The following is a 51,505-nucleotide window of genomic DNA, read 5'->3' as shown; positions in this document are numbered from 1 at the left end:
GCGCGACAACTATATTAGTATATCATGACCTTCTCTTACTGTCAACACCTTTTTTAAAAAATTTTTTATTTTTTTGAAAGTTCATTTATACACTGTCAACTTTCAGTTCTTAAATTGAATTTTTAAAATCCTTTAGATAGTTCTCTAATTTCTTTTTCATTTTTGTTTTTCCTAGACATCTTCTGTTTGCTAGTAATGCTTCATATTGTTCTTTTTCTTTTACGGTTAATTTTTCTTTAAAACCTTTTAATGCATCTCTCAGAACAACCAGCTCATCTAAATATATTTTTCTTGATGAAATTCTGTGACTAATTTCTCCAATTTCAATATATGGAAGTCTATTAATTTTTCTCTTATCACTTTCCTGTTGTCTTATTTTATCTTTAATATGATTTCTAAATTTTGTTTTGAAATATGTATAAAGTAATTCTTCATTTGTTTCAATTTCAGGATTTTTTTGATAAAGTTCAAAGAGTGTTAGCTGTCCTTCTTGTTCCCAATCATCCTTTTCCCATAATTGAATATAATACTCTTTTTCACATTTTCTTACGATATATTTTACTTTTTGATACATTTTATTAAATTCCATAAGCTCTCCTTTACTTTTATCTGTATTTTATAAAAATAAAGAAGCCCATTGGACTTTTTTTCTATTCTGTACGTTTTTTTAACTATTTGGTTATTATTTTTGACTATTTTGTTCAAATACACAAAAAAACTGCCACTTGGTGACAGTTTATCGATAGTCCGTACGGGATTCGAACCCGTGTTACCGCCGTGAAAAGGCGGTGTCTTAACCCCTTGACCAACGGACCATTTTTACAACATATTCTATTATACAGAATATTTTTACTCTGTCAACACTTTTTTTAATAAAAAAAGAAGGAAATATTTTCCTTCTTTTGAATTAGTTGTTTTCTTCTAATTTTGACTTAATTTCATCATATGATAGAGGTTTTGCTTCTTCTTCTAATTCATGCTCTGAATTTTCAGGCATTTTTCCTGTTTCATATAATGATTTAATTTGAACACTATCCAAGGTTTCATATTTTAATAGAGCTTCCGCAATTAGTTTATGCGTTTCTCTATTTCCTTGAATAATTTCTGCCGCTTTATTACGGGCTTCATTCAACAGACCACGAACTTCTTCATCAATTTCGTAAGCAGTTTGTTCTGAAATCATTTTTTGTGGGCTTTGAGCACCAAACATCGCATGATTTCCTTCATATTGGACTGGTCCAAGTTTTTCACTCATACCATATTCTGTTACCATTGCACGCGCCATTTGGGTAGCTTGTTCAAAGTCATTTGAAGCACCCGTTGTTTGCGAATTGAAAATAATTTCTTCGGCAACACGTCCTCCCATGAGCCCAGCTAATTGTTCTTTCATATCTTCTTTAGAAAGTAACATTTGATCTTCTTTAGGAAGGGCAATCATGTAACCGCCTGCACGACCACGTGGAACAATCGTAACTTTATGAACTACACGAGCATTTGATAAGACCAGACCAACGATCGTATGACCAGCTTCGTGATAAGCCACCATTTCACGTTCTTTTTGTGAAATCGTCCGATCCTTCTTAGATGGACCTGCAATTACACGATCTTCTGCTTCATCGATATCAGCAGCATCAATCACTTTTTTATTTCGACGAGCCGCAACCAAGGCTGCTTCGTTCAAGACATTTTCAAGATCAGCACCGACAAAACCTGGTGTTTGTTGAGCAACCAATTTCAAGTCCACATCTGGAGCGAGTGGTTTGTTCTTAGCATGAACACGAAGAATCGCTTCACGACCTTTCACATCTGGACGTCCAACCAATACTTTACGGTCAAAACGGCCAGGACGAAGAAGGGCAGGGTCAAGGACATCAGAACGGTTAGTTGCTGCGATAACAATGATTCCTTCGTTGCCTTCAAAACCATCCATCTCAATCAAGAGCTGGTTAAGGGTTTGTTCACGTTCATCATTTCCACCACCAAGACCTACACCACGCTGACGCCCAACAGCATCAATTTCATCGATAAAGATAATGGCTGGTGCTGCTTTTTTAGCATCTTCAAAAAGTGAACGAACCCGGCTAGCACCGACTCCGACAAACATTTCAACGAAGTCAGAACCAGAGATACTGAAGAATGGCACTCCAGCTTCACCAGCTACTGCTTTTGCTAAAAGGGTTTTACCAGTTCCGGGAGGGCCTTCAAGAAGCACACCTGCTGGGATTCTTGCACCCAATCTAGTAAAGCGTTTTGGATCTTTTAAAAATTCAACAACTTCAACAAGTTCTTGTTTTTCTTCTTCAGCTCCTGCTACATCTGAAAAACGAACTTTAATATCTTCTTTATTAGCAGCGCGGGCTTTATTACGACCAAAGTTCATGGCACCTCTGGCACCTCCGCCACCGCCTTGGTTCATCATTGAGAAGAAGAAGAACATGACAATAACAAATGGAACAATTGAAGTGAGAATTGTTATCCACATGCCACTTGAGCTCTCACGCTTAATGGTGATTTCTGCTTTGTGGTCAGCTGCTAATTTTTGTAATTCATTGACAGTGATATCAGATGGAAGGATGACACTAGTAAAGCGAGATACTTTTTGAACACTTGGGGTAAAAAATTGAATTCCTGTATCTTCTTTTGATTCTTTTGCTTTATTATAGGTCCCTGCAATTTCAATCACACTACCATTTGGTTGGTAACTGATTGTTTTTACATTATCATTTTTAATTTCTTTGACCAATTCTGTGTAGTTGATTTGCTGACTTTGACCAACCCCATTACCCGCAAAAAAGTACTGGAATCCTGTCACAGCCGCTACAATAATCAACAAATACAGAAATGGATTTCGGACAAAACCGTTATTTTTTCTGTTATTCATCTAGTCTCCTCTATTTTGAGTACACTTCCTCTTTTAATACACCAACATAGGGTAGGTTACGATAATTTTCATCATAGTCTAAACCATATCCTACAACAAACTCATTTGGAATCGTAAAGCAGGTGTAATCTGCTTCAATCTCAACCAAACGTCCTTCAGGTTTATCCAGTAAGGTAGCAATCTTCACAGATGCTGCATTTCGTTCTTCAAAGAGTTCTTTTAGACTCTTGAGGGTTTTACCTGTATCGATAATATCTTCTACAAATAAAATATCTCTACCAGTAATATCTTGGTCGATATCCTTGATAATATTAATAATACCTGAGCTTGCCGTACCACCATGATAACTTGAAACCAGCATAAAATCCAATTCAATATGTGTATCCACGTGGTTGATCAACTCTGCCATAAATGGAACAGAGCCTTTCAAAATTCCAACAAAAATTGGATTTTTCCCTTGGTACTCTTTTGTTAGGGTTTCACCCAATTTCTTTGCTGCTTCTACAATTTCATCATGTGAAACCAATACTTTTTTTATATCTTTTTCTAACATGTTTTTACCTATCTATTTTTTGAATATAAAGACTATCTTTCATTATACCACTTTTTGAGGGCTTACTCAAATCACTCGTTACCAATCCCACTACAGAAAGAATATTATGATTCTGTTCTATAATGAGAGCTTTTTGCCGAAGCGAAATTGGAATTTTATGGTTGATAAACCACCGTCTTAATTTTTGATGGTGGCCATTAACAAGCAGGTGATCTCCTTCCTTTCTCCCTCTAATTAAGATGGGAGTTTCGCGTGAAACAGAAAGAATTTCTACATTTTCCCCTACTAATGGTTGTCCAAAAGATAGTTTATAATTTGCAATTTCAAAGATATTCCCAAATTCTAACAAAAATGGAAGGGGTTGGTCATCCGACTTTTGACTGATTTTTTGTATTTCAAAGAAATCATATTCTTGATGTAATTCATAATTCGACTTTAAATAATGAATGCAATTTCTTTTTTTTCGCAGTAAATCTAATAATTCTTGAAACTGGGCCCTACCAAGTTGCAAATCTGGAAATTGTGCCAAATACTCTTCTAATAAGAATGATTGTACAGAATGAGAATACGTTCTAAAAGAAGCTAAATCTTGAATGCTTAACTCGCTAGTCAATTCTTTCAGTGCTTGGTGCCAATGATTCACTTCCTCTGCTAAATAGCGAAGACTTGCTTGCATTTGGGGATTTTCTTTTTCAAATTCTGGAAGGTATTGATGGCGTACACGATTTCGAAAATAGTCCTGTGAGTCATTGCTACTGTCTTCAAAGTGAGGGATTTTCATCAACTCATCTTTGGTAAAAGTTAACAAAGGACGGATTAACTCACCCTTACCAAATGGTTGGCGTACAGGAATACCACTTAAATGGCGTAATTTTGTTCCTCGTATTAAGCGCATGAAAGTTGTTTCGGCTTGATCGTTTGCATGATGACCTGTTACTAAAGCGGTGCAATCCTCTTTCTCCATAATCTGTTTAAAAAAATCATAACGAAAGGTACGAGCTTTTGCTTCTGTAAAATCACCCGAATAGTGAGCCACATGGATACGTGTCTCTCGCCTATCAGCTAGCGTTCGAAGTTCACTTTCTTCTAAATCCGATTCTGGTCTTTGTCCATGATTGACATGAGCGAGTACCAGATGGATTTTCAATCGTTCTTTATTCTTATATAAAAGTTCATACAGATTCATTGAATCCAATCCACCAGATAAGGCAACTAAAACACGGCGATGGGGAGTAAATAGATCTTGTTTTTCACAAAACTCTAAAAATCGCTTTTCCATTATTTCAATACCTCATAGATATCTTTTGAAATATTGGAAATCGTATCATAATTCGAATGATCTGTAAAAATGGCTATTACATAGGGTGAATTTGTATATACAATTGCAACATCATGTCTAAAATCATAGGCATCTCCAATTTTATGAGCAACTTTTACTGGAAGGTCACGCGCAATCCGTTGATCATCATATTTTGTAGAGGAGAGTGCATCAATAATAGGGCCATTTTGTTGATAGACAGCCTCCATGACATTGCCAGCCATTTCAGCGGATGCTTCTCTTTTTTCAACATCCCAATGTTTCTTTGCAATTTTATCCAAAGTTTTTTGGAAGTCTTGATCTGATTGATGAGTGACATAATAATTCAAGATATTATGTCCAACATTATCTGATTCTTTTGCAATTTTATCTACCAACTCTTGAACACTATATTCTTTTCCATCTGGTGTTTTTGAAAGGCTACCACTTCCTTCTGGTTCATAGCCACCTTTGAAATCATTGACTTCTGGAATATATTTGTAGGTTGTAGTTGGAGAAATGGCTTTTTTATTGAGCTGTTCTTGGACGTAGTACAAGTATGGTAATTTCGTTACACTGGCAGAATACATTTCTTTTTGCGGATTGATTCCAGCAGTATTTCCAGTCTCTAATTGTTTTACATAGATTCCATATGAAGGAGAATTGTATTTACTATTTAACAAGTCCTGAACTTTTTCCATTCGATTATCTTTTTCAGTAACGAATGATTTGTTCACCCAGCCCTGACCTTCAATCTCCACAAACTCATCTCGTAAAGTCTTAGCTGTACGTAAGACTGTCACTTTTGTATAAGGAGAAAGAGATGTATTTTTTTCCTTTGCACCATTTATTAAGGGTCGGTCGTACACTTTAAAACCAGGTTTTAGCCACATGTCTTGTTTTTTTTCTTGTGTTTCTTGTACAACATCAGAAAAAATGACAGAAGAATCTGCTAATACATATCCTTTATCTGCTATTTTAAATACAGCTTTCCCTTCATTATTTACAAAGAGTTGTTCGATTGTAAACGGTGTGTTGGGGAGAATTTCTCCTTTTACTTTTTTCAACTGAGGATCAGAAAAAACAGAAATTTTGCGATAGACATTAGGGTTCGCTGGAATTGAAGAAAAATAAAGTTCTGATGGATGAGCCATTGTCTGAGAAGACTCAGACTGCTCGATACTCGCTGCTTGAGACCCAATAAATAAAATTGGAACTAACAATAGGAGCAGAAATCGTTTAGACACCTGTGTTCCTTTCCTTTTCATCCTTTTGAAGTTTAATCATTTGGTTTTTCTTTTTTAATTCCTCTAATTTTTCATCTGAAAATTCAAGAAATTGTTTAACTGTTTGTAAGATATTTTCCATCGGTTATTGGGGGAGTAAATCTGGGATGGTATAAACATATTCACCATCTTTTGAAAAAGAATACTTTGCGCGTGCATATTTTGTTGCATAATCATCATCTTTTAATTTTTTAGCGATATCTTGTTGGTATTCTTTTTGTTCATTTGTTTCTTTATACTCTTTTTCCAACTGTTTGTATTGTTCTTTTTTATCTTGTAGCGATTGATAGCTCTGGGCTAAATTATAAGTTGGAAGAATAAATAATAACATGACCAATATCAAGACAAGCCCCAGAAAACGATTACGTTTTTTTCTTTCTTCTTCTAAAAAACGTTTTCGCTGACTTTCGTCTTTGATATATTTATTGTTCATTTGAACGATATTTTTAGGCATCTTCTTCTATCCTTGTTTCACTAATTATTTTGTACATTTTGGATGCATCTTCTTTTTTTGTACTATCCAACATTTCCAAGACTTTAACCGTCAATACTTTATTTCCAAAACGAACTTCAATTTGATCATTCACTTTCAAATCCGTTGAACTTTTGGCTAATACTCCATTGACTTTGATTCGCCCTTTATCTGCAACTTCCTTTGCAACAGGACGACGCTTAATAATGCGAGAAACTTTTAAATATTTATCTAATCTCATACTGTCACCTCTAACATAGTATTGTATCATTTTTTATACATAAAATGCGAAAAATGAGCTAAGAACTTCTAGTCCTCTTCTTTTTCCTGTTTAATTTCCAATAAGGTTTGACCAAATTGCTTCAGAGCTTCTAAAATTTCAAAATCTTTCTTATTTCGAATATCGAAGATCACTTCAATCAATCCTTTTTCCTCTGCAATCTGTGCCTTTAACTGTGTCATTGACAGAGCTTTGAAATAATCCTGTGTTAAAAACAGTTGTTTGGCAATAGGTTCAAATTTCACTGTCACTTTTTGTTGTTTTCTCTCAACAAGACGGACAAAGACTTGATCCAAGTAAGCTTTCACTAAACCAATTTCAAGTAGGTAGGCCACAACATCTGGGTATTCTCCAAAACGATCGATCAATTCATCTTGCAAATATTCATAGTCCGTCGCAGAATTCATTTCACGAATTTGTTTGTAAATTTCAATTTTTTGACGTTGATCTGAAATATATTCATTAGGTAAATACGCATCTATTTGCAGGTTCAACTCTGCATTGCTCTTTTGTCTACGATGCTCTTGGCCTTGTTTCTTAGCAATAGCTTCTTCTAACAATTGAGAATACATTTCAAAACCAACTGAATCGATGAAACCAGATTGAGAAGCTCCAAGGATATTCCCTGCTCCACGGATCGATAAATCTCGCATAGCAATTTTAAATCCAGACCCCAACTCAGTAAAACCTTTAATAGCTTCTAAACGTTTTTCAGACACTTCTGTAAGAGATTTGTCTGGGCGGTACATCAAATAGGCATAAGCAATTCGATTGCTTCGTCCCACACGACCTCTTAGTTGATAAAGCGTTGAAAGCCCCATATGATCCGCATTTTCAATAAAGAGTGTATTGGCATTTGGAATATCCACACCTGTCTCAATAATGGTTGTCGTCACTAAGACATCGTATTCGCCATTAATGAAATCCAACAGGGTATTTTCCAGGCGAACTTCACTCATCTGGCCATGAACAAAGCCAATCGAAGCCTCTGGAATCAACTCTTTTAATTCAGACACCTTTTGTTCAATTGTATCTACCTTATTGTAAAGATAATAGGCCTGTCCTCCACGATCCATCTCCCGCAACACAGCATCTCGAATAATAGTTGGATTGGTCTCTAGTACAAAAGTTTGCACAGGATATCGATTGGTAGGAGGTGTTTCAATGACAGACAAATCTCGAATTCCTAGCATAGACATATGAAGAGTTCGAGGTATAGGGGTAGCTGTCAAGGTAAGCACATCCACCTTTTTTTTCAATTCTTTCAAGGTTTCTTTGTGCTTCACTCCAAAACGTTGTTCTTCATCTATCACGATTAAGCCTAAGTCTGAAAAAACAACATCTTTGGACAAGAGCCGGTGAGTTCCAATAATAATATCCACTCGTCCTTTTTTCAACTTTTCAAGCGTTTCTTTCTGCTCTGCCTTACTCTGGAAACGACTTAAAACAGCAACTTCTACTGCAAAAGATTCAAAACGCTCCTTAAAATTGGCATAATGTTGTTGGGCAAGAACAGTGGTAGGAACCAGCACTGCTACTTGTTTATGATCATTTACTGCCTTAAAGGCTGCTCGCATAGCGACCTCTGTTTTCCCAAAACCGACGTCTCCAACCAGCAATCGGTCCATCGGACGATTCGATTCCATATCTTTTTTAATTTCTTCAATGGAACGTAATTGGTCATCTGTTTCAATATATGGAAAATCTTGTTCAAAAGCCTCTTGGTTTTCATCATCTTGGGAATAGGCAAAGCCTTCTAATTGACTACGCTCCGCATAAAGTTTTATCAAATCATCCGCAATGTCCTCCACCTGGGTCTGAACCTTTTGCTTCGTTTTTTGGAAACGCCCATCATTTAACTTGTTAATTTTTGGCGTTTTTCCATCACTTGCAACGTATTTGGACAACATCTGAATCTGATCGACAGGAATCGAGATGCGATCTCCATTTTGATATTGAATTGAAACATAATCACGATGGACACCCGAAATTTCAATCGTTTCAATTCCCAAATATTGACCAATACCATGAACTTGGTGAACAACATAGTCCCCTTTTTCCAATTCATTATAATTTTTTAGGCGTTCTGCATTGGAAATATTTTGCCTGCGAATCTTTCGTTTGATCTTTTTCTGATAAATCTCTGATTCTGTAATGTAGACAATTTTTTCATCAACAAATTGAAAACCGTGAGCTAATCCTCCAACGACTAATTGACTAGCTTGAGGAATGATCGTATCCCCATCAATATAATCTAATCGAATCCCATACTCTTCTAAATTTTTATGGAGCTGTTGAAGATTGTGATGAGAAGTTGCTTGGACAATAACAGTATAGTTTGATTTTCGATATCGTTCAATTTCCTCTTTTAGTAAATCAAATTGTCCAAAAAACTCCTGCATGGGATATTGATTGAATTGATACAAATGATCAAACTTTAGATTTCCCAATCCTTTTTGAAAGTTTGAAAAATAAGTTGCAGGCGTATATTTTCGTAATGTTGTACTGGTGTCTGCAAAATACACTTGGCGAGAAGAAGCTCTATTTTTATGTAAATCTTCCGTCAAGAGATTAGCTGTATCTAGTTCAAATCTCGCTATTTGATCTGCTATTTTTTGATAATCATCCAGAAAGACTGGAGTGTGTTTAGGGAGATAATCGAATAGGGTATATTGTTTCTTGTAAAAGAAACTAATAAATTTTCTAAGATCCGGATGGAGTTTCCTTTGAGAAATATCTCCTAAAATTTCTGCTAGATAAGATTTAAATTCTTCATTCGCGCTCTGTTCTTGCAATTGTTCGATTTGCTGCTGACCACGGATAAAATCTTCCTCTTGCAATAATAGATCACTCACTGCTTTCAGTTGAACTTCTTCAACATTTTCAACAGAACGCTGACTTTCTGGGTCAAAGATTCGGATTCCATCAATCTCATCTCCGAAAAATTCAATCCGATAGGGTTGGAGTTGGTCGATCTCAAAGATATCTAAAATATCTCCTCGTAGACTAAACTCTCCCTGTTGCAAAACTTGGCTCACCTTTTGGTAGCCAATCTTCTGTAATGTTTCACTCAGAGTAGTTAAGTCTATTTCTTGACCAACCTTCAATTGAAAAATGCTAGATACAAAAACTTTAGGAGAAGGTAATAGTAGTTTTATACCACTCACATTGGTCACAAGGATGCCTTGACGATCTTCTTGGCATAAAAAGTTCAAAGCCTCTAATCGTGCAAATTGCCTTTCTTGTGAAGCAAAAACAAATTCTGCTAAAGGGTTATCATCTCCCAAAAATGTATGGACTTTCTCTTCTCCAAGTAAGGCAATAAAATCACTGGCCAATCGTTCTGCTTCGTTATAACTGGAAGTGATGAGGACTGCTTTTTCAATAGAATCAAAGGCTGAAGCCATTACAATAGCCTTTGTGGTCGCAGATAATCCTAAGATCAATTCCCTATTATTTTTTTGCAAACCTTGTTGCCAGGATAGAAGGTTGGAGTTTTGACTCACTAAATCAATTACATTCATCTACTTACCCGTTGTATTTCTGCATGCTTCTTTCAAAATTTTCTTCTACCAAGTAATCATTAACCGCTTCTTCTACTCGATCGATTGTTTGTAGAATAGTGATGTAATCGTCTTTATCAAATTTTCCTAAGACATGATGAACAACTGACATGCCCTGCTTAGGTCTTCCAATTCCAATCTTAATTCGATAAAAAGTCTGAGTTCCAATATGATTGATAATCGATTTGATTCCGTTATGACCTCCAGCTGATCCTTTCGCTCGAAGACGAATCTTACCAACTTCCATATCTAAATCATCGTAAATAACCAAAAGATCTTCAATATCCAGACCATAATAAGTCAGAAGGGCATGGACTGCTTTTCCACTCTCATTCATGAAAGTGGTCGGCTTTACAAAATAGACCTTTTCTCCATTCAAAAATGTTGAGGCGATATCAGCTTGAAAAATCTTATCATGGGAGAAAGTAAGATTTAAAGACTTTGCCATTTGATCAACTAACATAAAGCCTACATTGTGTTTGGTTTCAAAATACTTATCACCTGGATTTCCCAATCCAACAATTAATTTCGTCATCTCTTTCCTTTCAAAACACTAAAAGGGTTGGAAATATTTTTTCCAACCTTTACATCTTTTTAACTCTCTTATACATTAAAACGGAATTCCATGATGTCCCCATCTTGGACAACATATTCTTTTCCTTCTTCGCGCAAGCGTCCTGCTTCTTTTACAGCCTTTTCAGAACCGTATTTGACCAAATCATCATAGGACATAGTCACGGCACGAATAAATCCTTTTTCAAAATCAGAGTGGATGATTCCAGCAGCTTGAGGAGCTTTCATGCCACGTTTGAAGGTCCAAGCACGCACTTCTTTTTCACCAGCTGTGAAATAAGTGCCAAGTCCCAACAAGTGATAAGCTGCACGCGTGAGTTTATCAACTCCAGATTCTGTTAGGCCAATCGCCTCTAAAAATTCTTGTTTATCTGCATCATCTAGCTCAGAAATTTCTTCCTCAGCACGCGCAGAAATCACCACGACTTCCGCATTCTCTGTTGCCGCAAAGTCACGAATTTGCTTCACATAGTCAATAGAATCTGGATCTGCAACAACATCTTCATCCACATTGGCTACATAAAGAACTGGTTTGGTAGTCAAAAGGAAAAGTCCTTTCACCACTTTTTGTTCTTCCTCAGTGAATTCAATGGTCCGAGCTGATTTACCATCTTCAAGAACTGGTTTGATTTTTTGTAGAACATTAAATTCTGCAACAGAATCCTTATCTTTTTGTGTACGAGCGATTTTTTCTACACGCGCATAGCGTTTATTGACAGACTCTAAGTCAGCTAAAATTAATTCTAAATTGATGGTATCAATATCTGCTAGTGGATCAACAAAGGCATCTTCACGACCTTGCTCCCGCATGACATTTTCATCATCAAAAGCACGCACTACATGGACAATGGCATCTACTTCACGGATGTTGGCCAAGAATTTATTACCAAGTCCTTCTCCCTTAGAAGCCCCTTTCACAATCCCCGCAATATCTGTAAATTCAAAAGTAGTCGGAACTGTCTTCTTAGGAGTAATCATTTCCGTCAATTTTTGGAGGCGTTCATCTGGAACTTCTACCATCCCAACGTTTGGATCAATGGTTGCAAAGGGATAGTTTGCGGCCTCTGCTCCTGCTTTTGTAATTGCGTTAAATAGGGTTGATTTACCAACATTTGGTAAGCCAACGATACCTGCTGTTAATGCCATTTTTCTTTTTCTCCGTTCAAATTTCAATCTCTTTTATTATAACATAATTCAAAAGACAAGTGATGAAAAATGAAATATTTCATCACCTTTGAAACTAGATTTTTTCATCAAACTGTAACGTTCTAAAAAGATAAAAATGGTATACTATATTTAACAATGAACAAAGGAGTTTTTCAGATGAAAAAACAAACATGGAAATCTATTTTTCTTTCTTTAATCGCTATCTTTACTCTCTTTCTTCTTGGAGCTTGTGGACAACAATCTGTTCAAAAATCCTATCTTCAGGCAATCAACCAAGAAAAGAAAACAGATGTTCGTATTACACTAGAACATAAAGGTGATAAAGCGATCAGTAACCAAACCACCACTACTATTTATTACAAAGAGGCGGGAGTTACGAAAGATCAATTAAAGGAAATGATCGATAAATATGATGAAGAATACAAAGATGTCAAAGGATTCACACATTCTGCTGAATACAAAGATGATTATATGGTTGAAAAAACAACTCTAAATTATGAAAAGGCAGACTTAGATCAACTAATTGAAAAGAAATTAGTAACAACACAAAAAGATAAAAAAGTCGACTATATCAGCTTCAAATCAACTTTTGATATGATGAAACAAAGTGGTTTCAAAGAAGTTAAAAATGGAAAATTTGAAGAATTAAAATAATCGAAAAGGTTCGGTCACATAAGTGACTGAACCTTTTATAGTACTTTCTTCATTTTCTGTTCAAAATCATGGCGACTCATCATGACCACATGATCACAATTGCTACACTTGATTTTTATGTCTGCACCAAGTCGCGTAATTTCCCAACGATTTGCCTTCTTGCCTGTTTCTTTAATCACACAAGCGTGAGGCTTTTTCATTTCTACAAAATCACCTAACGTATACATGATTCACCTTTGTTAATTTGTGCGAACTGGCGTAATCAATTGAATGAACCCTTGTTCATTTCCTTCTGGAACCAATGTAAACGGTCTAACAGAAGAAATAAAACGAATAACAACTTGTTCACTGTCAATAGCTTTGAGCGCTTCAATCAAATAAGTTGGATTAAAGCTAATAGACAAATCCTCTCCTGAAACGGCGCTCGTATCGATCTCTTCATTTACTCGCCCAACTTCTGGTGAATGAACGTGGGAAGAAACCACTCCATTTTTGAACTCTAATTTAACCGTTCCGTTTTGAGTCGCATTTGAAAGAAGACGAGCACGCTCCATTGCAAATCGAAGGTTGGCCACATTGAAGGTTGCCTCTGTATTGAATTCTGTTGGAATGAGACGGTCTGTATCAGGATAATTTCCTTCTAGCAAACGGGTATAGAAACTAATGTGTTCACTTCTAAAGAGAATTTGATTGTTTGCAAAGAAAACTTCAACTGTTTCAATATCATCAGAAAAGACAGAGGTGAATTCACGAAGAGAGCGACTTGGGATGACAACATCAAAGTTGTCTCCATTTTTCTCCAGTGTAATCACTTTTTGACTCATACGGTGAGAGTCTGTTGCTACTGTTTTTAGCTCTTTATTATCTGATAAAACAAAGTGAACACCAGTCAAAATTGGACGACTTTCTTGTACACTTGCTGCAAATGCTGTTTCATTAATTAATTGTTTTAATAATTTTGTTTCCAAAACTAATGGATTACTTGCAGCAATTTCTTGAATACGTGGATATTGATCTGCATCTTTTCCTTTAAGTGTAATTTCTGATTTTCCACTTGTTAAAAGAACCTGTTTTTGTTCAATCTCTTTAAAATCTAAAGTAACATCTGGTAAACTTGAAACCACATTAATAAAGAAAGTTGCTTCTAATAAAATAGAACCTGGAGAGGTCACCAATAAACCAGCATTTTCATCTTTGATAGAAATAAAGTTTTCAATTGAAATTTGGCCATTCGATCCAGATAAGGCAACTCCTTCTGGAGTGACATCAATTTTAATCGTGGAAAGGATTGGAATAGCATTTTTTGAACTGATCGCTCTTTTGGTAGTATTTAGTGCTTGTAAAAATAAAGTTTTGTTAATAGAAAAATTTATCATGGTCATTCCTTTTATTTATTTTATGATTAGTAAGATAATAGTAATAGTAGATTGTGTGGAAGTTGTGGAAAACTCTCAGAATCCTGTCTATGACTTGAAAAGTTACTTGTTTAAAAATTGTGCATAACCCCTAGAATTTTAGAGGAAGTTATCCACAGATTAATTTAACTTTTTCTTGATACTTTGAATTTCGAGTCGTAGATTATCATCTGTGTCGACCATACTTTTAATTTTTTCATAGGCATGAATGACAGTCGTGTGGTCTTTCCCACCGAATTCTTTTCCGATTCGAGGAAGTGAGTTGTCCGTCATCTCTCTTGAAAGATACATGGCTACTTGTCGTGCTAGGACAATATTCTGAACTCTTCGAGAACCTTTGATTTCTTTTACACTGACTCCATAAAAGGCTCCAACTGCTTCCTGAATTTTTTCAATGGGGATGACAAGCGTCTTGCTATTATCGTTTTTACGAGCTCGAATAGCTTCAGCTGCAACATCGATCGTAATTTCTTTTAGTTTTTTAACCTTCGCCATTAAAGAAATATCATTTAAGGCACCTTCTAAGTCTCGGACATTTGAATCAAACTGACCAGCTAGATATTCTAGTGTGTCATTAGGAAAAATATAGTCTAGATCTTCAATTTTATTTCGTAAGATGGCAATCCGAGTTTCAAAATCAGGTGGTGTTATATTTTGCGTGAGTCCCCATTTGAAACGAGTAACCAGCCGCTCTTCAAGACTATCTAAATGATCCGGACTTCGATCGCTTGTTAGAACAATCTGTTTGTTGTCGCTATGGAGGGCATTAAAGGTATTAAAAAATTCCTCTTGAGTCGTGACTTTTTTACCACCAAGTGACTGGATATCATCAATCAATAAAAGATCTAAACTTCGATAGGTATTCTTGAAAGTTTTCATTTCTCCTAATCGAAGGTGCTCTAAAAATTCATTAATAAAGGTTTCTGCTGGGACATACTTAACCCGTGCATTTGGAATATTTTCTAGGATTTGATTTCCAATTGCGTTCAATAGGTGAGTCTTTCCAAGTCCTGGTCCACCATAGATAAAGAGAGGGTTGTAAGTTGTTGCAAGATTTTCAGAAACTGCAAGCGCTGCTGCTTTCGCCCAAATATTTCCATCCCCTTGCACAAAATTATCAAAGGTGTACTTTGATTTCAGGCCTGTATCAATTTTAGGCAACGGTTCGGTTGTTAAGCTACCTGAAGATAATCTCCTATTCTCACTGCTATGACTACTAGGAATTTCTTCGGTATCTTCAAAAACGAAATGGAACTTCAAATCTGTATTGTAGACTTCAAAGCTGGCTGTGATCAAAGCATTTTTTAGATTTGTTTCCCAAAATAATTCTTTATAATTTCCATCAAGATAAATGGTAGCCGTCTCTCCATCGATTTTTACTAATTTTGAATCGGCGACAAAAAAATCATAGGCACTATCTTTTAGTTGTAATTGGGCTAATTCTAAAAAACGAGACCAAAATTGCTCTTCTTGTGACACTATCAGACTTCCCTCCTTTTCTTGAATTGTATCAAATCATACGTACTCCTATTCTACCACAAACAAAAATAGTTTTCCACAGGTTAAATTTCATGAAATTAAATTATAGTTTTAAACTTTTCCACAAGTTGTGGATTTAAATTCACATTGTTTTTAAAAGTTATCCACAAAGTGGGGATAACTAGAGAATATCCTTATTTTTCTGCTATTTACAAAAGATTTTTATGGTGGAAAAGCTTGTCAATACAAAAAATAAAAATAACAGCCTTATTTGAGGCTGTTGATAATTCGTTGGTATTCATCAAGACTGGAAAAAGAAATTTGGATAGTTCCTTTATTTTGAGAAGAGGAGTGTATCGTCACATCTGTTCCTAATATTTTTTTCAATCGTTGTTCCTCTTCTAGTAGGAAGCTCTCTTTTGCTTTTTGTTTTTTCTGTTTTCTTTTTGAACTGATCTTGCTTTCTAATGTTCGAACATTTAAATGATCCTGTTTGATTCGCTCCAACCAAAAGCGCTGCTCTTCTTCATCAAGAGGAACAAGAACACGCGCGTGAGCCGAAGAAATATCATTTTGAATGACTGCTTCTTGAACAGAGGGAGCTAGATGTAACAAGCGAAGCATATTGCTGATATAGGGTCTAGATTTCCCCATAAATTGAGCGATTTGGTCGTGCTTATAGCCATGATCAACGAGCTTCTGGTAGGAGATAGCTTCTTCAATTGGATTGAGATCTTCTCGTTGAAGATTTTCAATAATGGCTTGTCGCATCATTTCTTGATCCGTTAACTCTTTAATAATCGCAGGAACAAGCTCTAATCCAGCAATTTTTGAAGCTCTAAAACGTCTTTCACCTGCAAGCAATTCAAAACCAATTATTGGAGATTTTCTGACAATAATGGGTTGAATTAAGCCATTTTCTTTGATTGACTGAGCCAGTTCTTCTAATTTTTCTTGATCAAATACTTTTCTTGGTTGGAAAGGATTGGTTCGAATGTCCTTTACCGCTATTTTTTCTAATTTTTCCATCTTATGAATAGAATAACACACCTTTACAAATTCGTAAAGGTGTGTTTACAAGTATGTCAAGAAAGTGAAAGTTAATCGCTCAGATCCTCAGTTGATTTTGTCAACTTGATAGAAGTTGTTTGTTGTTTTCCATCACGATAGAATGTGACCTTGATCGTATCATTGATTTGGTGAGAATAGAGGGCGGATTGTAAATCTGCCGTTGACTCGATATCTGTATCATCGATCTTTGTGATGACATCATAACGTTGCAATTTATCTGAAGCAGGCATATTTTCAAGTGTTGAACGAACCAGTACTCCTCCAGAGATTTTTTCAGGAAGTTTTAATTGGCTTAAATCAGAAGTTGAAAGGTTGGATAAATCCATCATTTGGATTCCAAGAGCTGGTCGAACTACTTTTCCTTTTTCTTCTAGCTGCTTGATAATATTGACAACATCATTTGCAGGAATTGCAAATCCCATTCCTTCTACTGAAGTTTGTCCGTTATTTGAAATTTTACTTGAGGTAATCCCGATGACTTGTCCTTGAATATTGATTAATGGACCTCCAGAGTTTCCTGGGTTGATGGCTGCGTCTGTTTGTAAGGCGCGTGTAGAGATATTTTGTCCATTATCGGCTTTCAATTTCACATTGCGGCCTTGGCTGGAAATAATCCCTTGGGTAACAGAATTAGCATAATCTGTTCCAAGAGGGCTACCAATTGCAATTGCAGTCTCACCGACCGTTAATTGGTTTGAATCTCCGAATTCAGCTACTGCCTTTGCTTTATCTGCACTAATGCGAACGACTGCAATATCAGAATAGACATCTGACCCAACTACTTCTCCGGGGACTTTATTCCCATCTGCTAAAAGAATATCTACTTTTTTAGCACCATTGATCACATGGGTATTGGTAACAAGGTAGGCATATTTTCCTTCTTTTTTATAAATGACCCCAGAACCTTCACTAGAAATTTGTGAGTCAGAGTTTTCTTCTTTTTCAAATAACCCTTGATTCGAAGAATCAGAATAAGTAATCACAGAAACTACAGCATTTTTCACCTTATCTACGGCCTCACTAGTTGAGGTTGTATTTTTATAAGCTGTTTTAACAGTGGTTGAGTGTACTTGCTTACTTTCAGTATTTGAAGTAGAAGAATGAGAGGTTTGTAAGGTTAAAAAGGTTCCAAGAATCCCACCTAGAAAACCTACAACGAAAATGAGGGTTATGTTTCCAAGTTTTTTCAGTAAATTAGATGAAGATTTCATATTTTCCTCCTAAGGATATCAAATTGTCTAAAGTATAGAAAAACTTTCTTAATTATATCTTAAACAACTAAAGTTATCCACAAATTGTGGATAAGTTGTAGAATTTAGTTGAGAAATGGCTTTAAAAAGGACTTTATAGAATAGATTTCCTTTCTATAGCTGTGGATTATTTGTGGAATTGAAGAATTATGCTACAATAGGGGAATGAAAATTAAATTGATAACCGTTGGAAAATTAAAAGAAAAATACTTAAAAGATGGGATCGCGGAGTATATTAAAAGGCTTGGTCGATTTGCAAAAGTAGAACAGGTTGAGTTAGTTGATGAAAAAACTCCAGATCGTGCCAGTCAACTCGAAAATCAACAAATCCTTGAAAAAGAGGGGGAACGAATTCTCTCTAAGATTTCAGATAAGGAATATGTGATTGTATTAGCCATCGAAGGAAAACAATTTCCTTCAGAGAAATTTAGTCAAACGATTGACCAGATTATGACATCTGGTTATTCAAACCTTACTTTTGTTATTGGAGGCAGTCTTGGTCTGTCTCCTGAAGTGAAAAAAAGAGGAAATCTATTAATGAGCTTTGGTCAATTAACTCTTCCTCATCAGTTGATGAAATTAGTGTTGGTGGAACAAATCTATCGTGCTTTCATGATTCAACAGGGGAGTCCTTACCATAAATAACCTTGACGCTCCTTCCTTTTTCTGCTAAAATGAAGTAAGTTCGGTCTCATAGCTCAGCTGGATAGAGCATTCGCCTTCTAAGCGAACGGTCGCAGGTTCGAATCCTGCTGGGATCAAATGAGAGATGCAGCTTTTGCTGCATTTTTTTATGTAAGAATGTATAAATTTTCATTATCTATTAATTTTTGTATACTTCACTATAGACAAATAGTAATGAAATGATTTATTAGGAATATTTTTAAAAAAGAACTAACAATCCCTATATAGTGCAAAATGTAGATTATATAAATTGTGTAAAATAGTTTTCATTCATGTAACAAAAACATTAAAAACATTACAATTTTACCTATTCCCTTTAATTTTAGGCTATTTTATATTATAATTTTTTGTATATAAAATTTTATTTTTTTATAATAATACTAGAGTATAATAAAATAGAAAAAACAAAGTGGGAGAGTTTGTGTGATTCAGTCATTAATCTTGTCTTTTCTCTTGGGAGGGATCATTGTTCTGACGTTTGCGTTAGTGGACGAAAAAATCTATCAGGAACATCAATTTGCATTTATCTTTCTGCTGAGCACCTTTGTTCTTCTTTTTGAAAGTCTCTTAGTATTTTTAGATGTGACTTTATTTTCAAATATTCGACTCTCTGATTTAAATATGCTCTTATGGCCGGTTTATTTATATCCTTATTATCATTATGCCAATCGGACGAATCGCTTGTGCGCCATTTTTTATTCTTTTTTTACTTATTTAGCGGTTGAAGGAACAGCAACTTTTCTGACGATAATTGTCTCTTCAGTGTTGGGAGATGCTGTTGTAGCAGCTTACTCGATTGTCTACAATATGTGTATTCGTTTGCTTTCTTTAGGAATCATTTTGAAGTTAATTGACTTATTTGAATTTGATTTCACTCCTTTTTATGAGCAAGAATTTGAAAAATATTTAAAGAAACTCATCTGTGTCTATTTTGCTATATTTGTAGTGATTAATTTTGCTTTATGGATTAGTGAACAAGCGCAATTTAAAAATTTTGGGAGTATGTTGGCAACGATTTGTTTTTTCTCTTTTGTAGTCAGCTTATTCCATATGAAAATCGAGCGAGATCAGTATCGTAAAAATTTAGAACTGGAGTATAAAGAATTTTCTGAGCAACAAATGAGTCGGTATATGGCTGAAATTCAAAGTCTCTATTCTATTGTTAGGGGATTTCGTCATGATTTGGGAAATTTAGTTATTTCTATGTCATTAGCTATTGAGGAAGAAAATATTCCAGAAATACAGAGAATCCATAGAGAAGTATTGGAAAAAGGTTATAAAGAGATCAATACAGAAGCATTATCAGGATTCAACTTGGTCAATATCAAAGATTCTGCTTTACGAAGTATTTTGATTCGAGGTTGGTTGGATGCAAGAGATGCTGGGGTAGAAATGACCTTTGAAACGAGTGAACCAATCGAGCAACTACCAGTTGATTTATTGGATATCGTGAGAATCGTTGGGATTCTAGTGACAAACGCTTTGGAAGCTTCAAAAGAAGCAGAAGAAAAGAAAGTTCATATTGCTATTTTCTCTATTTCAAAAATTGTTTACTTAGTGATTCATAATACAACAAATGAAATCACTTTTGATATTAGAAAAATATATGAAGAAGGCTATTCGACAAAAGGAGAAAATAGAGGACTAGGATTAAATAATGTGAGAAAAATCTTAGCAAATTATGGAACGATGTTTTTAGAAACGGAATTGCAAGGAAATCGTTTTTTACAAGTTTTGAAGATTGGAGGATACGAACAAGAATGAAGATTTTTTTATTAGAAGATGAGCTCTCTCAACAGATACGGGTAGAAAAACATATTGCAGAAATTGCTAAGGAATTAGAAATTAAACTTGAAGTGATTTCTACCGGTAAAATTTCGGAATTTGAAAATTATATCCAACATTCGGATATCCACCAATTATATTTTCTAGATATTCATATCCAAGACAATGAGTATTGTGGGCTGGAAATTGCTCAAAAAATACGAGAAGCAAATCCTTATGCCATTATTGTTTTTATTACTACAAAATCAGAATTCGCTTCGATTACCTATCGTTATAAAGTATCTGCCTTAGATTTTATTGATAAAAATTTGAATGAAGATTTATTTAGATTAAAAATCAAGGAGTGTATTGAGTACCTAACAACTATTCAAATTGGAAATGATGATTTGACAGATTATTTTGAGTATGACTTTAAGGATAAAAAGATAAAAATTCCATTTAAGGATATTCTTTATATTGAAACTGTTGGTTCGGCTTATAAATTAAACTTAGTTGGGAAAAATTTTCAAAAAGAAATTGCGGGAAGTTTATCAGATGTCTTGGAGAAAGATGTGGAGGAGAGATATTTCAGTCCCCATCAATCTTTTATCGTGAATAGAAGTATGATCATTGGAATGGATAAGAAAAAGAAACAGCTGCTGTTGAAAGAAGGGTATTCTTGTCCAATCTCAAGAAGCAATATCAAACGTGCCAAAAAATTAATTGAAGAGCAAAATTTAGAATTTAGTGCTTGACAATTAGTTAAATTTTGATATAATGGGATATGTTCTGTTAATGAATATATGGTCCGTTGGTCAAGGGGTTAAGACACCGCCTTTTCACGGCGGTAACACGGGTTCGAATCCCGTACGGACTATATCTCATTCCGCCATAGCTCAGTTGGTAGTAGCGCATGACTGTTAATCATGATGTCGTAGGTTCGAGTCCTACTGGCGGAGCTAGTATAGCACCCATTTGGGTGTTTTTTTTGTTTTGAAAAAGGCTAGGATAATGACTATCCTAGCCTTTTATTTATAAGTGAACGATGGTTAGATTCCTTAACTTTTTCGTCTTTTTATTTGTCTCCATTCGTAGAGGAAGAAGAGAATGATTCCAACGAAAAAGGCAATGAGTCCTTCAATGAAGCCTTGGGGAACAAATGTTAGGGTGACTGTTCCGGATCCTTTTGAAACACGAACTCCCATCAATCCTTTCTGGATGCGATGAATTTGGATAGGCTTTCCATTTTGTTTAGCTGACCAGCCTTTATCATAAGGGAGTGTAAAAATAAGGGTAGTGTCTCTATTTGCGTTATAGGCTGCTACCAATTTGTTTTTCTTTTTGTGAATAGTAACTTCTTGCTGACGAATACTAGCGATAGCTTGTGTGTATTGGTCAAGATCCAGAGCAAAAAATTCTGGTGTATCAAAGGAGACTGTCGAATTTTCTGGAAAACTCATACGAATAGTAACTGTTTCTTCTGTGTCAAAATGGCCAATTGAAAAGAATGGAAAGGCATTATCAATGGTATAGCGTTGGGTCTGTCCATTGTAGCTGATTTCAATATCTTTCCGATCATCGTTTGAAAATTGTAAATTTGGAACATTGACATATAGTTGGCTATGGGTAGGAACCGTTACTTCATATTGAATACTTGCGTAGGAAAGATGACTATCTTCTTCAATTTTTGCAGTTTGCAACGAAGATGTAGTATTTTGTGAAGTAGGCGAGAGAATATTTAATTTCTTATAAAATTTATATTTTTCATCCGTGATTTGATGGATGAATCGTGTCTGATTATCCAGTGTCAAATTCGTAAAGGAAGTATTTTTATAAGGTTTTGCTGACAGAAAGGCGATTGGTAAGGCATATTCGTTTTCTGAAAGTGAGACTCCATTTTTGGTTGCAATCTCTTTAAATCCAAATTTTTGAACAGGTTGTTGGCTTAAATTATAGCGAACACCAAATAGACTATCCATTAAAATAGAATTGTTTTGGTATCGAAGATTGAGGTTAGTTCCTTCAGATTTAAATCCTAGTTTGTCCAATGTCGAGCTAGCATCCGTATTTCGTACAGATGAAAATTGAGAAATTCCATTATAACCATACTTCATGCTATCATTGCCCGTTTGTGGATGTAGAATCTCAGTCCGATAATTTGAGTCTGTCTTCTCTCTTACTAAGGATTGGATGGCTTTTAAGTCGCGTTCGTAGGATGACCGAGAAGCAAAGATCCATTCATTCGCAATTCCTTCCATTTGATAATAACTATTTACCGATAATTCAAAAATGGAGAAAAAAAGGATCGAAAGATAGAAAAGTCTAGGCGGTATCTTTTTTAGGATAAATCCTAAACAGACCAAATAGAAAGCAATTAAAAATTCAAAAGTAACAATAAAATTGACAGCATCTAAAAATTTATAGTGACTGCTGTAAAGGACAGTTGCTCCAAATCCTAGAATAAGGAGGAAATTAGCAAGACTAAAACGAATCCAAGTGATCTCCTCTATTCGATTTAGTACTTCTCCTGCCATCAGAATAATCGTCAAAGAAAAGATCCAAGAGTATCGATGAAGAAACATATTTGGCGCGTGCATACCTTGCCAAAGGAGATCTAATAATTGAAAACGAAAACTCAAAATAAGAATGATCAAGAGTATAAAGTAAGAAAGTTTCACGTGAAACTTGATCGACTTTACAAAGAAAAAGGTGATCGCTAATAGAAGTGGAAATAATCCCACGTAGATCATTGGAATTGATCCATATTTAGTAGTGTCAAAACTTCCAATGAAATTTTTCGCAAATACGTCAAGATACCAACTTTTTTCTGTAAAGATACTGTCAACCTTTGAAAAACTTTCTCCATGAGTGCGTAAATCTAAGAAGGTTGGATATAACATCACAAGGCTTGTTATAACTGATAAAAGAGATACAATCACAAAATGAAAGAAGCGTTTTCCAATTCCTTTGATGTCCCATGACAGTTGTGTCAAGTACCATAAAATAAGAAAAATAGACATCATAAACCCAAAATAATAATTTTGGATAAACAAGCTGGTTAAGCTGATAAAGTAGAGAATCTCTCCCTCATTGTAAATGAGTTTTTTGAATCCATAAAGAATTAATGGTGCTAGGATAAAAACATCTAGCCAAGTTTTGATTTCAATTTGGCTGATAGCAAAGCTCATAAGAGCAAATGATGTTGAAAGGGTAAGAACCAGGAATCTAGGAATTTTAGAAAACATTCCATGCAAACTAATATAAGTGCTTAATCCAATAGCTCCAAATTTAAGAAGAGTGATGAGATAAACAGCATCTGGCATGGATTGTGCATTAAAGAAGTAGACAAGAGGAGAAAAGAAACTTCCTAGATAATAGCTACTGAGTGCATAGAAATTAATGCCTAATCCACTTTGGAAACTGTAAAATAGGCTATCTGTCCCATGTAAAATATTTCGAAGTGTGGTATCAAAAATGACATACTGATGATAACCATCTCCTAATAAGGGGGATGTATCACTGTTCCAGTAGATTCCTTGTGAGAGGTAAATAAAGAACATCATGATAGCTGGAATCAGGAAAGAAGATACTATAAAAAGGGATGTTTTTAGCTTTGTTTTATTCATATATTTCTACTGAAAGAGCCTGAAATCATTATTTCAGGGCTCTTTATTTTTATGATTGACTCCAAAGTTCTTTCACTTTTGCTTGAACTTCTTCATTTTCAAGAAACTCATCATAGGTTTCATCAATACGATCGATTACGCCGTTTTTTGAAAGAACGATAATATGGTTGGCGAGTGTTTGAATGAATTCGTGGTCATGGCTAGCAAAGATAATCGATTCTTTAAAATTCTTCAATCCATCATTCAAACTTGAAATAGACTCCAAATCCAAGTGATTGGTTGGATCATCCAGTACAAGAACATTTGACTTGAGGAGCATCAATTTAGACAACATGACACGAACTTTTTCTCCCCCTGACAAGACGTTGACAGACTTGTTAACTTCGTCACCCGAAAAGAGCATCCGTCCTAAGAAACCACGAAGGAAAGTATTGTCATCTTCTTCTTTACTTGCAAATTGACGAAGCCAATCAAGAATACTTTCACCACCTGCAAAATCACGACTGTTGTCTTTTGGTAGATATGATCGACTAGTTGTAACTCCCCACTTGACAGTTCCTTCATATTCAATATCATCCATCAATGCACGGATCAAAGCGGTTGTTTGAATATCGTTCTGTCCGATAAGGGCGGTTTTGTCACCAGGACGTAAGATAAAGCTGATATTGTCAAGGATAGTTTCACCATCAATCTTGACAGAAAGATTTTCAACTGTCAAGAGATCGTTACCAATTTCTCGTTCTGCCTTAAAGTTGATAAATGGGTACTTCCGACTAGATGGAACAATTTCTTCAAGTTCAATCTTGTCAAGCATTTTTTTACGCGAAGTTGCTTGTTTTGATTTTGAAGCGTTGGCTGAGAAACGTGCGACAAACTCTTGCAATTGTTTAATTTTTTCTTCAGCTTTTGCATTTCTATCTGCTTGTAATTTTGCTGCAAGTTCAGAAGATTCTTTCCAGAAATCATAGTTTCCGACGTAAAGTTTAATTTTTCCAAAGTCGAGATCCGCCATATGGGTGCAGACTTTATTCAAAAAGTGGCGGTCATGGGATACAACGATAACCGTATTTTCAAAATCAATCAGAAAATCTTCTAACCAGGTAATGGATTGAATATCCAATCCATTGGTCGGCTCGTCCAAAAGAAGGACATCTGGTTTACCAAAAAGGGCTTTAGCTAAGAGAACTTTCACTTTATCCCCATTGGCTAACTCGCTCATAGTTTGATAATGAAGGTCTTCTGAAATATTTAGATTTTGAAGCAATTGAGATGCTTCACTTTCTGCTTCCCATCCACCAAGTTCGGCAAATTCACCTTCAAGTTCAGCTGCACGGACGCCATCTTCATCAGAGAAATCTTCTTTCATGTAGATAGCATCTTTCTCTTTCATAATGTTGTAGAGCTTTTCATTTCCCATAATGACAACATCGATGACCCGTTCGTCTTCATAGTCAAAGTGATTTTGACGCAAAACGGACAAACGTTCATCAGGACCAAGAGAAATATGACCAGTTGTTGGTTCAATATCTCCAGCTAAAATTTTTAAAAAGGTTGATTTTCCAGCACCATTGGCACCGATAAGACCGTATGTATTTCCTTCTGTAAAGTTGATATTGACATCGTCAAACAATTTTCGATCACTAAAACGTAGTGAGACGTCTGATACTGTAAGCAATGATATTCTCCTCTTTCTATAATGTCTTCATTTTACTAGAAAATAGGGGAAAATTCAACTTTTTTAGTGTCAATTTATTTTTACAATTTTGTAAATTTAGTTGACAAGATAGTAAAGTGTAATTTCGTCACAAACATAGAGGGAAGACTAACATTTTCAACTAGAAAGTGCTATAATGATAGGGATAACGATTAAGGAGAAGAGTATGACAAAACCCATCATTTTGACAGGAGATAGACCAACAGGAAAACTTCATATTGGCCACTATGTAGGTTCTTTAAAAAATCGCGTCTTGCTACAAAATAAAGACGAGTATAATATGTTTGTTTTCCTAGCAGACCAGCAAGCTTTGACAGACCATGCAAAAGATCCAAAAACGATTGTAGAATCTATTGGAAATGTTGCTTTAGATTATCTTGCTGCAGGATTGGATCCTGAAAAGGTTACGATTTTCATTCAAAGTCAGATTCCTGAATTGGCAGAATTGACTATGTATTATATGAATCTGGTATCTTTGGCACGACTTGAAAGAAACCCAACTGTAAAAACTGAGATTTCTCAAAAAGGTTTTGGTGAGAGTATTCCAACAGGATTTTTGGTATACCCTATTTCACAAGCAGCTGATATTACAGCATTTAAAGCAAATTTTGTTCCAGTAGGAAATGACCAAAAACCAATGATTGAACAAACTCGTGAGATTGTTCGTTCCTTTAACCATGCATACAACACAGATGCTTTGGTCGAACCAGAAGGAATTTATCCTGAAAATGAGGGAGCTGGTCGCTTACCTGGTTTAGATGGAAATGCTAAAATGTCTAAATCGTTGAATAATGGAATTTATCTAGCTGATGATGCAGATACTTTAAAGAAAAAAGTGATGAGTATGTATACTGATCCGGATCATATTAAAGTAGAGGATCCAGGAAAAATCGAAGGGAATATGGTATTTCATTACCTGGATGTATTTGGCCGTCCAGAAGATGCAGCTGAAATTGCAGAAATGAAAGAACATTATCAACGTGGTGGACTTGGTGATGTAAAGACCAAACGATATCTTTTAGAAATTTTAGATCGTGAATTAAGACCAATTCGTGAAAAACGCCTTGAGTTTGCAAAGGATATGGGGGAAGTATACTCTATTCTTGAAAAAGGAAGCGAGCGTGCTCGAAATGTAGCAGCTCAAACACTGGATGAAGTAAAATCTGCGATGGGAATTACCTATTTTAAAAAATAAAACGACTTCATTAATAGCGAACATTTCTTTACTGTTCATTGATAATTTACCAATAAATGATTGACAAATTGCGATAGAATGGTATGATATTAACAATAAAAATTCGAGCCTTGCTCAATAAAAAGAAAAGAGGATCCATCTAATGTCTAATTGGGATACAAAGTTTTTAAAAAAAGGGTTTACATTCGATGACGTGCTTTTGATTCCAGCAGAAAGTCACGTATTGCCTAATGATGCAGATTTAAGTACACAATTAGCAAGTAATTTACGCTTGAACATCCCAATCATTACTGCCGCAATGGATACAGTGACAGAAAGTCAAATGGCAATTGCAATGGCACGTGCTGGTGGACTTGGTGTGATCCATAAAAATATGTCAATTGAGCAACAGGCAGATGAAGTACGGAAGGTGAAACGTTCTGAAAATGGTGTTATTATTGATCCTTTCTATTTGACCCCATCTCATACAATTTTAGAAGCAAATGAGCTCATGGGACGATACCGCATCAGTGGTGTTCCAGTTGTTGAAACACTTGAAAATCGTAAATTAGTTGGTATTCTTACCAATCGTGACTTGCGCTTTATTTCTGATTACAATCAACCTATTTCAAATCACATGACAAGTGAAAATTTGGTGACTGCACCAGTTGGTACTGATTTGGAAACAGCTGAGCGTATTCTACAAGAGCACCGTATTGAAAAATTACCATTGGTAGATGAAAATGGTCGTCTTTCTGGCTTGATTACAATCAAAGATATTGAAAAAGTTATTGAGTTTCCAAATGCGGCTAAGGATGAATTTGGTCGTTTGCTTGTAGCTGGTGCTGTAGGGGTTACTTCGGATACCTTTGAACGTGCAGAAGCCCTTTTTGAAGCAGGTGCAGACGCAATTGTTATCGATACTGCTCATGGACATTCTGCTGGGGTTCTTCGTAAAATTGCAGAAATTCGTGCTCATTTTCCAAATCGTACCTTGATCGCTGGAAATATTGCAACAGCTGAAGGCGCTCGTGCGTTATTTGATGCAGGGGTAGACGTTGTTAAAGTCGGAATTGGACCAGGTTCTATCTGTACAACTCGTGTTGTAGCAGGGGTTGGTGTTCCTCAAGTGACTGCTATTTATGATGCAGCCGCTGTAGCTCGTGAATATGGAAAAACGATCATTGCTGATGGTGGTATCAAGTATTCAGGAGATATTGTCAAAGCACTCGCAGCTGGTGGAAATGCGGTTATGCTTGGCTCAATGCTTGCAGGTACAGATGAAGCACCAGGTGAAACAGAAATCTTCCAAGGTCGTAAATTTAAAACATACCGTGGTATGGGATCTATTGCAGCAATGAAGAAAGGTTCTAGCGACCGTTACTTCCAAGGATCTGTCAATGAAGCCAATAAATTAGTCCCTGAAGGAATTGAAGGACGCGTTGCTTATAAAGGTTCTGTAGCAGATATGGTCTTCCAAATGATCGGTGGTATTCGTTCAGGTATGGGTTATGTTGGTGCAGCAACCATTCAAGATTTACATGATCATGCACAATTTGTTGAAATGAGTGGTGCCGGATTGAAAGAAAGCCATCCTCATGATGTACAAATTACAAACGAGGCGCCTAACTACTCGGCACAATAAATTTACACATTTGTAAATAAAAAATAACAGCATCTTGACAGTATTGTCAAGATGCTGTTTTGATATGACCGGCTTGAACAGTAAAAAATTTCAACTCTTCAGGCAGTTCTTTTAAATGATCAAGAGTGGTCGTTGTAATAAATGTTTGAATATTATTAGAGATGGTTTCAAGTAGTTGAAGTTGACGATAATTGTCAAGTTCGCTCATGACATCGTCAAGTAATAAAATAGGCTTTTCTCTTGTGATTTCTTCCATCAATTCGATTTCTGCTAATTTTAGAGAGAGAACAACACTTCGATGCTGGCCTTGACTACCAAAGGTAGCATTCATATTATTGATAAAAAATGACAAATCATCCCTGTGAGGCCCAATACTTGTTGTTTTCCTAAAAATATCCTTCTGACGGTTTTTTTCCAACATAGAGAGAAACTGCTCTTCTATATCATTTCCTTCTTCAGAAAAAACAGTTGACTGATATTGAATAGATAGGTCTTCTTTGTTGTCAGAAAGTCGAGTGTGTTTTTCTTTTGCTTTAGCTTCTAATTTTTTAATAAACTCAAGCCGATGATGGATGACGCGACTTCCAAAACTAGCTAGTTGTGAATCTAAGACCTCCAAAAATGTAGCATCAATTTTTTCTGAATTTTTTAGATAACTATTTCTTTGTTTCAGTACATGGTTGTATTGAGATAAGTCGGATAAATAGAGAGGTTTCATCTGACCTAATTCAATGTCAATAAACTTTCGACGTCCTGCAGGTGATCCTTTGATCAGTTGCAAATCTTCGGGTGCGAAAAGGACAACATTCATATGACCAATATAGTTCGATAATTTGGCTTGTTTCAAATGATTTACCTTAGTTATCCGACCTTTTGGTGTCAAGGAAATTTCTAATGGAAGGGGACCAGTTTCTCTTTGTAATTGACCAGACACTTTAAAATCGGTGGATTCAAAATAGATGAGATCTCTATCATTTCGTGTTCGATGACTTCTGGTTAAAGCTAGAAAATAAATTGATTCGAGAATATTGGTCTTTCCTTGAGCATTTTGACCTAGGAAAATATTTAATCCAGGATGAAACTCGACTTCTAGTTCTTGATAATTACGAAAATGTTGAATGGATAAGTGTTTTAACCACATTACGAGATACCAGGAAAGCGAATCGCTTTTTCTTTTTTGTTAGACTTTTTCGGTTGTTTCTTTTGTTGTTGATTGAGTTGCTTGACAAGTTTAGCAACACGTTCCTTTTCTTCCTTGTCTTTAAGATGCTCTTCTATTTCTTCTTGAGAAGGTTCAAGAATGGTGATAGTAACGCTCAGTTCAGGAATGTCAATTTGATCATTGACACGAAGTTTACGGCCTCTCCGTTGTTCTAATTCACCATTAACAAAGACTTCTTTTTCTTGAAGAAAGGCTTTGATTGCACCACCACTCTGTATAATACCGAGTTCTTTTAAGATTGCTTGTAATGTAATAAAGTCATCAAATAATTTGTAATTCATAGTTCACCTCTTTGCGTGTTATTATACCATATTTTTAGTTTTTCTAGGGTAGAGAATGTTGAGTGATTTGAGGAGCTTTTTCACAGTTTGAATTAGGATTTTAGTGTGATTTCGTGTTATAATGAAAGTTACTATTGAGTAGAACGAGGATGAAAATGGAATTAGTAAAGGGCGTGAATCTTCACTTTCTTCAATCAAAAAAATTTAAAACCAATAAAATTAAGGTCCGTTTTTCATCGCCATTAGATGAAAATACCGTGGCTGCGCGTGTTTTAGTAGCCTGTATGATGGAAACTGCAAATCAAAAATATCCAACTTCACAATTATTCCGTGAAAAATTAGCGAGTCTATACGGGGTAGAATTGTCAACCTCAGTCTCTAAGAGGGGGCGTGTTCATTATGTTGATTTGAATATTTCCTTTGTGCGCGATGACTTTTTGAGTAAGAAAAATGTTCTTACTGATGAGGTTTTGGACATTATAGAAACTATCTTCTTTTCACCTTTGGTAGTAGAAGATCACTTTGACAGTGATACATTTGACGTTGAAAAGAAAAATACGATTTCCGATTTGGAGTCAGAAATTGAAGAGCCTTATTATTATGCACATGGGCAATTGAATCAACTATTTTTTGAAGACGAAACAATCGGGATGTCAAGATTGGGGAAAGTTGATTTAGTGAGACAAGAGACAGCTCAAAGTTCTCTTGAACAGTTTCATCAGATGCTCCAATTAGATAACATTGACTTCTTTTTCATAGGTGACTTTAATGAGGTCGCTATTGTGGATCGAGTGAACCAGTTTGAATTCAAGCCACGTGATAACAATTTGTCTGTCACCTATCAACAACCTTTTACAAATGTTGTAAGAGAAAAGTTAGAGCAAAAACAAAACCAACAATCTATTTTAGAATTAGGTTACCATTTTTCTACCCAGTATGGAGAATCTCTCCATATCCCTCTAGTTGTATTAAATGGGATGCTGGGAGCTTTCTCGCATTCGAGACTTTTTCAAATAATTCGTGAGAAAGAAGGCCTTGCTTATACTATCTCAAGCCATTTTGATATTTTTACAGGCTTTATGAGAGTTTTTGCAGGCATTGATAAGGAATCTCGTACGAAAGTAATGACATTGATTATGAGACAGTTGAATGATTTAAAACGAGGCAAGTTTACAGAGTCAGAGCTTCAATTGACAAAAGAAATGTTGGTGAATACGACCTTATTAGCACAGGATCGGCAAAATACCTTGATTGAAAGGGAATATCTGAAAACGATCCTAGGAACGAAAGTCCTTTCTTTAGAAGAGTGGTTAGAATCTATCGATAAGGTTAGTAGAGAAGAAATTATTGAAGTAGCAAAAACAATTAATTTACAGTCTGTTTATTTTATGGAAGGAAAGTAGTGTAAAGATTGAAAATTAAAGAAAAATATTATGAATCAGTTGGTGAGCAAGTTTACTTTACATGCTTGTCAAATGGGTTGACTATTCATTTAATTCCCAAAGAAGATTATTATGAGACCTATGGAATAATCACAACTAAGTTTGGCTCAGTGGATACACGAATTCTAGTGAATGGTGATGAAAGGCAATATCCTGCAGGAATTGCTCATTTTCTAGAACACAAAGTATTTGAAGATGAAAATGGTCAAGATTATTTAAAAAAATTCGTTCATTTAGGGTCGGAAAGTAATGCCTTTACAAGCTTTACAAAGACAAGTTATCTTTTCTCAACAACTTCAAAAGTCCCTGAAAATATTCAATTGTTATTGGAGATGGTTTCAAAGGCTTCCTTTACAGAAAAATCTGTATCTAAGGAAAGAGAAATCATTCAACAAGAAATTGGAATGTACCAAGATAGTCCAGACTATCGATTATTTTTTGGTGCTTTAGAAAATTTATATCCTGGAACACCGTTAGCAGATGATATTGCTGGGACTAGGGAGTCTATTTCTGACATTACAATAGATAATCTCCGTGAAAACTTTGATCTATTCTATCATCCCTCTCAAATGCACTTATTAGTGATTGGAAACTTTGATGTTGATGAAGTATTGCAAGTAGTAAAGAAATATGATCTAGTTCCTCCTCGTCCTTCTGTTGAGTTAGAACGTTTTCCTGTAGAAAAAAATGAAGTAAGATTGAATCAATCTTGTAGAATGGAAGTTGCTACTCCTAAGTTGGCAATTGGAATTCGAGGAAATGATATCATTAAGGAAGAGGAAAAATTTCGTTATAAATTGATGTTGAAATTACTGTTTTCGATGATGTTTGGTTGGACTTCGCAACGGTTTCAAAGTTTATATGAATCTGGGAAGATTGACAACTCATTGACACTTGAAGTCGAGGTTGAGGAATTATTTCATTTCGTTATTTTGACAATGGATACTCAAGAACCGGTGTCCTTATCTCATCAATTTAGGTCAGCGATCAAACAATTTGAGAAGGATCCAGATGTGAATCAGGAACATTTGGATACGATTAAAAGCGAAATGTTTGGTGATTTCTTACAAGGTTTAAATTCGCTTGAGTATAGTGCCACTCAGTTTGAATATTTTTCAGACGGTAGCACTTCTTATGATCTTCCAAAGATTTTACAAGGTATTAGTTTACAAGATATCATCAAATTAGGGCGCCAGTTCATCGACCAGGCTGAGATGGTTGACTATATGATTTTTCAAAAGTAGTAAACAATGTATCAAGAAGGGAAAACATGAAGAAGAGAACGATTGGTCAAGTGTTAAGACTGTCAAGAGTAAATTTACACTTAAGTTTACAGGATGTGTCAAATAAGACAGCCATTGAAATTCCTTATATAGAAGCGTTGGAAAACGATGAGTTTGATCTATTACCGAGTCCCTTTTACGCTCAGATCTATCTTAAAAAGTTAGCATGGGCTTTGGGATTAGATGAGTCCATCCTATTGACAGCTTTTCGTGAAGGAAAAGAATTGTTATTTGATGAAGAAATACTTGTAGATGACGAAGAGCTTCATTCAAGAAAATTAAGACAGAAAGCGAGCTGGTTACCAATCCTGTATTATCTACTAGTTAGTTTTGCCATTCTTGGCTTTGTGATTTATATCGTATGTTTTTATGAGTTTACAGCATCTGTAAAATAGATGTAAAGATAGTTTATTTTTTGGAGGAAGTATGAAAAAAGAAAATATTCCTAATGCATTGACATTAATTCGGGTTGTAATGATTCCTATTTTTATTGCTATTTTAAGTTTAAGTCACTCTTACTTAGGACATATTGTAGCGGCAGTTATTTTTGCAATTGCTAGTATTACAGATTATTTAGATGGCTTTCTTGCACGAAAATGGAATGTAGTTAGTAATTTTGGTAAATTTGCCGATCCAATGGCAGATAAATTATTGGTCATGTCAGCCTTTATTATGATGATTGAATTAAAAATGGTTCCTGCTTGGATTGCAGCCGTCATCATTTGTCGTGAGTTAGCTGTCACTGGTTTGCGTCTTCTACTTGTTGAGACAGGTGGTACAGTTTTGGCTGCAGCTATGCCAGGAAAAATTAAGACCTTTAGCCAAATGTTTGCCATTATCTTTTTGCTTTGCCATTGGACTCTTCCTGGGCAAGTGTTACTTTATATCGCATTGATTTTCACAATTTATTCTGGTTACGACTACTTTAAAGGAAGTAGCTATCTCTTTAAAGACACATTCAAATAAATGAAACAGATGATTGAGTTAAAAAATGTATCCTTTAGATACGATAAAACAGTAGAAGAGTATCAAATTGACACGGTTTCGTTTCACGTGAAACAAGGAGAGTGGCTTTCGATTGTTGGACACAATGGTAGTGGGAAATCTACAGTTGTACGCCTGATTGATGGCCTTTTGGAAGCTGAGTCTGGTGAGATTTACGTTGATGGAAAACAACTGACTCGTGAAACTATATGGGAAATCCGTAGTAAAATTGGGATTGTATTTCAGAACCCTGACAACCAATTTGTTGGTGCGACAGTAGAAGATGATGTTGCCTTTGGTTTAGAAAATCAAGGAATTCCACGGGAAGAAATGCTTCAACGTGTGGAGAAAGCTATTGAGCAAGTCGGTATGCTGGAGTTTAAAGATCGCGAACCATCTCGTTTGTCAGGTGGTCAAAAGCAACGAGTGGCCATAGCGGGTATTATCGCTTTGAGACCAACTATTATTATCCTTGATGAAGCAACTAGTATGTTAGATCCAGAAGGCAGAGAGGACCTAATGGCGATAATGAGAGAACTTCAGAAAAAATTTCAATTAACAATTATCTCCATTACCCATGATTTAACCGAAATTGCCTTAAGTGATCGAACGCTCGTGTTTCAAAAAGGAAAACTAGAGTCTTCTATGACGCCGCGGGAATTGTTTTCAAGAAATGACCTCAATGAGATTGGACTAGATAAGCCTTTTAGTAAGCAGGTTCAAGAATCTCTCAGCTCGCATTTTCCGCTAAAACAGGATTATCTAACAGAAAGTGAGTTATTAGACCAACTATGGGAATCTCTTTAAAGAATGTCTATTATACTTATCAAGAGGGAAGTCCTTTTGAAGGGCAGGCGCTTTCTGATATTAGTTTGGAAATAAAAGATGGATCTTATACAGCCATCATTGGGCATACTGGTAGTGGCAAGTCTACTTTGTTGCAATTACTAAATGGTTTACTGCGTCCGACTAAAGGAACGATTCAATTTGAAGATTTTGTTTTAGATAATCATTCTGAGCCAAAAGAAATGAAGTACCTGAGAAAAAAGGTTGGTTTGGTTTTTCAATTTTCAGAAAGTCAGCTATTTGCGGAAACTGTTCTAGCTGATGTAGCCTTTGGACCACAAAATTTTGGGGTACCTAAGGACAAAGCGGAGGAAATAGCCAAAGAAAAATTAGCGATCGTTGGTTTAGAAGAGTCTATCTATGATAAAAGTCCATTTGAACTATCTGGTGGACAAATGAGACGGGTTGCGATCGCGGGTATTTTAGCTATTGAACCAGAGATTTTAGTATTGGACGAGCCAACAGCAGGGCTAGATCCTGCTGGAAGAAAGGAATTGATGGCGCTGTTTGAAACATTACATAAAAATGGGATGACTCTAGTTCTGGTAACTCATACGATGGATGATGTAGCAAATTTTGCTGATACCGTATTTGCTTTAGAAGCGGGAAAACTTGTCCTAAACGGATCCCCAGGGGAAGTGTTTCAACAGGTTGAGTATTTACAAAAACTTCAATTAGGAGTCCCACAAATTACGAATTTTGCTCTTCAATTGAAACGAAGAGGACTTCCTCTGGACAGACTACCAATCAAAATTGAGGAACTAAAGGAGCTGTTACTTCATGAATAATATGATTTTAGGAAGGTATATTCCTGGAAACTCCATTATCCACCAACTAGATCCTCGTGGGAAGTTGCTCTCAATGTTTTTATTCATATTTCTTCTGTTTTGGGCAAATAATATCCAGACAAATGTTCTTCTCTTTGGTTTTATTTTTGTTTTAATGTATCTAACGAGGATTTCGGTTAGTTTTTATATTAAAGGTTTAAAATCAATGATTTTTATCATTGCTTTTACAACCATTTTTCAATTATTTGCGACCTCTCAAGGAACTATTTTGTACCAATGGTGGTTTTTTAAATTAACCGACCAAGGATTGATGCAAGCCGCCATCATATTTTGTAGATTTATTTTAATCATTTTTTATTCGACGATTTTAACCGTGACGACGACACCATTGAGTTTAGCAGATGCTGTTGAAAAGATCCTTACCCCACTAAAAATTATTAAGGTTCCGGCTCATGAGATTGGGTTAATGCTATCTATGAGTTTGCGCTTTGTTCCAACCTTAGTAGATGATACGAATCGAATCATGAATGCGCAAAGGGCACGTGGTGTTGATTTTGGTGAGGGAAATCTATTAAAAAGGATCCGTTCCTTTATTCCGATCCTCATTCCTCTATTTGCTTCTAGTTTTAAACGCGCAGATGCATTAGCAATTGCGATGGAAGCGAGAGGGTACAAAGGCAGTGAGGGACGAACACGCTATCGGACTCTGCAGTGGGGAGTAAAAGATACCCTGGCATTGCTCGTTATTCTGTGCCTCATGTTGATAGTTTTTTATCTAAAAAATGGATAGAGCTAGTTGTATTGGTTCAAAAATAAGGAAAAAGCGCTATACAAAGCGCTTTTTACATTAAATTCACATATTCTTGTAACATTTGTAATATATTCTACAATAAACTGTAACATTTTGTGTGTATGATAGAATTATGTTCGAAAGGAGAATAGAATTCATGAACAGTAAAAAGTTCCAATGGACAGTCACTTCCCTACTTTCAGCAGCATCACTTTTCATTTCAGGTATTGCTACAGTGAATGCTGAAACTTACGAAGTGAAGTCTGGAGATACTCTATCAAAAATTGCACTAGAAAATAACACTTCAGTAGAAAATATTATTGCATCTAACAATCTGACCAATGAAGATTTGATTTATGCAGGACAAATTATTGAGTTAGGTGAGCGTTCAAAATCTATGATTGATAAAGTTGCTCCACAAGAGCAAGCAAAACCTGCTGAAAGTGCACCTACAGCAACTGCAACAGCACAAACTGCTCAAAAACAAACAACTTATGCAGCAAATGCTGCAGTGACTTCTGCACAATCAACAAATGGTGGAATTGTTCTATCAAATGGGAATACTGCTGGAGAACAAGGATCTTATGCAGCTGCTCGTATGGCTGAAATGACTGGTGTACCTGCTTCTACTTGGGAAGCAATTATTGCCCGTGAATCAAATGGTCAAGTAAATGCAGCAAATGCTTCTGGTGCCAGTGGCTTGTTCCAAACAATGCCAGGTTGGGGTTCAACTGCAACAGTTGATGATCAAATCCAGGCTGCATACAATGCATATAGCTCACAAGGTTTGTCAGCTTGGGGTTATTAAAAAAATAGGTTTACAATTTGTAAACCTATTTTTTTAATGTCTCAAGAATGTCAAGTGGAGAGTGACAAATAAAATCTGGTGAGTAAAGAAGTAGCTCATCAAGATCTCCAAATCCCCAAGTGACGGCCATGGTTTTTATGCCAACTGCTTGACCTCCAATGAGGTCAAATTTTGTGTCTCCAATAATCACTGTCTCCTCTTTTGGAAGGTCATTGATTGACAAGGCGTATCGAATGACATCGGCTTTGTGGATACGATCTGAATTTGATCCATAAATTCCTTTAAAGTATTTAGCGATACCTAAATCTTGACACATCTGTAAAGCAACTGGTTCATGTTTTGAAGTGGTTACATAAAGAGGAATGTTTTCGTCATGTAATGCTTTCAAAGCTTCTACTATCTGAGGAAACAGAGTTGATTTGTATTGACCTTTTTCATGATAATACTGGCGATAGATAGTTACGGCTTGATCTACCAAAGTTTCAGGAAGGGTAGCTTCAAAACTAGAAATCAAAGGTGGTCCCATAAAACTACGGATGGTTTTGAGATCGGGTTGAGGAACCTTCAAAGTATCGAATGTATGTTGAAAACTCTCTGTAATTCCCTTGGAACTGTCAACTAATGTTCCGTCTAAGTCAAAAAATAAGGCTTGCATGCTATTCTCCAAATATCTCTTTTTGTAATCTACGTCCGGTTGGTGTTGCTGCCAATCCTCCTTCAGCTGTTTCTCTAAAGGCAGTCGGAAGACTAGATCCAACTTGGTACATGGCGTCAATCACTTCATCAACAGGTATTTTTGATTCAATACCTGCTAAGGCCATATCAGCAGCAATGAAGGCATAGCTGGCTCCCATTGCGTTTCGTTTGACACATGGAACTTCCACGAGTCCTGCTACTGGATCACAAATGAGACCAAGCATGTTTTTGATGACAAAACAGACTGCCTGACTCGCTTGATAAGGAGTTCCCCCAGCAGCTAGTGTCAATGCTGCCGCACTCATAGCTGAAGCAGAACCAACTTCTGCTTGACAACCACCTTCTGCACCTGAAATAGAAGCATTATTTGCGATGACTAAACCAAAAGCTCCAGCTGTCAGTAGAAAATCTAATTGTTGCTGACGGTTTAACCCTAATTTTTGGGTAGCTGCAGTGAGAACTGCGGGGAGGCAGCCAGCAGATCCTGCAGTGGGTGTTGCGCAGACCAGTCCCATCTTAGCATTGTGTTCGTTTACAGCAATAGCATTCTTCGCTGCGGTTAGGACGGTCAAGTCAGATAACGTTTTTCCTGATTTGATATAGCGATCTAATTTTGCGGCATCCCCACCGGTTAACCCACTACGAGAGTGGTTTTCATTTAACCCTAACTTTACAGAATCAATCATCACTTCTAAATTACGGGTCATTAATCGTAGGACTTCTTCTCGTTCACGACCAGTTAGTTCAAATTCAGTTGCAATCATTAACTCTGCGACGTTTCCTTCGTATTGCGTGCTTGCTTGTTCTACGAGGTCTACAATTGAATAAAACATATGAACTCCTTATTTGAAAAAGTTGACATTATGAAGATGAGGAATTTTACGGATATCGTCGATCGCTGCTTCACAACTCCTTGAGTCAACTTCTATAATCATAATCGCTTTTTCTCCAGCTTTTTCCCGTGTTACATTCATTTGTGCAATATTAATATCATAGCGAGAAAGAGCTTCTGTCACATGGGCGATCATTCCAGGGACGTCCTGGTGAACAATGATAATGGTTGGAGTATTCATATTTAGCGAGATAGCAAAGCCATTTAACTCAGTAACCTGTATGTTCCCACCACCAATTGAGATTCCAGTGACAGAAATCGTTTTATGATCATTTTTAACAGTAATAGTCGTTGTGTTTGGGTGAGGAGCATTGCTTTCTTTTTGAATAGACCAAACAATCCGAATGCCTCGTTCATGTGCAATTTTTAGACTATCTGGGATTCTAGGATCATCTGTGTCCATTCCTAAGATGCCCGCTACTAAGGCTAAATCTGTTCCATGACCACGATAGGTTTTGGCGAAAGAATTAAATAATTGGAACTCAACTTCTTTTGGCTCCTCTCCAAAGATAGAAGAAACAATTTTACCAATTCGAACAGCGCCTGCAGTGTGGCTACTGGATGGGCCGATCATCACAGGTCCAATAATATCAAAAACTGATTGGAATTTTAAAGAGTTCATGCTCTGCTCCTTTGTGATCACTTTACTTCATTATATCAGATATGGCTGATGATTTCTTCTATTTTTCCCGAAATATCTGAGAAATCTTAAAGGGGGCTTAAAGCATTTATATTATCCTGGATTTTTAGTATTTCTAACATCTGACTGAAATATTTGACACATTATTTCAATAAATATGAAATATTTCTTGTGTAGTATAGAGGTATACCAATAAAGGAGTATATAATAATGAATAAAAAACAAATGATGAAACGAATTATTGGACTTAGTTTACTTGCAGGACTTTTCCTTCCAATTGTAGCGAATGCAGATTCTTATACTGTAAAATCAGGTGATACTTTATCAGCTATTGCTAAAGAGAAGAACACAACGGTTGATGCAATTGCTAAGAAAAATAAGATTAGTAACGTGAATCTCATCTCAGTTGGTCAAGTTCTTGAAATTGAAGATGCAAATACAACGCAGAAAACCACGGAGCAAGCTCCTGCTAGTAAAACGGATACTACACAAGCAACAACTACTGTCTCTGCTTCAGATGGCTTGAGTGCGGAAGATGCGGCTGCTAAGGAATGGATTGCCCAAAAAGAGTCAAGTGGTAGTTATACAGCACAAAATGGCCAATATTATGGTCGTTACCAATTGACTATCACTTATTTGAATGGTGATTTATCACCTGCAAACCAGGAAAAAGTGGCCAATCAATATGTTGTCAACCGTTATGGATCATGGTCAGCAGCTAAAAATTTCTGGTTGGCAAATGGCTGGTATTAAATTCGTTTAAAAAGAGTTCTTGAATAGGACTCTTTTTTAATTTACAGACTTGTAAACCCATCGATCCTGATCAACAAAAAGAATAGTAAGATGCTTGTTTTCTAATATAAAGCGTGTTAAAATGGTAACTGCTCAAAACGACCTTCAATCGTTGAAGCAAACCACGACCTTCAATCGTGAGAAACGAAAAGATGGGAGAAATCTATGAGTGATAACTCGAAAACACGTGTTGTTGTTGGTATGAGTGGTGGTGTGGATTCATCTGTAACAGCTTTATTATTAAAGCAACAGGGTTACGATGTCATCGGCATCTTCATGAAAAACTGGGACGACACAGACGAAAATGGCGTCTGTACAGCTACAGAAGATTACAAAGATGTAGCAGCGGTTGCAGACCAAATTGGCATTCCTTACTATTCTGTCAACTTTGAGAAAGAATACTGGGATCGTGTCTTTGAATATTTTCTTGCTGAATACCGAGCTGGTCGAACACCAAATCCGGATGTCATGTGTAATAAGGAAATCAAATTTAAGGCCTTTTTAGATTATGCTATGACACTCGGTGCTGATTATGTAGCGACAGGGCACTATGCGCGCGTGGCGCGTGATGAGGATGGCATTGTTCATATGCTACGCGGTGTTGACAACGGGAAGGATCAAACTTATTTCCTAAGCCAGTTGTCACAAGAACAACTTCAAAAAACCATGTTCCCGTTGGGACATTTGGAAAAACCTGAGGTTCGCCGGTTGGCTGAAGAGGCTGGATTGGCAACAGCTAAAAAGAAAGATTCCACTGGGATCTGCTTTATTGGAGAAAAGAATTTCAAAGAGTTTCTAGGGAACTACCTCCCTGCTCAGCCAGGCCGAATGATGACCGTAGATGGACGGGATATGGGCGAACATGCCGGTTTGATGTATTATACGATCGGTCAGCGAGGTGGTCTTGGAATTGGTGGCCAACAAGGTGGAGACAATGCCCCCTGGTTTGTCGTTGGTAAAGATCTGAGTCAAAATATTCTGTATGTCGGACAAGGATTCTATCATGAAGCACTCATGTCAACAAGTTTACAAGCTAGTCAAGTTCACTTTACACGGGATATGCCGGAAGAGTTTACACTAGAGTGTACAGCCAAGTTCCGCTATCGCCAGCCTGACTCCAAGGTGACTGTACACGTTAAAGGTGACAAGGCAGAAGTGATTTTCGCAGAACCTCAACGAGCCATTACACCAGGACAAGCTGTTGTTTTTTATGACGGTGAAGAGTGTCTAGGCGGTGGCTTGATTGACAATGCTTATCGGGATGGAAAAGTTTGTCAGTATATCTAACTGGAGTTAAGGAGCTAAGTAAAAGCGATGAGTTCTCAATTTTTTTATGCATTTATGGCATTTTTCGCTATAATGAACCCAATTTCAAATCTTCCTGCTTACATGGCTTTAGTAGCAGATGATAGTCAAAAAATTTCACGAAAAATTGCTTTTAGGAGTCTTTTGATTGCCTTTGTTATTGTAACTGTTTTTATCTTTTCAGGAGATTTCATTTTTAAAGTATTTGGAATTACAATTGTTTCTTTCAGAATTGCTGGTGGAATATTAGTGGCCGTTATCGGTTATCATATGATTAATGGTAATCATTCACCTAGCTATAAAGGAATGGAGCAGCAAGCAGTAAATTCAGATCCAATGTCTATTGCTATTTCTCCTCTTGCAATGCCACTTTTTGCAGGACCAGGTACAATTACAACTGCTTTAAGTCTGGCTAATGGAGGTTTGCAGAATCAACTGATAACCGTAGTTGCTTTTGCTCTACTATGTGTCATCACTTATCTCCTGTTAAGAAGTGCAAAACAAATTGCAGGCTTCTTGGGAGAAAATTTGATGAAAATTATAACGAAAATGATGGGACTTTTACTATTCTCGATAGGAATACAGATGATTATCGTCAGTGTGCAGACCTTGCTCAAACAGTGATTTGCATTGACAAAACGATTTGATTTGATAAATAACTTTAACAATAGTCATGATGGTCAAAGCTCATGGATGTTGTAGGCTTTTTTGTCCTGCACTTCTCAGAGTTTTGACTATTTTTGTGTGATTTCGAAAGGAAGTAAAATGAGGCAACAGGATTTTCGGACGAAAATAGGTTCTACTGTTTTTGGTGTGAGAGCGACTGCTTTGATTGTAAAAGATAATCGCTTGTTCGTCATAGAAGATGAGGACGGCTGTTATACAATCGGAGGTGCTATTCAAGTCAATGAAACTACAGAAGATGCCGTAGTTCGGGAAGTCAAAGAGGAACTTGGTGTTACATCTAAAGCAGGTCCACTAGCTTTCGTGGTTGAAAATCACTTTGAACAAGCTGGAATCCACTACCATAACATTGAATTTCATTATTTTGTGGACTTGCTGGAAGATGCACCTTTGGTCATGCAGGAAGATACAAAGCGATTACCTTGTCGTTGGATTGCTTTAGATGATTTACATACTGTTGACCTGAAACCGGCTTTTTTAAAATCAGCCTTACCAGACTGGGACGGAAAATTACGACACATCCATCTTGAGAAATAGGAGAAATAGAATGAATTATAACTTTATAGAAGAATACGATATCATTGTAATCGGTGCGGGGCATGCGGGAGTAGAAGCCTCTCTAGCTGCTAGCCGTATGGGTTGTAAGGTCTTACTTGCGACTATTAACATTGAAATGCTGGCTTTTATGCCTTGTAATCCCTCTATTGGTGGTTCTGCTAAGGGGATTGTTGTGCGTGAAGTCGATGCTCTCGGTGGAGAAATGGCGAAGAACATCGACAAGACCTACATCCAAATGAAAATGCTCAATACTGGTAAAGGTCCTGCGGTTCGTGCACTTCGGGCTCAAGCAGACAAAGAACTTTACTCAAAAGAAATGCGGAAAACGGTTGAAAACCAAGAAAATTTAACTCTTCGTCAAACTATGATTGATGAGATTTTGGTGGAGAATGGTAAGGTTGTTGGTGTAAGGACTGCGACTCACCAAGAGTATGGGGCAAAGGCTGTTATTGTCACTACTGGGACAGCTTTACGCGGAGAAATTATCATTGGAGATCTCAAGTATTCGTCAGGACCTAATCATAGTCTAGCTTCTATCAATTTGGCCGATAATCTCAAACAGCTAGGATTAGAAATTGGTCGTTTCAAAACAGGGACGCCACCTCGTGTAAAGGCATCGTCAATTAACTATGACGAAACGGAAATTCAACCTGGAGATGAAGCTCCAAATCATTTTTCTTATACATCGCGTGATGAAGATTATGTAAAGGATCAGGTTCCTTGTTGGTTGACTTACACGAATGGGCATAGCCATGAAATTATCCAGAATAATTTACACCGGGCTCCTATGTTTACAGGGGTTGTAAAGGGAGTAGGTCCTCGCTATTGTCCATCCATTGAGGATAAAATTGTCCGTTTTGCTGACAAAGAACGTCATCAACTATTCTTAGAACCTGAGGGACGAAATACAGAAGAAGTCTATGTTCAAGGACTGTCAACGAGTTTACCAGAGGATGTTCAACGGGAACTCGTCCATTCTATTAAGGGACTTGAGAAGGCAGAAATGATGCGAACGGGTTATGCGATTGAGTATGATATGGTTTTGCCTCATCAATTACGCGCAACTTTGGAAACCAAGAAAATTTCAGGTCTCTTTACAGCTGGTCAAACCAATGGAACATCAGGCTATGAGGAGGCCGCTGGTCAAGGAATTATTGCAGGGATCAATGCGGCTCTAAAAATCCAAGGAAAACCGGAACTCATTTTGAAACGCAGTGATGGTTATATTGGGGTCATGATCGATGATTTGGTAACAAAGGGAACGATCGAACCGTATCGTTTGTTAACAAGCCGTGCAGAATACCGTCTGATTTTGCGTCATGACAATGCAGATATGCGCTTGACAGAAATGGGACGAGCAATTGGATTGGTAGATGATGAACGTTGGCAACGTTTCGAAACCAAGAAGTATCAGTTTGAAAACGAGATGAAGCGTTTGGATAGCATTAAGTTAAAGCCTGTAAAGGAAACCAATGAGAAGGTTGCTGCAATGGGCTTTAAACCATTGACAGATGCTGTCACTGCTAAAGAATTCTTGCGAAGACCAGAAGTCTCTTACCAAGATGTGGTAGAATTTATCGGTCCTGCAGCTGAAGAACTGGATGATAAAATCATTGAATTGATTGAAACTGAAATTAAATACGAAGGCTATATTTCAAAAGCAATGGACCAAGTCGAAAAAATGAAGCGTATGGAAGAAAAACGAATCCCTGCCAATATTGACTGGGATGATATTGACTCCATCGCAACCGAAGCGCGTCAAAAATTTAAATTAATTAATCCAGAAACGATTGGTCAAGCAAGTCGTATCTCAGGTGTCAATCCAGCGGATATCTCTATTTTAATGGTTTACTTGGAAGGTAAATCTCGGAGTATCTCCAAAAACAAAGCAGACCACTAATAAAATGGGGCTGAGATGATGTTTCAGCCTCAATTTTATGGATTGAAATCTGTTGTTACTATTTACACAGTTGTAAACCTTGTTTACAAAGTAGTGAAGCCGAGGAAGAGCTTTTACAGGTCGATCTTCTCTGTAATATAGAGAGAAACCTCGCTTTTTGCCTCTATTTATGGTATAATTCCGAGAAGAGGTTTATGATGAAAAAATTTCGTTTATCGTTCATCCATTATGTGTTAATTGGTTTTATTTCATTTGCAATTTTAGCAATTTTTTTAAGAATCTTTGGCAAAGGCTATGTAACTCTCATTGCAATTTTTTTAGTCTTAGCTGGATTGATTGCTTTATTTGAATACCAGTTACAAATTTCAGAGTTAGATGAATTAGAACAAATACAATATGTTAACCATCAGGCAGAAAGCGGGCTAGCATCTCTTCTTGATAAAATGCCTGTTGGAGTTATTAAAATTAATGAAGAGTCAAATGAAGTAGAGTGGTTCAACCCTTATGCTGAATTGATTTTTTCAACAGATGATGGGGACTTTGATGTTGAATCATTGAAAAAGTTACTCAATACTCTGTTTGAGGATAAAGGACATTATGTCACTGTAGCCGATAAGAAATATTCCGTTTACTTTGATCAGACGTCTAGTGTTGTTTACTTTTTTGATGTTTCAAGTGAGTATGAAGCAACTGTGGGATTGGTGACAACTCGTCCCGTTATCGGTATTATTTCTGTTGATAACTATGATGATCTAGAAGATGTCATTTCAGACTCTGATATTAGCAATATCAATAGTTTTATTGCCAACTTTGTAGAAGAGTTTACAGCTCATTACCATATGTTTTACAGACGTGTGGGGATGGATCGTTTCTATTTGTTTACAGACTACACGGTCTTGGAACAGTTGATGGAATCAAAATTTTCAGTCATCGATCAATTCCGTGAAGAAGCTAAAAAGCGTGAGCTACCTATTACCTTAAGTATGGGATTCTCTTACGGTGACGGGGAGCATGATGAGATTGGTAAAGTGGCTCTCTTGAACCTAAATCTTGCGGAAGTTCGTGGTGGGGATCAAGCAGTAGTCAAAGAAAACGATGAACAGAAAAACCCTATTTTCTTTGGTGGTGGAACAGCTTCTGCTGTGAAGCGGACGCGGACTCGCACACGCGCTATGATGACAGCTATTTTGGATAAGATTAAATCCGTTGATCAAGTCTTCATTGTTGGACATAGAAACTTGGATATGGACGCTTTAGGAGCGTCTGTGGGAATGCAGTTTTTCTCTAGCAATATTTTGGCTTCCTCTTATGTGGTCTATGACCCGCATGCAATGGCTAGTGATATTTCAAGAGCAATTGCGAAACTAGAAGAAGAGCAGGTAACGAAAATCCTTCCCCTAGAGGAAGCCATGCAAATGGTGACGGATCGCTCTTTGTTAATTATGGTTGACCATTCTAAGACAGCCTTGACTCTTTCAAAAGAGTTTTATCAGAAATTTCAACAGATTATTGTCATTGACCATCACCGTCGGGATGATGATTTCCCTGAAAATGTTCTGATTACCTATATTGAAAGTGGAGCAAGTAGTGCGAGTGAATTGGTTAGTGAACTGATTCAGTTCCAGAAGTCGAAGAAAAATCGGTTGACGAAGATTCAAGCTAGTGTCTTGATGGCTGGGATCATGCTGGATACTAAGAACTTCTCCGCACGGGTTACGAGTCGGACCTTTGATGTGGCGAGTTACCTTCGCTCAAGAGGTAGTGATAGTGTAGCCATTCAGGAGATCTCTGCGATTCAGTTTGACGAGTACCGCGAAGTGAATGAACTGATCTTGACTGGTGAAAAGATTTTGCCGCATATCATCGTAGCTTGTGCCAATACGACTAAAGCCTATGATTCAGTAACTATTAGTAAAGCAGCTGATAGTATGCTAGCCATGTCTGAGGTGGAAGCAACCTTTGTCATTGCTTGTAATCAAAGTGGGACTGTCTCGATTTCTGCACGAAGTCGAAGCAAAGTCAATGTACAGCGTATCATGGAACAGCTTGGCGGAGGAGGTCATTTCAACTCGGCAGCTTCTCAAATTGAGGGTCAAGATTTGATGAGTATTCGTCAACAACTGATTGAGACTATTGAAAACGAAGTAACTATTGAAAAGGAGAATGTAGAATGAAAGTTATTTTCTTAGCGGATGTAAAAGGTAAAGGTAAAAAAGGCGAAATTAAAGAAGTACCTACTGGTTATGCACAAAACTTTTTGATCAAGAAAAATCTTGCGAAAGAAGCCAATGCCCAAGCAATCGGTGAACTTCGTGGAAAGCAAAAGTCAGAAGAAAAAGCGCATGCTGAATTGTTAGCGGAAGCGCAAAAGATTAAAGCAAAATTAGAAGAAGAAGCAACTGTTGTTCAATTCACGGAAAAAATTGGGCCAGATGGCCGTACTTTCGGCTCTATTACCAATAAAAAGATTGCAGAAGAGCTTGAGAAACAATTTGGCATTAAAATTGATAAACGTCATATCCAAGTTTCCTCTCCAATTCGTTCAACAGGTTTGATTGACGTCCCTGTAAAAATTTATCAAGATGTTACAGGTGTGATTAATATTCGTGTAAACGAAGGATAAACACGATCGATAGAAAGGTTTTTTTATGGCTGAGATAGAGGAATTACGAACACAACCTCAGGATATCCAAGCGGAGCAATCAGTGTTGGGAGCCATCTTTATTGATGAGGGGAAATTGGTCTTTGTTCGTGAATATATCGAGCCTGGCGATTTCTTTAAGTACTCGCACCGTTTGATTTTTAAAGCCATGATCGATCTAGCTGACCGCGGGGATGCGATTGATGCGACGACTGTTCGAAATATTTTAGATAGTCAGGGGGATCTCCAAAATATTGGCGGTCTCTCCTATTTGGTAGAAGTCATTAATTCGGTACCAACTTCAGCTAACGCAGAGTATTACGCGAAGATTGTTGCCGAAAAAGCTGTCTTACGTCGATTGATCTCTCGATTAACGGAAAGTATTAATCAAGCTTATGATGGCGCAAGTCCTTCAGATGAAATCATTGCGGGTGCTGAAAAAGCTCTGATTGATGTTAGTGAAAACGCAAATCGTAGTGGATTTAAAAATATTCGAGACATCTTGAATATAAATTTTGGTAGCTTGGAAGCCCGCTCGCTTCAAACCTCTGATATTACGGGTATTGCGACAGGCTATCGCGATTTGGACCATATGACGACGGGGCTACATGAGGAAGAGTTGATTATTTTAGCGGCTCGTCCTGCAGTAGGGAAAACAGCCTTTGCTCTCAATATTGCTCAAAATATCGGTACAAAGTTGGATAAGACAGTGGCTATTTTCTCATTAGAAATGGGTGCTGAAAGTTTGGTTGACCGGATGTTAGCAGCTGAAGGTTTGATTGAATCCCATTCGATTCGTACAGGTCAATTGACGGATGAAGAGTGGCGGAAATATGCCATTGCTCAAGGAAATTTGGCCAATGCGAGTATTTACATCGATGATACCCCGGGAATTCGGATCACTGAGATTCGTTCGAGAGCAAGAAAATTAGCGCAGGAAACAGGGAATCTCGGTCTTATTCTGATTGACTACCTGCAGCTGATTACAGGGACTGGAAGAGAAAACCGTCAACAGGAAGTTTCAGAAATTTCTCGTCAGTTAAAGATTTTGGCTAAGGAACTAAAAGTTCCCGTTATTGCTTTGAGTCAGCTATCACGTGGTGTGGAACAGCGCCAAGACAAACGTCCTGTTCTTTCTGATATTCGTGAATCTGGATCGATTGAGCAGGATGCGGATATTGTTGCTTTCTTGTACCGTGATGATTATTATGATCGAGCTGGTGAAGAGGAAGAAGATGGAATGCCCAATAATACGGTTGAAGTGATTATTGAGAAAAACCGTTCAGGTGCGCGTGGGACAGTCGAATTAATATTCCAGAAGGAATACAATAAATTCTCAAGTATTTCAAAGAGAGAGGATCAATAAGATGAGTGATGCATTTACAGATGTTGCAAAAATGAAAAAAATTAAAGAAGAGATCAAGGCTCATGAAGGACAAGTGGTTGAAATGACACTTGAAAATGGACGGAAACGTCAAAAAAATAAATTTGGACGCTTGATTGAGGTCTATCCTTCTTTATTTATTATCGAGTATACGAACGACAGTAGCTTACCAGGTGAACCAGCCAATACATACGTGGAGTCTTACACCTATTCAGATATTTTAACAGAGAAAAATTTAATTCGTTATTTGGATTAATTTCTTGCTTTTATCGTCTAAATCAGTTATTATAATAAATACATATGGGAGTCTGTGTACAGTCTGAGAGGAAGTGTAAGCTTCGACCGCACCTGATCTGGGTAATGCCAGCGTAGGAAACAAATGAAATGTATTTTTCGTTATGAGTGACCTTGTGCAATCCGTCTCCTATTTTGGAGGCGTTTTTTATTTGTGAGAAAGGAGGTTACGATGTCTCTTGTAAAAAGATATTCAAAACAGTTGATAGGATTTGCAGGTTTTAGCAGCCTTCTTGTCTTATGGCAGCTAGCAGGATTTTTAAATATCCTCCCCAAATTTGTATTACCAACGCCACTTGAAATTGGGAATGCCTTTGTACGAGATCGAGCTCTCCTGATTCATCACAGTTTGTCTACCCTTCAAGTGGCCTTGATCGGACTTGTTATAGGGGTTCTTCTTGCTGCTGGCTTTGCGATTCTCATGGATAGTTTTCAATGGGTGAATGATCTGGTCTATCCTTTTATGGTTGTTATTCAAACCATTCCGACGATTGCCTTGGCCCCCATCCTGGTTCTTTGGTTTGGTTATGGTATGCTTCCAAAACTAGTTTTGATCATTATTACGGTGGTATTTCCCATCGTAGTCAGTCTGTTAGATGGTTTTCGGCATTGCGATCAAGATATTCTGAGATTGTTTCAGATTATGCAAGCCAATCGCTTTCAGACTTTAGTCCATTATAAAATTCCTGCAGCGCTTCCTTATTTTTTCGCAGGTTTACGTGTGAGCGTTTCCTATGCTTTTATCAGTACGGTAGTTTCAGAATGGTTAGGAGGTTTTGATGGATTGGGGGTCTATATGATCCAGTCGAAGAAGTTATTTCAGTATGATACGATGTTTGCGATCATTGTATTGATTTCTGCTATTAGTTTACTCGGTATGTTTCTCGTTGACCAATTAGAAAAAAACATTCTAAAATGGAGAAAGGATTGACAAACTTGTAAATGGTGTAAAAATTAAATTGACAAAAATGTAAAAGAGGTATAGCTAATGAAAAAGTCAATAGGTTTATTTTTCTCAATAATATTGGGATTTGTTTTCTTGAGTGCTTGTCAAAATTCTGTCAAGCAATCGTCAAGCGATTTGAAAAAGATTGATTTTATTCTAGATTGGACCCCGAATACCAATCATACGGGTCTCTATGTAGCTAAGGAAAAAGGGTACTTTAAAGATGCAGGACTGGATGTAGATATAAAACTTCCGCCGGAAGACAGTAGTTCTGATTTGATTATCAATGGGAAAGCTCCATTTGGAATTTATTTCCAAGATTCTATGGCCAAGAAATTGGATAAAGGTGCGGGTATTACCGCTGTTGCAGCTATTGTCGAACACAATACGTCAGGGATTATTTCAAGAAAAGATGCAGCGATCACAAGTCCAAAAGATTTGGTTGGTAAGAAGTATGGTACCTGGAATGATCCGATTGAGTTGGAAATGATCAAATCGATGATGAAAAAAGAAGGGGCTGATTTTAATCAAGTAAAATTGGTTCCAAATAGTGATTCAAATTCCATTACTCCGATTGAAAATAAGGTCTTTGATGCTGCTTGGATTTATCACGGTTGGGATGGAATTTTGGCTGAGCAAAAGGGAATGAAGACCAATTTCTTCTATATGAAAGATTTTGTTCCTGCATTTGACTACTATTCGCCTGTTATTATTGCTAACAATGACTATTTGAAATCTCATAAAGAGGAAGCAAAAAAATTCATTCAAGCGGTGAAAAAAGGCTACCAATATGCTATAGAGCATCCAAAAGAAGCTGCGGATATCTTGATTAAACAGGCCCCTGCCTTAGCTAACCAGCGTGATTTTGTACTAGCTTCCCAAAAATATCTTTCTAGTCAATATGCTTCAGACAAGGATAAATGGGGGCAGTTTGACTCCAAGCGTTGGAATGCTTTTTATGCTTGGGCAAAAGAGCAAGGATTGGTTTCAAATGACTTAGAAGACAAAGGTTTCACAAATGAATTGGTAGGTGACTGATATTTTAACCGTAAAAGATGTAAGTTTCTCTTTTGGAGATAAAGCAGTTTTAAACAATGTATCACTAGAAGTGCAAAAAGGAGAAATTGTCTCTATTTTGGGTCCGAGTGGGGTAGGGAAATCAACCTTGTTTAATTTAATTGCTGGGATCCTTCCCTTACAAAAGGGTACCATAGAAGTAGATAATGCTCCGATCTCCTTTGGAAAAGTCAGCTATATGCTACAAAAGGATCTTTTGTTAGAACATAAGACAGTATTGGGAAATATTATTCTTCCCCTTCAATTAAAAAAGATTCCTAAGGAAGATGCAACATCTACAGCTCTAAAATTGTTAGATGAATTTAAATTGGGAAGTATCGCCAACCTTTATCCCAATGCTTTGAGTGGGGGGATGCGGCAACGGGTGGCGCTATTGAGAACCTATCTTCTGGGTCATTCTGTCTTCCTATTAGATGAAGCTTTTAGTGCCTTAGATGAATTGACAAGGCAGGATCTTTATCACTGGTATTTAGAAAGTAAGGAACGTCTTGGTCTCACCACTCTGGTGATCACTCATAGTATCGAAGAAGCTTTGACATTGAGTGATCGGGTCTATATCTTGAATCATAATCCCGGTGAAATTATTGCAGATCTTCTTTTAAAATGGGATCCAGCAACGGATAGAGACTGGCAACAATTGCAATATAAAAAACGAATCATAGAATTATTGTCTGAATTTCATTGAAATTGTTTTGAAGGACTTT

General features: G+C 36.7%; 49 protein-coding genes, 4 tRNA genes and 1 riboswitch. Of the genes, 29 read left to right on the top strand and 24 right to left on the bottom strand.

All coding sequences use genetic code 11. From position 1 onward, the window contains the following. Window positions 1-109 precede the first annotated feature (109 nt). The 12 genes from HMPREF2917_RS07265 to ychF all read right to left on the bottom strand — a co-directional run bounded on the left by HMPREF2917_RS07265 (window position 110) and on the right by ychF (window position 12,051). Complete coding sequence (locus HMPREF2917_RS07265; protein WP_070589922.1) at window positions 110-589, bottom strand: sigma-70 RNA polymerase sigma factor region 4 domain-containing protein; 480 nt, start codon at window positions 587-589, stop codon at window positions 110-112. A gap of 154 nt (window positions 590-743) precedes the next feature. After that, a tRNA-Glu gene (locus HMPREF2917_RS07260) sits at window positions 744-815 on the bottom strand. Between the two features lie 92 nt (window positions 816-907). Next, entirely contained in the window at window positions 908-2,881 is a 1,974-nt protein-coding gene (gene ftsH / locus HMPREF2917_RS07255; protein ID WP_070589919.1) for an ATP-dependent zinc metalloprotease FtsH, read from the bottom strand. A gap of 10 nt (window positions 2,882-2,891) precedes the next feature. After that, window positions 2,892-3,434 carry a hypoxanthine phosphoribosyltransferase gene (gene hpt / locus HMPREF2917_RS07250; protein WP_003018402.1) on the bottom strand — a complete coding sequence of 181 codons (543 nt, stop codon included), beginning with the start codon at window positions 3,432-3,434 and terminating at the stop codon, window positions 2,892-2,894. Between the two features lie 4 nt (window positions 3,435-3,438). Beyond that, a complete protein-coding gene (gene tilS, locus HMPREF2917_RS07245; RefSeq protein ID WP_070589916.1) occupies window positions 3,439-4,713 on the bottom strand; it encodes a tRNA lysidine(34) synthetase TilS in 1,275 nt (424 codons plus the stop codon). Continuing rightward, window positions 4,713-5,978 (bottom strand): serine hydrolase, encoded by a 1,266-nt coding sequence (locus tag HMPREF2917_RS07240; RefSeq protein ID WP_256324260.1) that lies wholly within the window; start codon window positions 5,976-5,978, stop codon window positions 4,713-4,715. The genes tilS and HMPREF2917_RS07240 overlap by 1 nt, the downstream gene beginning before the upstream one ends. Then, window positions 5,971-6,099, bottom strand: coding sequence for an SP_0009 family protein (locus HMPREF2917_RS11720; RefSeq protein ID WP_003009253.1), 129 nt, complete (start codon window positions 6,097-6,099; stop codon window positions 5,971-5,973). Before HMPREF2917_RS11720 ends, HMPREF2917_RS07240 begins: the two co-directional genes overlap by 8 nt. A gap of 3 nt (window positions 6,100-6,102) precedes the next feature. Next, on the bottom strand, window positions 6,103-6,471 hold the full coding sequence (locus HMPREF2917_RS07235) for an FtsB family cell division protein (protein WP_070589912.1): 369 nt from the start codon (window positions 6,469-6,471) through the stop codon (window positions 6,103-6,105). Next, window positions 6,464-6,730 (bottom strand): RNA-binding S4 domain-containing protein, encoded by a 267-nt coding sequence (locus HMPREF2917_RS07230; RefSeq protein ID WP_070589909.1) that lies wholly within the window; start codon window positions 6,728-6,730, stop codon window positions 6,464-6,466. The genes HMPREF2917_RS07235 and HMPREF2917_RS07230 overlap by 8 nt, the downstream gene beginning before the upstream one ends. Window positions 6,731-6,798: 68 nt before the next feature. After that, window positions 6,799-10,293, bottom strand: coding sequence for a transcription-repair coupling factor (mfd, locus tag HMPREF2917_RS07225; protein WP_070589907.1), 3,495 nt, complete (start codon window positions 10,291-10,293; stop codon window positions 6,799-6,801). A 4-nt stretch (window positions 10,294-10,297) separates the two neighbouring features. Further along, window positions 10,298-10,867 carry an aminoacyl-tRNA hydrolase gene (gene pth / locus HMPREF2917_RS07220; RefSeq protein ID WP_003009246.1) on the bottom strand — a complete coding sequence of 190 codons (570 nt, stop codon included), beginning with the start codon at window positions 10,865-10,867 and terminating at the stop codon, window positions 10,298-10,300. 68 nt (window positions 10,868-10,935) lie between these two features. Beyond that, the gene (gene ychF, locus HMPREF2917_RS07215) at window positions 10,936-12,051 is read right to left on the bottom strand and encodes a redox-regulated ATPase YchF (protein ID WP_003009244.1); all 1,116 of its coding nucleotides are present in this window, start codon (window positions 12,049-12,051) and stop codon (window positions 10,936-10,938) included. A gap of 177 nt (window positions 12,052-12,228) precedes the next feature. On the opposite strand from ychF, the gene HMPREF2917_RS07210 reads away from it, so the two are divergent. Next, complete coding sequence (locus HMPREF2917_RS07210) at window positions 12,229-12,726, top strand: DUF1307 domain-containing protein (protein WP_037608180.1); 498 nt, start codon at window positions 12,229-12,231, stop codon at window positions 12,724-12,726. 35 nt (window positions 12,727-12,761) lie between these two features. On the opposite strand, the gene HMPREF2917_RS07205 is transcribed toward HMPREF2917_RS07210, so the two are convergent. The 5 genes from HMPREF2917_RS07205 to HMPREF2917_RS07185 form a co-directional block, all read right to left on the bottom strand. Further along, window positions 12,762-12,953 carry a DUF951 domain-containing protein gene (locus HMPREF2917_RS07205; protein WP_003002008.1) on the bottom strand — a complete coding sequence of 64 codons (192 nt, stop codon included), beginning with the start codon at window positions 12,951-12,953 and terminating at the stop codon, window positions 12,762-12,764. Window positions 12,954-12,965: 12 nt separating this feature from the next. After that, a complete protein-coding gene (dnaN, locus tag HMPREF2917_RS07200; protein ID WP_021154169.1) occupies window positions 12,966-14,102 on the bottom strand; it encodes a DNA polymerase III subunit beta in 1,137 nt (378 codons plus the stop codon). Window positions 14,103-14,261: 159 nt separating this feature from the next. Further along, window positions 14,262-15,620 (bottom strand): chromosomal replication initiator protein DnaA, encoded by a 1,359-nt coding sequence (gene dnaA / locus HMPREF2917_RS07195; protein ID WP_003009237.1) that lies wholly within the window; start codon window positions 15,618-15,620, stop codon window positions 14,262-14,264. Window positions 15,621-15,887: 267 nt separating this feature from the next. Continuing rightward, window positions 15,888-16,649: a ParB/RepB/Spo0J family partition protein gene (locus HMPREF2917_RS07190; protein WP_003009236.1), complete on the bottom strand. Its 762-nt coding sequence runs from the start codon at window positions 16,647-16,649 to the stop codon at window positions 15,888-15,890. A gap of 71 nt (window positions 16,650-16,720) precedes the next feature. Then, entirely contained in the window at window positions 16,721-17,902 is a 1,182-nt protein-coding gene (locus tag HMPREF2917_RS07185) for a serine protease HtrA (RefSeq protein WP_045760067.1), read from the bottom strand. Window positions 17,903-18,106: 204 nt separating this feature from the next. Between HMPREF2917_RS07185 and rlmH the strand changes: the two genes are divergently transcribed. The 6 genes from rlmH to HMPREF2917_RS07155 all read left to right on the top strand — a co-directional run bounded on the left by rlmH (window position 18,107) and on the right by HMPREF2917_RS07155 (window position 21,348). Beyond that, on the top strand, window positions 18,107-18,586 hold the full coding sequence (gene rlmH / locus HMPREF2917_RS07180) for a 23S rRNA (pseudouridine(1915)-N(3))-methyltransferase RlmH (RefSeq protein ID WP_003009233.1): 480 nt from the start codon (window positions 18,107-18,109) through the stop codon (window positions 18,584-18,586). 42 nt (window positions 18,587-18,628) lie between these two features. Then, window positions 18,629-18,702 (top strand) — tRNA-Arg (locus HMPREF2917_RS07175). 346 nt (window positions 18,703-19,048) lie between these two features. Next, the gene (locus tag HMPREF2917_RS07170) at window positions 19,049-20,389 is read left to right on the top strand and encodes a sensor histidine kinase (RefSeq protein WP_049475057.1); all 1,341 of its coding nucleotides are present in this window, start codon (window positions 19,049-19,051) and stop codon (window positions 20,387-20,389) included. Continuing rightward, window positions 20,386-21,144 (top strand): response regulator transcription factor, encoded by a 759-nt coding sequence (locus HMPREF2917_RS07165; RefSeq protein WP_003009229.1) that lies wholly within the window; start codon window positions 20,386-20,388, stop codon window positions 21,142-21,144. The genes HMPREF2917_RS07170 and HMPREF2917_RS07165 overlap by 4 nt, the downstream gene beginning before the upstream one ends. A gap of 50 nt (window positions 21,145-21,194) precedes the next feature. Continuing rightward, window positions 21,195-21,266: transfer RNA gene (locus tag HMPREF2917_RS07160), tRNA-Glu, on the top strand. An 8-nt stretch (window positions 21,267-21,274) separates the two neighbouring features. Next, a tRNA-Asn gene (locus HMPREF2917_RS07155) sits at window positions 21,275-21,348 on the top strand. Between the two features lie 99 nt (window positions 21,349-21,447). Here the strand turns inward: HMPREF2917_RS07155 and HMPREF2917_RS07150 are convergent. After that, a complete protein-coding gene (locus tag HMPREF2917_RS07150) occupies window positions 21,448-24,015 on the bottom strand; it encodes a YfhO family protein (RefSeq protein ID WP_070589904.1) in 2,568 nt (855 codons plus the stop codon). A gap of 49 nt (window positions 24,016-24,064) precedes the next feature. Next, window positions 24,065-25,690 (bottom strand): ATP-binding cassette domain-containing protein, encoded by a 1,626-nt coding sequence (locus tag HMPREF2917_RS07145; RefSeq protein WP_049486042.1) that lies wholly within the window; start codon window positions 25,688-25,690, stop codon window positions 24,065-24,067. Window positions 25,691-25,895: 205 nt separating this feature from the next. Between HMPREF2917_RS07145 and trpS the strand changes: the two genes are divergently transcribed. Continuing rightward, entirely contained in the window at window positions 25,896-26,924 is a 1,029-nt protein-coding gene (gene trpS / locus HMPREF2917_RS07140; protein WP_070589902.1) for a tryptophan--tRNA ligase, read from the top strand. Window positions 26,925-27,066: 142 nt separating this feature from the next. Then, window positions 27,067-28,548, top strand: coding sequence for an IMP dehydrogenase (guaB, locus tag HMPREF2917_RS07135; RefSeq protein WP_070589899.1), 1,482 nt, complete (start codon window positions 27,067-27,069; stop codon window positions 28,546-28,548). Between the two features lie 46 nt (window positions 28,549-28,594). Here guaB and recF read toward each other — a convergent pair whose 3' ends face one another. Both recF and yaaA read right to left on the bottom strand, forming a co-directional pair. After that, window positions 28,595-29,689 carry a DNA replication/repair protein RecF gene (recF, locus tag HMPREF2917_RS07130; protein ID WP_070589896.1) on the bottom strand — a complete coding sequence of 365 codons (1,095 nt, stop codon included), beginning with the start codon at window positions 29,687-29,689 and terminating at the stop codon, window positions 28,595-28,597. Continuing rightward, a complete protein-coding gene (gene yaaA / locus HMPREF2917_RS07125) occupies window positions 29,689-30,051 on the bottom strand; it encodes a S4 domain-containing protein YaaA (RefSeq protein WP_049475062.1) in 363 nt (120 codons plus the stop codon). The genes recF and yaaA overlap by 1 nt, the downstream gene beginning before the upstream one ends. Window positions 30,052-30,206: 155 nt before the next feature. Between yaaA and yfmF the strand changes: the two genes are divergently transcribed. The 8 genes from yfmF to HMPREF2917_RS07085 all read left to right on the top strand — a co-directional run bounded on the left by yfmF (window position 30,207) and on the right by HMPREF2917_RS07085 (window position 36,992). Then, window positions 30,207-31,454 (top strand): EF-P 5-aminopentanol modification-associated protein YfmF, encoded by a 1,248-nt coding sequence (yfmF, locus tag HMPREF2917_RS07120; RefSeq protein WP_049471798.1) that lies wholly within the window; start codon window positions 30,207-30,209, stop codon window positions 31,452-31,454. An 8-nt stretch (window positions 31,455-31,462) separates the two neighbouring features. Next, a complete protein-coding gene (gene yfmH, locus HMPREF2917_RS07115; RefSeq protein ID WP_070589893.1) occupies window positions 31,463-32,737 on the top strand; it encodes an EF-P 5-aminopentanol modification-associated protein YfmH in 1,275 nt (424 codons plus the stop codon). A 26-nt stretch (window positions 32,738-32,763) separates the two neighbouring features. Continuing rightward, entirely contained in the window at window positions 32,764-33,171 is a 408-nt protein-coding gene (locus HMPREF2917_RS07110) for a helix-turn-helix domain-containing protein (protein WP_070589891.1), read from the top strand. A gap of 31 nt (window positions 33,172-33,202) precedes the next feature. Continuing rightward, window positions 33,203-33,742: a CDP-diacylglycerol--glycerol-3-phosphate 3-phosphatidyltransferase gene (gene pgsA / locus HMPREF2917_RS07105; protein WP_003009208.1), complete on the top strand. Its 540-nt coding sequence runs from the start codon at window positions 33,203-33,205 to the stop codon at window positions 33,740-33,742. Continuing rightward, window positions 33,743-34,567: an energy-coupling factor ABC transporter ATP-binding protein gene (locus HMPREF2917_RS07100; protein WP_070589889.1), complete on the top strand. Its 825-nt coding sequence runs from the start codon at window positions 33,743-33,745 to the stop codon at window positions 34,565-34,567. Next, on the top strand, window positions 34,552-35,394 hold the full coding sequence (locus HMPREF2917_RS07095) for an energy-coupling factor transporter ATPase (protein WP_070589887.1): 843 nt from the start codon (window positions 34,552-34,554) through the stop codon (window positions 35,392-35,394). Before HMPREF2917_RS07100 ends, HMPREF2917_RS07095 begins: the two co-directional genes overlap by 16 nt. Continuing rightward, entirely contained in the window at window positions 35,387-36,184 is a 798-nt protein-coding gene (locus HMPREF2917_RS07090; RefSeq protein WP_003009203.1) for an energy-coupling factor transporter transmembrane component T family protein, read from the top strand. Before HMPREF2917_RS07095 ends, HMPREF2917_RS07090 begins: the two co-directional genes overlap by 8 nt. Window positions 36,185-36,341: 157 nt before the next feature. Beyond that, a complete protein-coding gene (locus tag HMPREF2917_RS07085; protein WP_003002250.1) occupies window positions 36,342-36,992 on the top strand; it encodes a LysM peptidoglycan-binding domain-containing protein in 651 nt (216 codons plus the stop codon). Window positions 36,993-37,017: 25 nt separating this feature from the next. Here HMPREF2917_RS07085 and HMPREF2917_RS07080 read toward each other — a convergent pair whose 3' ends face one another. The 3 genes from HMPREF2917_RS07080 to sdaAB are packed head-to-tail and all read right to left on the bottom strand — an operon-like array spanning window position 37,018 to window position 39,202. Continuing rightward, the gene (locus tag HMPREF2917_RS07080; RefSeq protein WP_070589885.1) at window positions 37,018-37,647 is read right to left on the bottom strand and encodes an HAD hydrolase-like protein; all 630 of its coding nucleotides are present in this window, start codon (window positions 37,645-37,647) and stop codon (window positions 37,018-37,020) included. A 1-nt stretch (window position 37,648) separates the two neighbouring features. Beyond that, on the bottom strand, window positions 37,649-38,521 hold the full coding sequence (gene sdaAA, locus HMPREF2917_RS07075; RefSeq protein WP_003002222.1) for an L-serine ammonia-lyase, iron-sulfur-dependent, subunit alpha: 873 nt from the start codon (window positions 38,519-38,521) through the stop codon (window positions 37,649-37,651). A 9-nt stretch (window positions 38,522-38,530) separates the two neighbouring features. Further along, on the bottom strand, window positions 38,531-39,202 hold the full coding sequence (gene sdaAB, locus HMPREF2917_RS07070) for an L-serine ammonia-lyase, iron-sulfur-dependent subunit beta (protein ID WP_023919982.1): 672 nt from the start codon (window positions 39,200-39,202) through the stop codon (window positions 38,531-38,533). Between the two features lie 228 nt (window positions 39,203-39,430). Here sdaAB and HMPREF2917_RS07065 point away from each other — a divergent pair, with 228 nt between their 5' ends. The 12 genes from HMPREF2917_RS07065 to HMPREF2917_RS07010 all read left to right on the top strand — a co-directional run bounded on the left by HMPREF2917_RS07065 (window position 39,431) and on the right by HMPREF2917_RS07010 (window position 51,486). Continuing rightward, window positions 39,431-39,973, top strand: coding sequence for an aggregation-promoting factor (locus HMPREF2917_RS07065; protein ID WP_003009194.1), 543 nt, complete (start codon window positions 39,431-39,433; stop codon window positions 39,971-39,973). Between the two features lie 204 nt (window positions 39,974-40,177). Then, window positions 40,178-41,299, top strand: a complete 1,122-nt coding sequence (gene mnmA / locus HMPREF2917_RS07060; RefSeq protein WP_070589883.1) for a tRNA 2-thiouridine(34) synthase MnmA — start codon at window positions 40,178-40,180, stop codon at window positions 41,297-41,299. 27 nt (window positions 41,300-41,326) lie between these two features. Next, window positions 41,327-41,941, top strand: coding sequence for a MarC family protein (locus tag HMPREF2917_RS07055; RefSeq protein ID WP_002894248.1), 615 nt, complete (start codon window positions 41,327-41,329; stop codon window positions 41,939-41,941). 141 nt (window positions 41,942-42,082) lie between these two features. Further along, complete coding sequence (locus HMPREF2917_RS07050; RefSeq protein WP_070589880.1) at window positions 42,083-42,538, top strand: NUDIX hydrolase; 456 nt, start codon at window positions 42,083-42,085, stop codon at window positions 42,536-42,538. Between the two features lie 10 nt (window positions 42,539-42,548). After that, window positions 42,549-44,459: a tRNA uridine-5-carboxymethylaminomethyl(34) synthesis enzyme MnmG gene (gene mnmG / locus HMPREF2917_RS07045; protein ID WP_070589878.1), complete on the top strand. Its 1,911-nt coding sequence runs from the start codon at window positions 42,549-42,551 to the stop codon at window positions 44,457-44,459. Between the two features lie 194 nt (window positions 44,460-44,653). After that, the gene (locus HMPREF2917_RS07040; protein WP_083307678.1) at window positions 44,654-46,633 is read left to right on the top strand and encodes a DHH family phosphoesterase; all 1,980 of its coding nucleotides are present in this window, start codon (window positions 44,654-44,656) and stop codon (window positions 46,631-46,633) included. After that, the gene (rplI, locus tag HMPREF2917_RS07035) at window positions 46,630-47,082 is read left to right on the top strand and encodes a 50S ribosomal protein L9 (protein ID WP_003002156.1); all 453 of its coding nucleotides are present in this window, start codon (window positions 46,630-46,632) and stop codon (window positions 47,080-47,082) included. Before HMPREF2917_RS07040 ends, rplI begins: the two co-directional genes overlap by 4 nt. A gap of 25 nt (window positions 47,083-47,107) precedes the next feature. Then, window positions 47,108-48,466 carry a replicative DNA helicase gene (gene dnaB / locus HMPREF2917_RS07030; protein ID WP_014714093.1) on the top strand — a complete coding sequence of 453 codons (1,359 nt, stop codon included), beginning with the start codon at window positions 47,108-47,110 and terminating at the stop codon, window positions 48,464-48,466. Window position 48,467: 1 nt separating this feature from the next. Next, window positions 48,468-48,740: a Veg family protein gene (locus HMPREF2917_RS07025; protein WP_070589872.1), complete on the top strand. Its 273-nt coding sequence runs from the start codon at window positions 48,468-48,470 to the stop codon at window positions 48,738-48,740. A 34-nt stretch (window positions 48,741-48,774) separates the two neighbouring features. After that, a riboswitch (TPP riboswitch) is annotated at window positions 48,775-48,876 on the top strand. A gap of 74 nt (window positions 48,877-48,950) precedes the next feature. Then, a complete protein-coding gene (locus HMPREF2917_RS07020; protein WP_070589870.1) occupies window positions 48,951-49,709 on the top strand; it encodes an ABC transporter permease in 759 nt (252 codons plus the stop codon). A gap of 57 nt (window positions 49,710-49,766) precedes the next feature. Further along, window positions 49,767-50,762, top strand: a complete 996-nt coding sequence (locus tag HMPREF2917_RS07015; RefSeq protein ID WP_070589867.1) for an ABC transporter substrate-binding protein — start codon at window positions 49,767-49,769, stop codon at window positions 50,760-50,762. Next, on the top strand, window positions 50,755-51,486 hold the full coding sequence (locus HMPREF2917_RS07010) for an ABC transporter ATP-binding protein (RefSeq protein WP_070589866.1): 732 nt from the start codon (window positions 50,755-50,757) through the stop codon (window positions 51,484-51,486). Before HMPREF2917_RS07015 ends, HMPREF2917_RS07010 begins: the two co-directional genes overlap by 8 nt. Window positions 51,487-51,505 lie beyond the last annotated feature (19 nt).

Source organism: Streptococcus sp. HMSC061E03 (assembly GCF_001813505.1).
Classification (GTDB): Bacteria; Bacillota; Bacilli; order Lactobacillales; family Streptococcaceae; genus Streptococcus.
The sequence above is the reverse complement of the archived record's forward strand: the minus strand, read 5'-3'. Positions and strand labels throughout refer to the sequence as shown.

Excerpts from the sequence above, each read along its gene's own strand:
- HMPREF2917_RS07265 (WP_070589922.1), bottom strand. The coding sequence starts at position 589 with ATGGAATTTAATAAAATGTATCAAAAAGTAAAATATATCGTAAGAAAA.
- ftsH (WP_070589919.1), bottom strand. The coding sequence starts at position 2,881 with ATGAATAACAGAAAAAATAACGGTTTTGTCCGAAATCCATTTCTGTAT.
- hpt (WP_003018402.1), bottom strand. The coding sequence starts at position 3,434 with ATGTTAGAAAAAGATATAAAAAAAGTATTGGTTTCACATGATGAAATT.
- tilS (WP_070589916.1), bottom strand. The coding sequence starts at position 4,713 with ATGGAAAAGCGATTTTTAGAGTTTTGTGAAAAACAAGATCTATTTACT.
- HMPREF2917_RS11720 (WP_003009253.1), bottom strand. The coding sequence starts at position 6,099 with ATGGAAAATATCTTACAAACAGTTAAACAATTTCTTGAATTTTCAGAT.
- HMPREF2917_RS07235 (WP_070589912.1), bottom strand. The coding sequence starts at position 6,471 with ATGCCTAAAAATATCGTTCAAATGAACAATAAATATATCAAAGACGAA.
- HMPREF2917_RS07230 (WP_070589909.1), bottom strand. The coding sequence starts at position 6,730 with ATGAGATTAGATAAATATTTAAAAGTTTCTCGCATTATTAAGCGTCGT.
- mfd (WP_070589907.1), bottom strand. The coding sequence starts at position 10,293 with ATGAATGTAATTGATTTAGTGAGTCAAAACTCCAACCTTCTATCCTGG.
- pth (WP_003009246.1), bottom strand. The coding sequence starts at position 10,867 with ATGACGAAATTAATTGTTGGATTGGGAAATCCAGGTGATAAGTATTTT.
- ychF (WP_003009244.1), bottom strand. The coding sequence starts at position 12,051 with ATGGCATTAACAGCAGGTATCGTTGGCTTACCAAATGTTGGTAAATCA.
- HMPREF2917_RS07210 (WP_037608180.1), top strand. The coding sequence starts at position 12,229 with ATGAAAAAACAAACATGGAAATCTATTTTTCTTTCTTTAATCGCTATC.
- HMPREF2917_RS07205 (WP_003002008.1), bottom strand. The coding sequence starts at position 12,953 with ATGTATACGTTAGGTGATTTTGTAGAAATGAAAAAGCCTCACGCTTGT.
- dnaN (WP_021154169.1), bottom strand. The coding sequence starts at position 14,102 with ATGATAAATTTTTCTATTAACAAAACTTTATTTTTACAAGCACTAAAT.
- HMPREF2917_RS07190 (WP_003009236.1), bottom strand. The coding sequence starts at position 16,649 with ATGGAAAAATTAGAAAAAATAGCGGTAAAGGACATTCGAACCAATCCT.
- HMPREF2917_RS07185 (WP_045760067.1), bottom strand. The coding sequence starts at position 17,902 with ATGAAATCTTCATCTAATTTACTGAAAAAACTTGGAAACATAACCCTC.
- rlmH (WP_003009233.1), top strand. The coding sequence starts at position 18,107 with ATGAAAATTAAATTGATAACCGTTGGAAAATTAAAAGAAAAATACTTA.
- HMPREF2917_RS07165 (WP_003009229.1), top strand. The coding sequence starts at position 20,386 with ATGAAGATTTTTTTATTAGAAGATGAGCTCTCTCAACAGATACGGGTA.
- HMPREF2917_RS07150 (WP_070589904.1), bottom strand. The coding sequence starts at position 24,015 with ATGAATAAAACAAAGCTAAAAACATCCCTTTTTATAGTATCTTCTTTC.
- trpS (WP_070589902.1), top strand. The coding sequence starts at position 25,896 with ATGACAAAACCCATCATTTTGACAGGAGATAGACCAACAGGAAAACTT.
- guaB (WP_070589899.1), top strand. The coding sequence starts at position 27,067 with ATGTCTAATTGGGATACAAAGTTTTTAAAAAAAGGGTTTACATTCGAT.
- recF (WP_070589896.1), bottom strand. The coding sequence starts at position 29,689 with ATGTGGTTAAAACACTTATCCATTCAACATTTTCGTAATTATCAAGAA.
- yaaA (WP_049475062.1), bottom strand. The coding sequence starts at position 30,051 with ATGAATTACAAATTATTTGATGACTTTATTACATTACAAGCAATCTTA.
- yfmF (WP_049471798.1), top strand. The coding sequence starts at position 30,207 with ATGGAATTAGTAAAGGGCGTGAATCTTCACTTTCTTCAATCAAAAAAA.
- HMPREF2917_RS07110 (WP_070589891.1), top strand. The coding sequence starts at position 32,764 with ATGAAGAAGAGAACGATTGGTCAAGTGTTAAGACTGTCAAGAGTAAAT.
- pgsA (WP_003009208.1), top strand. The coding sequence starts at position 33,203 with ATGAAAAAAGAAAATATTCCTAATGCATTGACATTAATTCGGGTTGTA.
- HMPREF2917_RS07100 (WP_070589889.1), top strand. The coding sequence starts at position 33,743 with ATGAAACAGATGATTGAGTTAAAAAATGTATCCTTTAGATACGATAAA.
- HMPREF2917_RS07095 (WP_070589887.1), top strand. The coding sequence starts at position 34,552 with ATGGGAATCTCTTTAAAGAATGTCTATTATACTTATCAAGAGGGAAGT.
- HMPREF2917_RS07090 (WP_003009203.1), top strand. The coding sequence starts at position 35,387 with ATGAATAATATGATTTTAGGAAGGTATATTCCTGGAAACTCCATTATC.
- HMPREF2917_RS07085 (WP_003002250.1), top strand. The coding sequence starts at position 36,342 with ATGAACAGTAAAAAGTTCCAATGGACAGTCACTTCCCTACTTTCAGCA.
- HMPREF2917_RS07080 (WP_070589885.1), bottom strand. The coding sequence starts at position 37,647 with ATGCAAGCCTTATTTTTTGACTTAGACGGAACATTAGTTGACAGTTCC.
- sdaAA (WP_003002222.1), bottom strand. The coding sequence starts at position 38,521 with ATGTTTTATTCAATTGTAGACCTCGTAGAACAAGCAAGCACGCAATAC.
- sdaAB (WP_023919982.1), bottom strand. The coding sequence starts at position 39,202 with ATGAACTCTTTAAAATTCCAATCAGTTTTTGATATTATTGGACCTGTG.
- HMPREF2917_RS07065 (WP_003009194.1), top strand. The coding sequence starts at position 39,431 with ATGAATAAAAAACAAATGATGAAACGAATTATTGGACTTAGTTTACTT.
- mnmA (WP_070589883.1), top strand. The coding sequence starts at position 40,178 with ATGAGTGATAACTCGAAAACACGTGTTGTTGTTGGTATGAGTGGTGGT.
- HMPREF2917_RS07055 (WP_002894248.1), top strand. The coding sequence starts at position 41,327 with ATGAGTTCTCAATTTTTTTATGCATTTATGGCATTTTTCGCTATAATG.
- HMPREF2917_RS07050 (WP_070589880.1), top strand. The coding sequence starts at position 42,083 with ATGAGGCAACAGGATTTTCGGACGAAAATAGGTTCTACTGTTTTTGGT.
- mnmG (WP_070589878.1), top strand. The coding sequence starts at position 42,549 with ATGAATTATAACTTTATAGAAGAATACGATATCATTGTAATCGGTGCG.
- HMPREF2917_RS07040 (WP_083307678.1), top strand. The coding sequence starts at position 44,654 with ATGATGAAAAAATTTCGTTTATCGTTCATCCATTATGTGTTAATTGGT.
- rplI (WP_003002156.1), top strand. The coding sequence starts at position 46,630 with ATGAAAGTTATTTTCTTAGCGGATGTAAAAGGTAAAGGTAAAAAAGGC.
- dnaB (WP_014714093.1), top strand. The coding sequence starts at position 47,108 with ATGGCTGAGATAGAGGAATTACGAACACAACCTCAGGATATCCAAGCG.
- HMPREF2917_RS07025 (WP_070589872.1), top strand. The coding sequence starts at position 48,468 with ATGAGTGATGCATTTACAGATGTTGCAAAAATGAAAAAAATTAAAGAA.
- HMPREF2917_RS07020 (WP_070589870.1), top strand. The coding sequence starts at position 48,951 with ATGTCTCTTGTAAAAAGATATTCAAAACAGTTGATAGGATTTGCAGGT.
- HMPREF2917_RS07015 (WP_070589867.1), top strand. The coding sequence starts at position 49,767 with ATGAAAAAGTCAATAGGTTTATTTTTCTCAATAATATTGGGATTTGTT.